Origin of the sequence: Trinickia sp. (assembly GCF_051953405.1) — a bacterium.
GTDB lineage: Bacteria > Pseudomonadota > Gammaproteobacteria > Burkholderiales > Burkholderiaceae > Trinickia.
The window spans coordinates 1-41,944 of sequence record NZ_JBQCIV010000147.1 but is presented as its reverse complement, the minus strand read 5'-3'; the positions used below and the strand labels follow the sequence as shown (position 1 = coordinate 41,944).

Below are 41,944 nucleotides of genomic sequence, written 5' to 3'. Positions count from 1 at the left end.
TGAGTTCCACGGTTGCAGCCTGTGGAGAGGAAGGCTCTGGCTCGGGTCTTGCGGCCCGAGTGAAACCGGCCTCGGTGAAGCAGGAAGTCAGCGGCGGATTTGCTCAGCAATGAGCAGGTTTGCGTAGGTCTGACGGAACGGTTGCTCAACTTCGCCGGGGGCGTCAAAGAGTCCGATTGCCGCCAGCCGGACCAAAGCTTGATCTCGGCGGCCGGTCAGCTCGGCGCGCGCACCCGTTTGCCGTCGATCTGGTTCTACGGCGACAACGATCAAACGTTTTCGACGGCAACCTGGCAAGGCATGTATCGTAGCTACACCGCGGCGGGCGGGCGTGCGCAACTCGTCGACTATGGCGCGTTTCAGAAGGACGCGCACGCGATGACGGCGTCCGGTGCGGGGCTTAGCCTTTGGATCTCGAAGGCCGATGCCTTTTTGGCCAGTATCGGCATGCCGAGCGGCGAAGTCGGTACTCAATACCTTCCGGGCCACGCGCCCAAGGCGAGCGGCTACGCGAATCTGGCCGACTTCGACGCCATTCCTTATCTCTCGCCGAAGTGGAAAGCGACGATCTATACGAGCTACCTCTCGGCGCCGTTTCCTAAAGCCCTGGCCATCGGCAGTACGAACGGTACCTGGGTTTCCGGCGGCTTCGACCCCGTGCGCACGGTCATGCAGCGGTGCTGGTCGATGTCGCAGTATTGCCAACTCTATGCAGTCGATAACACGGTCGTGTGGCCGCGGCAGGAATCGGCGCCGCCTCCAACACACTTTGCGTCGCTTCGAGACGTCAACGCGGTGCCGTACTTGCGCGCTGCCGGGCGCCAAGCCTATCTGCGCTATCTGGCGGCCCGGCGCCCGCGCGCGTTTGCGATCGCGCCGGACGGGGCGTGGGGAGCCGCATCGGGCGCCGTCGATCCGATCGACGACGCTTTCGTCAATTGCGGGACCGGTCACGAGGGATGCCGCCTTTATTCGGTCGATGGCGATGTCGTATGGACAGGCAAGTAGCTTTCCTCGTGTGAGGGCAGGGGCGGCGGTGCCGCGGCGTTCCTGCGGTCACCGCTCGGCGGCGAGGATCGACATTAGCTGTCGGACAGCAATTTCCCCGCTTTGGCCCACGCATCGCGCGGCACTTCAGTAATCACGACGTCGACCGATTCGGGGGGGCAGGCCAACGTTTCGACAGTGACGCGAGTCACTTCGCGAACGAATGCACGCTTTTGCTCGAGCGTGCGGCCTGGATGCATTTCCAAGTGCAAGACTGGCATGACGGTTCCTCTGTAAGCGACGCACCGAATGGGGCGTCAATGACCACAGTGTCGTGTACCTCCGCGATGAGATAAATATGCGATGATTCGAGTCATTTAAAACCTATAGGTTTTTAATCGTGGACAAGTTGGCCGGGATGGCGATGTTCGTGCGCGTGGTCGAGAGCGGCAGCTTTACCGCGGCCGCTGCGCTTAGCGATGTTTCGCCGACGATGGTCGCCAAGCACATCCGGACGATCGAGCATCGGCTCGGCGCGCGCCTGCTTCACCGCACAACTCGGAGGCAGCAACTGACGGAGGTGGGCCGTCTGTATTTCGGGCGTTGCAAGGTTGTATTAGCCGAAGTGGCGCTGGCCGAATCCAGCGCGACCGAGTTGCAAAGCAGCCCGCGCGGACAGGTGCGGCTGGTTGCGCCGGTGAGCTTCGGCAGCCAGAGCCTTGTTCCCGTTCTAACGGAATATCTAGCCCGATACCCGGAAGTCAGCGTCGATCTCACGCTCGACAATCGCGTCCGCGATCTAATCGAAGAGGGGTACGAATTGGGCATCCACATCGGAGAAATCGACGATATCGGGCTGGTCGCGCGTCCACTGAAACCGTACCGGCGGATATTGGCGGCCGCACCGGGTTATTTGGCTGCACAAGGGGTGCCCACGCATCCGACCGAGTTGAGCGCTCACGTTTGTCTTGGTTTGTCGTATTGGCGGCGACACGACCGTTGGCAACTGAGCGGGCCGGATGGAGAAGTGTGCGAGGTACCCGTGAAAGGCCGATTCAGCTCGAACCAGGGTAGCGCGTTGCGCATCGCCGCTTTGCATGGGGCCGGCGTCGTGCTTCAACCGGAAGCGTCGTTAGCCGAAGACCTGGACGCCGGGCGACTGGTTCGGGTGCTGCCGGGGTGGTCGTATATGCGCACGCCCATGTATTTGGTCTATGCGCAGGATCGGCAGCCGACGGCAAAGCTGCGCAGCGCGATCGATTTTTTGCTGGAGCGGTTTTGTCCCGAAGCGCAAGCCGAGCGCGAGCCCGCGGCCGCTAAGGCAGGTTCGCAACGCCGGCAACGTCGCCGATGAGGACATGCCCGAGCCGCCTGGTACACTGTCGGCTCTTTTGGGGTGCCGCGCTGGTAATCCGGGGCTCGTGGCGCTATGCCGCCGGCACGCGATGTACCGAGCAAAGCGATTCCTAAGAAGAAAGGGCAAGCGAAACGTTCGCGCACCTGGCGCTCGACGTCGCGGCCCACGCCTCACCGCTTAAACGGGACACTTTTTTGAAACGCCTCAGACTTGCGCTCATCGTGGCGTTGCTACGCACGCTTTCGGTTCTTCCTTATAAGTGGGTCGCAAGACTCGGGGTTGCCATCGGCACGCTGCTGTATGCGCTGCCGAGCCGCCGAAAGCACATCGTATCGGTGAACTTGCGTCTTTGCTTCCCGGAGTTGACTGCCCGCGAACAACAAGCGCTCGGGCGCGAACATTTTCGCCATGTGATCCGCAGCTATCTCGAGCGAGGCATCCAGTGGTTCGGCAGTGCCGAGGCGATCCGAAAGATCGTCCAGATCGACAGCGCCATCGATCTCGGCGATCCATCGGCGCCGCCCACGATTTTTATGGGGTTTCACTTTGTCGGCATCGAGGTGGGCTGCATGCTTTACTCGACGCACCTGCCGGTTGCCTCGCTCTATACGCGCATGTCGAGCACGTCGCTATGCGAGTTGGCCAAGCGCCAACGCGGCCGATTCGGTGCGGAGATGATCGAGCGCTCCACGAGTGCCAAGAAAATCGTGGCCACGTTGCGTTCCGGCAAACCCGTCATGCTCGCCGCGGACATGGATCAAGGTGTCGAAAATTCCGTGTTTGTCCCATTTTTCGGCGTTCCTGCCTGCACGCTCACGGCCATTTCACGGCTCGCGCGGCTAGGGCGCGCTCGGGTCGTGCCGTTCGTGACGGAAGTGCTCCCGAATTATCAGGGGTATAAGTTGACGATTTTCGAGCCGCTGGCAGACTTCCCGTCCAACGACGATACGGTCGATGCGCGCCGCATGAACGCGTTCCTCGAAGAACAAGTCGTTAAATTTCCCGAACAGTATTACTGGGTGCATCGGCGCTTCAAGCACCGGCCGCCCGGTTTGGCATCGGTGTATTGAGCCGGCGGGCCTCGATGCGCGACACACCACCGTCGTCGATTTCCGGTGTCTAGCCGGCGGTCCCGGCCAGTCGCGCCAATGTATCGGCGATGCTTTGAACGGGCACGAAGGCGGGCGCGTTGCGCGCGGGGACATCGGAAGGGCACCAGGGGTACGGCAGCGTTTGCGCCCAGGCGAGAATCGGCGCACACCATGCGCCGGGCAACGTGTTCATTTCCTCGATCGTGATCCGAAGCTTCGAGATCTTTCCACGCGCGGCGTCGAAGTCCCACTGGTATTGGCCGAACCCGACTCGAGCGGCACCCGTTGCCTTCTCGCTCATGCACACGAGCCAGTAGCAGCGCAGCGAAAGCTCGTTTTCAGGTGGGTTGCCGATGCAAAACGTATAGACGTTTTCATACTGGCGCGCGAACTGACTCACGAGCACATCGGAAATGCCAGCGACCCCGATGGCGGTACTGGGGAAAGAAATTTCGTCGGTTTTCAATTCCATGGCCAGCTCGGCGTCGGCCGCGAATGCATCGGGCATCAAATGCGGGCGATTGTAGTCTTTCGCATGGATATAAGTTTCAATAGCTTTTCTAAGCGATGCCATCTCGATTCCCGTGAATGAATTGAATTGTTCCAAGCCTAACATGTCATCTCGCATCGGGAAAAATGTCCCTCCGTGTTTGATGGTCATGCGATCCGTAGTCGGCTGTCGCGCGTAAAGAAATTCTTAACACATGGATAAATAATTTCTCTATTGATGTTTTCCTATTTCGTCAAACACAATGGCGCGAGTCTCATCGATTCGATGAATGATGGTAATTTGCTGAAAGTTAACAATCCGAGCGCCGCGAACCATGTTGCTCTATCACCGCCCGACATCGGGGCATAGCTATAAAGTGCGTCTCCTTCTCGCATTTCTGGGGATCGAATACGATGAAGCGATCGTGAACGCCACAGCGGGGAAGAATGTTGTCGATCCCGCCTACTACGATTTGAACCCCCGGGGACAAATCCCGACGATCGACGACAACGGCCATGTCGTTTGGGGTTCGACAGCCATCCTCGTGTATATCGCCAGCCGATACGATGCGGCCAGAACGTGGTTGCCCGCTACGCCGGAAGGGATGGCAACCGTCATGCAGTGGATGGAACTTGCGCAGAACGAGGTGGGCGGCCTCTTTCTGTCGCGCGCCATCCAACTCTTTGGCTACCCCGGCGATCTGGCATCCGCGCAGCAGGCAGGGAACAGGGCGCTCGACATACTGGAAAAACGTTTGGTCGGTCGCCATTGGTTGGCCGCCGACGGTCCCAGCATTGGGGACATCGCATGCTTCCCCTATGTTGCGCTGGCGTCGGACAACGGATTCGATCTGCGCGCTCGGCCCGCTGTGCGCGCATGGATCAGCCGTATCGCATCCCTGAAGGGCTTTATCCCGATGCCAGGCATGGAATCGCTGCTTCCGTCATAGCCCAGCGTGCCTTCGCGACGGTCTAGTCCGCCGCGATTGCAATGAGGCGCTGTCCTTCCGGCCGGTCCTCGACTTTCCACCCTCGTGTACCCAAAGCCTTCCGTATTTCGTCGGCTTTTGCCCAGTTTCGCTCCGATCTGGCCTGTTCGCGTTCGTCGAGCAGCGAACGAATATTTTGCGGGAGATCGTGTTCTACCGGTTTCACCGATTTCCACTCTCGCAACCCGAGGCCGAGCACGGTATCGAATTGATCGACAGTTGCGCGCGCATCCGCGGCCGGCAGGTCGCTTTTCACGAGTTCCCAAAGCACGGCCAGCGCCCTGGGTAGATTCAAATCGTCGTTCACTTCGGCGTCGAACCGCGCGACGAAATCCGCACTGACGCGCCCTGCATCGGGCCAGGCCTCGTAGAGATGCCGCAACCGATTCAAGGCTGTCTGCGCGGCATCGAGCGAAGTCCAACTGAAATGCAGTTTGCTGCGGTAATGCGCCGTCAGGCACAGATAGCGATAGGCGGCGGGATCGAAGTGTCGGCGTCGCAAGGTTTCCAGGCGGATGAAATCGCCGCTCGACTTCGACATCTTCGCGCTCGCGTCGAGCGTGAGAAAGTGCCCGTGCATCCAGAAGTTCGCCAGGCGCGTGCCGTGAGCCGCTTGTGTCTGCGCGATCTCGTTGCTGTGATGCACGGCGATATGGTCTTCCCCGCCGCAATGGATGTCGAACCACGTGCCGAGGTATTTGGCCGACATAGCCGAGCACTCGATATGCCACCCCGGGAAGCCGCGGCCCCACGGGCTGTCCCATTCCATTTGCCGCACGACGCCCGGCTCGGCGAACTTCCATAACGCGAAGTCGGTCACCGTCTTCTTGGCGCCCATCGCGACGCGTTTGCCCGCTTGCAAGCCGGCACGATCGAGTCGCGCGAGAAAACCGTAGTCGTCCTGTTTGATGGTGTCGAAGTACAGGCCGTCTTCGGTCCGATAGGTATAGCCGGCGCGTTCCAATTCGGCGATGAAGGCGATCTGCTCGGCTATGTGATCGGTTGCGCGGCACCAGACGGTGGGGTCGAGCAGACGCAGCGCACGCCAATCCTCGACGAACGCTTCCGTATAGCGCCGAGCGATCGACCACGCCGATTCCCCGGTGCGCCGGCTGCCTTTTTCCATCTTGTCTTCGCCTTCGTCGGCATCGGACGTCAAATGGCCGACATCGGTGATATTGACGACGTGCCGGACATCGTAGCCGTTGCGGATCAACGCACGCCGCAGAACATCCTGAAAGACATACGTGCGCAAATTGCCGATATGCGCATGGTCGTAGACGGTTGGGCCGCAGCAATACAAGCCGACCTGGCCGGCGTGGATCGGCGTGAAAGGGCGCACGGTGCGCGACCAGGTGTCGTACAACTCGAGCGGCATCGAGTCTCTCCGTCGAAAAAATGCGGGTCCAAAACGAAAAGGCCGCCGGTTTTGCAACGGGCGGCCAGAAGGCAATCGATACGACGTGTAGCTCAATCGCTAGACGCAGTTCCCCCTGGCATGTTTCGACAACATGCGTGGATCGACAAAGAAAGGGATGGGGTGCGAGGCGACATAAAGCGAATCCTAGCCGCCAATGCCCGCGCCGGTCAATCCCGACGAACCGATACGCGCTCTTAAGCGCCGGCTCCCGGGGGCTTGCTATGTCGCGCGAGGAATCGATCCAATTGCCCTGCAAACGCCTTGCTGTCGTTCGGCATGTAGGGCGCCGGGCCACCGGTGGCGATGCCCGAGGTGCGCAACTGATCCATGACGTCGCGCATGGTGAGCCGTTCCTGAATGTTTTCGCGCGTGAACCAATTTCCGCGCGGATCGAGGATATGCGCGCCTTTATCGAGCGCAGCGGCGGCGAGCGGAATGTCCGCCGTGATCACGAGATCGCCCGCCGCGACGAGTTCGACGATGCGCGCGTCGGCAGCGTCGAACCCCGCCGGCACCTGCAGCGCCTTGATGAAGCGGGAAGGCGGCGTGCGCAAATACTGATTGGCGACGAGCGTGACGCACACCTGCGTGCGCCGCGCGGCGCGAAACAGAATCTCTTTAACGACAACCGGACAGGCATCGGCGTCAACCAGCACTTGCATGTAGGGCCTTCCAAAGATCGAAAACGGCAATCATCTTAGCGCCTTTGCTCAGGCCGCCGGGGCCGACCGGTCCTCATGGATGTGAAGCGTCGGCCGCCGATCGCTCATCTTTGCAGCTTGAATTCGCGGCGAAGGAGCCCGTACACCCAAGAATCCGACACCTCGCCATTTACGATGCAATCCTCGCGGAGCGTCCCTTCGCGGACGAAGCCTAGCTTCTCCAGTACGCGGCCCGATGCCGCGTTGCGCGTGTCGGCTTCGGCCTGAACCCGGTTCAGATCGAGCGTTTCGAACGCCCACTGCAGCAGCGCGCCCGCGGCCTCGGTGGCGAAACCCTGGCCCCAGGCGGCTTTATCGAAGCAATAGCCCATCCTCGCGCTGTGGCAGGTCGGATCCCATTGGACCAACCCGCACCAGCCGACGAACACGCCATCGGCCGCGCGATCGATCGCCACGCGGGCGCCGGTGCCTTCCTGCTCGATCTGCTTGCACGTTGCCAGGAAACGTTCCGCCTGTGCCCGCGTCGTCCACGGCGATGCATCCCAGTAGCGCAAGACGGTAGGGTCGCTTTGCAGCGCGAAGATGGCGTCGGTATCGGCCTCGGTGAACGGGCGCAACAGCAGGCGCGGGGTGTGCAGGGTCGGGGTTGGCAATGGCATGGGTGCGGTGCGCAGAGGTTGGCCGCCGTCGATTCTACTGCGCTTGGCCGCTGTCGCACTCCGTCGCACGGCGACGGTGCCGCGCAGACGCGGAGCGGCGTCCACGCCCCCGGCGCTCCGCGCTTTCCGCATTGCCTTGCGCATATCGCGACGGCGGCGCGCCGTCGCAGCGCGTACGGGGCGAACTAGTCGATTGCGTGAAGCGGACTTCCTGACGGCCGTGCACACTCTTTGAATGGACAGGCTGTCTTGGGGCACCGGTCGCGGATATACAATGTGTGCCTTCCGAAACGCACCGGTGATTTCATGGATTCTTCCTTACAGCCCTTGCTCGAAGCCATCGATGCAGACAAGGCGAAGCTCGATACGGCGCCTCCCCTGCCGTTGCACACGCTAGAATCGCTGCGCCAGTCCATGTTGTTGGATTGGACCTACAACTCGAACGCGATCGCAGGCAATTCGCTCACGCAGAGCGAAACGAAGACGGTGCTCGACGGCATTGCCGTGGGCGGGAAATTGCTTCGCGAGCACTTCGAAGTCTTGAATCACCGTGAGGCGATGCTCTACGTCGAGGAGCGAGTCGGCAGTAACGAGCCGTTTTCCGAGTCACAAATTCGTCACATTCACCATTTCCTGCTGAAAGGGATCGACGACAAAGAGGCCGGCCAGTATCGCCACGAAAACGTGACCATCGCCGGCGCAAGCACGAAGGCTGCGGATTTCTCGCAAGTGCCGACGGAGATGGCCGCGCTGATCGCCTGGCATTCGAGTGCGGGCGAGATGCATCCGATCGAGCGTGCTGCCCGTCTGCACGCACGGTTTGAGAAGATTCATCCGTTCTCGGACGGCAATGGGCGGGCGGGCCGGCTGCTGCTGAACCTCGAATTGATGAAGTCGGGTTATCCGCCCGCCGTCATTCGTCATGAACACCGCCTCGCTTACTGCGAAGCGTTGGACAAGGCGGGCGCGGGCGGCGATTTCGGGGCGCTCGCGCAGCTCGTAGCCGAGGCCGTTCAAAGAACGCTCGAAATCTACCTAAACTTGCTTGGACGAGATTAATCGTCCCCTGACTCAGTGCGGGATCGAAGAAAAAAGCGACGCGGCGGCGCATGACTCGCCGCGCACGTCGCGCGTAGTTTTACCGCTTATCGCTTAGCGATCGAACTCAAGCGGCCCCGTACCCCCCGCCGCCGGGCGTTTGAATGACGACGACGTCGTCCGCCTCCATTTGCATCTTATGCCGTGCGCCGAAGTATTCGCGGGTGCCATCTTTGCGCTCGATCCAGTTCATGCCGGCGGCACCGGGTGCGCCGCCTTCTAAGCCGAACGGTGGCACGACACGCCGGTTGGCGAGCATGACGGCCGTCATCGGCTCGAGGAAGCGCACGCGTCTGTTCGTCCCATCGCCGCCGCGATGGCGTCCGGCGCCGCCGCTGCCCCGACGTACGCCGAATTCGTCGAGCCGTACCGGGAAGCGCCATTCGAGCACCTCCGGATCGGTCAAGCGCGAGTTCGTCATATGCGTCTGCACGGCGCTGCACCCGTCGAACGTCGGGCCGGCCCCCGAACCGCCGCAGATCGTTTCGTAGTATTGGACGGAGTGGTTGCCGAACGTGAAGTTGTTCATCGTGCCTTGGGCGCCGGCCATCACGCCGAGTGCGCCGTAGAGCGCATCGGTGACGACTTGCGATGTCTCCACGTTTCCGGCGACGACAGCCGCCGGATAGCGGGGGTTCAGCATCGAACCTTCCGGAATCTTGATGACGAGCGGCTTCAAGCAACCCGCATTGAGCGGAATGTCTTCATCGACGAGCGTTCTGAACACATAGAGCACCGCGGCCTTGCAGATCGACGACGGCGCATTGAAGTTGTTCGGCTGCTGCGCGCTCGTTCCGGCAAAGTCGATGACGGCCGAGCGCGCCGCGCGGTCGATCGTAACGTTGACGACGATCTTCGCGCCGTCGTCGAACGCGTATTCGAAGCGCCCATCCTTGAGAACGGACAGGGTGCGCCGGACGACTTCCTCGGCATTGTCCTGCACGTGCTGCATATAGGCGCGCACCGTATCGAGGCCGAACTGGCCGCACATGCGCTCGAGCTCTTGCGCGCCTTTCGTACACGCGGCCACTTGGGCGCGCAGATCGGCGAGGTTTTGCTCGACGTTGCGCACGGGCCACGGACCCGACAGCAACTTGTCGCGCAGGCGCGCTTCCAGGAACCGGCCCTCGGCAACGAGTTGCACGTTATCGAGCAGCACGCCTTCCTCGTTGACATGAATCGAGTCGGGCGGCATCGAGCCGGGCGTCACGCCGCCGATATCGGCGTGGTGGCCGCGCGCCGCGACATAGAACATCGGGTGGTTCGAGCCGCCGGCGAAGACCGGCATGATCACCGTCACGTCCGGCAGGTGCGTGCCGCCGGCATAGGGGGCGTTCAACGCGAACGCGTCGCCGGGCCGCATCGTTCCCACTCGGCATTCGATGATCGTGCGCACGCTTTCGCCCATCGAACCCAGATGCACAGGCATATGCGGCGCATTGGCGATCAAGTTGCCATCGGAGTCGAACAACGCGCAAGAAAAGTCCAAGCGTTCCTTGATGTTGACCGAGTACGAGGTGTTGGCCAGCGTCACGCCCATTTGCTCGGCGATCGACATGAACAAGTTGTTGAAGACTTCGAGCAGGACCGGATCGGCCTGCGTCCCGGCAGCATGCCTCGCTTCGAGCGGTACCGTGCGTTCGACGACCAAATGATTGTGACGGGTGACCGCTAATTGCCATCCCGGCTCGACGATCGTCGTGCCCGTGCTTTCCTTGATGATCGCGGGCCCGTCGATCTTCGCACCCGGCGCCATCGCGTCGCGATCGTAGACAGGGGTGTTGCGCCATTCGCCGCCGGTGAAGACCCGTGTCATCGCGAGTGGCGCCGGTTCGGCCGATGCGTCCGGCGCGAGCGGCCAGCGCTCATCGTCGGCCTGTCTGGTGCGGCCGATCGCCTCGACGGCCACCGCTTCGACAATCAGCGAGCGATTGGGCATGAGGAAGCCGTACCGCGTCCGGTAAAGCGTTTCGAAGTGGGCGATCACCTTCGCGACGTCTCGGTCGAAATCGACTTCGAGCGCGGTGTCGGTACCGTCATATTTGACGTGCAGCTTGTAGCACAACGTGATGCGGCTGTCGTCGATGCGCTGCGCGGTCACTTCCCCACGGGCGGCGTCGGCAAGATCCGCGAACGCCGATTCGCACGCTTCGAGCGCCTGTTCGTTCAACGGCACTTCCAACGCGCGTTGCCGCATGGCGCGCACGTCGGCTAGACCCATCCCGTAGGCGGATAGCACACCGGCGAGCGGATGGATGAACACGCGTGTCATGCCGAGGGCATCGGCGACGAGACAGGCGTGCTGGCCGCCCGCACCGCCGAAGCAGGCCAGCGTATATTGCGTCACGTCGTAGCCGCGCTGTACCGAAATCTGTTTGATCGCGTTGGCCATGTTTTCGACCGCGATCTTTAGGAAGCCTTCGGCCACGGCTTCGGGTGTGCGCTCGATGCCCGTCGCGGCGCCGACCTCGCGCGCCAACTCGGCGAAATGCTGACGCACGATGGCCGCGTCGAGCGGTTCGTTGCCTTCCGGGCCGAACACCTTCGGAAACCACTTCGGATCGAGCTTGCCCGTCATGACGTTGCAATCGGTGACGGTCAGCGGGCCGCCGCGCCGGTACGAGGCCGGCCCGGGGTTGGCGCCGGCGCTTTCGGGACCAACGCGGAAACGGGCGCCGTCGAACGTACAGATCGAGCCGCCGCCGGCGGCGACGGTATGGATCTTCATCATCGGCGCGCGGATACGCACACCGGCCACCTCAGTGACGAAGTCGCGTTCGTATTCCCCCGCGTAGTGCGTCACATCGGTGGAGGTGCCACCCATATCGAAGCCGATGATGCGGTCGAATCCGGCTAGGGCGGCGACCTGCGCCGCGCCGACGATGCCGCCCGCGGGTCCCGACAAAATCGCGTCCTTGCCCTGGAACCGATGGGCGTCCGTCAATCCGCCATTGCTCTGCATGAATTGCAGCGGGACGGCGCCCAGCTCGCTTTCCACCTGCCGCACATAGTGGCGCAGCACGGGGGAGAGATAGGCGTCCACGACGGTCGTGTCGCCGCGCGAGACGAGCTTCATCAGCGGGCTGACTTCGTGGCTGACGGAGATTTGGGTAAAGCCGATCTCTTGCGCGATGGCCTTCAAGGCACGTTCGTGCTCGGGATGCCTGTAGGCGTGCATCAATACGATGGCGCACGATCGGATGCCTTCGTCGAAGGCGCGCTTGAGTTCGGCGCGCGCGCGGGTTTCATCGAGCGCCCGGACTGCTTCGCCGCGCGCACCGATACGTTCGTCGATTTCGACGACCCGCTCGTAGAGCAGCGTCGGCAGTTCGATATTGCGTACGAATAATTTGGGCCGGTTCTGGTACGCGATACGCAGTGCATCGCCGAACCCCTTCGTGATCGCGAGTACGGTGCGCTCTCCCTTGCGTTCGAGCAGCGCATTGGTGGCAACGGTCGTTCCCATCCGCACGCATTCGATCAGCTCCGCCGGCACGGGTGCGCCCGCTGGGACACCGAGCAATTCGCGAATGCCCTGAACGGCGGAATCTCGATAGCGCTCGGGGTTTTCGGAGAGCACCTTGTGCGTCACGAGCGTGCCGTCCGGGCGCCTGGCGACGATGTCGGTGAAGGTGCCGCCGCGGTCGATCCAGAACTGCCATCGTTCGGACTCCGAAGTAATGTGTTGAGCTTGTCGCTTCAGGTCTTGCATGATGTATTTTCGATCGGAAGTACGTGAAAAACGAAGAGTGCGAGAGGGCGATCGGTCAGATCGGCCGATTCAATTTTGTAGTTTTGCGCCGCGCGTTTCGGGCAACGTCAAGGCGGCCAGAATCACGACGCCGTAGGCGCAGGCCGCGAACGTACCGATGGCGGCGCCGAGCGTCATCTTTTGCGCCACATAACCGATCATGAACGGGAATGCGGCGCCGACGGCACGGCCGAAGTTGTAGCAAAAGCCTTGGCCGGAGCCTCGCACACGCGTCGGGAACAGTTCGGACATGAAAGCACCCATGCCGGAGAACATGCCCGATGCGAAGAAGCCGAGCGGGAAGCCGAGAATCAAGAGCAACGTGTCGTCGAGCTTGAGGTGCGTGTAGGCCAATGCGATCACCATCGATGCAAGGGCATAGGCAATGAAGCCGAGCTTGCGTCCGACGCGGTCGGACAGCCACGCGCCGCACAGGTATCCCGCATATGAGCCGGCGATGATGACGGCAAGATAGCCGCCCGTTCCCACGACGCTCAGGTGCTGCTCGGTCTTCAGATAGGTGGGCAGCCACGTTGTGATCGCGTAGTAGCCGCCCTGTGCGCCGGTTGCCAGCAATGCCGTGCGCAGCGTCGTGAACCACATGTCCGCGCCGAAGATTTCCATGAACGAGTGCGTCGTGTGCGTCTCGCGTTCTTGTTGCTTAGCGAGCAGATGCACTTCGGGTTCTTCGACGAAGCGGCGGATGAAGATGACGAACGGGGCGGGCAGGATCCCGATCGCAAACAGCGCGCGCCAGGCAAGCTCGGCCGGCAGCAACGAGAACACGAGCGTATAGAGTCCGGCCGCCACGGCCCAGCCGATTGCCCATCCGGCTTGCACCATGCCCACCGCTTTGCCGCGGTCGCGGGCGCGGATCACTTCGCCCATCAAGACGGCGCCGGCGGTCCACTCCCCGCCGAACCCGAGGCCCATCAAACCGCGTGCCACCAGAAGCTGCGTGAAGTTCTGAGCGAAAGCGCAAGCGAGCGTGAAGGCGGCAAACCAGACGATCGTGATCTGCAGCGTGCGCACGCGTCCGAAGCGATCGGACAAGATGCCGGCAACCCAGCCGCCTAGGGCCGACATCAAGAGCGTGACCGTGCCGATGAGGCCGGCCTCGCCTTTGGTCAAGCCCCACGTCGCGATCAAGGCCGGGATGACGAAGCTGAGAAACTGCGTATCCATGGCGTCGAGCGCATAGCCGATCTTGCAGCTCCAAAACGCGCGGCGTTCGTTCGTACGCAAATGGCCGTACCAGCCGAACATCGAATGACTATCGCCGCTGCGATCTTCGGTGCGGTCGATCTCGGGGTAGGGGGTATCGGTGTTCACTTTAGGTCTCCTCAATAGGGCTAAATCCGGGGCGAGCCTCGGCGTCGATCAAAGGACGGCGAGCGAGGCATTCGGGATGTCGGTCACGAGCATGTGTCCGGGCCGATGCGTGATGGCGAATGGCAGGCGGGCGGCTTCGAGCGCGGTTTGCGGTGTCACGCCGCAGGCCCAGAAGACCGGCACTTCATCCTCGCGTATCGTCACCGCGTCGCCATAGTCGGGGCGCGACAGGTCGGCGATGCCGAGGGCATGCGGACTGCCGAGATGCACCGGTGCACCGTGCACGGACGGAAAGCGGCTGGTGACCTGGACGGCGCGGATGGCGTGCGCGCCCGACATCGGCCGCATCGTCACGACGAGCTGTCCGGCGAACGGTCCGGCCGGCGCGTTGGGAATGCGCGTGCGGAACATGGGCACGTTGACCCCTTCGTCGACATGGCGAAGCGGAATGCGTTCGCGCGTCAACATCTGCTCGAACGAAAACGAGCAACCGAGGGCGAACGCGACGAGGTCGTCGGTCCACAGCGAGACGATGTCGTCGGGTTGCTCGGACAGCACGCCGTCGCGATAGACGTTATAGCCCGGTACGTCGGTGCGCAGATCCACGTCCCGGCCCAGCGAGGGCACATTCCACTGGCCGCGCTCGCCAACGCCGAGCAACGGACACGGTTTCGGATTGCGCACGCAGAACCTCAGGAAATCGTCGGCATAGGCGCTGGGCACGATGACGAGATTGGCTTGGGCGTAGTCGCCGCATTGGCCGACGGTCGGACCTTTGAAGTCCTTGCGGCGCACGAGCTGGCGAAACTGATCGGGCATGACGAAATTCCTCGATGTAGGTGTGTCTCGGTGTGCAGATTAGGTTTGAATGAAATGACGCGCCAGCAAGTTATTCCGCGCGCTGCTGTCAAGTTTTTCCTAACGTACGTATGCGGGTTTTCCCGAGCGAGTACGAACATCGGTGTCGGATGGGATTGGTGTGCAGGCTTATCGGATAAGGCTGTGGATGGGAAACCCGGGGTTCGATCCACGGCTTTCCGGATTGACTTCCCTTGCGCGAAACGGTCGAATTCGTGCATTGAAAGGAATAGCGGCGAGGGTTCTGTCCACTTAACATCCGGGCATGGGTGCCGATAAGCAGGAGTGCCCGAGTTGTGAACAGCCCCTTTCGTCGGAAGAAACCACTATGACCCACCTCACGCTACGACAAAAACTTTGGATTCCGCTGTTGCTCACCTGGATCGGGTTGCTGACGCTGACTGTTTGGTACGCCTTGCAGATGCGCGAAATGCAACTGACAGAGCGCCGGCAGGCGCTCGCCGATATCACCGAGATGGCGTATTCGGTTGCCGCGGGTCTCGATCGCGATGCACAGGCGGGCAAGATCGGCGCCGACGCCGCGAAGCAGCAAGCGCTCGCGCGCATCGCGGATATGCGCTACAGCGGTAATGGCTACGTCACCGTGGTCGGCGCCGATTCGGTGGTGGTCATGCACCCGATGGCGCCGAAGCTCGACGGCAAGGACATGTCGCAATGGAAAGACGCCAAGGGCAATCTGCTCTATCGGGATATCGCTGCAGCCGGCGCATCGCCCGCCGGGATGGGTTACGTCGAATATTGGTGGCCGAAGCCGGGCGAGACCCAACCGAGTTCGAAGCTCGGTTTCGTTAAGCGCTACAAACCGTGGAATTGGGATTTCGTCGCGGGCGTTTATCAGGACGATATCCAGGCGGCGTTTTATCGCACGCTCGGCACGTCGTTGGCCGTCTTGTTCGTGCTCGGCGTGGCGATCTCCATCTTGACCTCGCTTGCCGTAAGAAGCGTGCGCCGCTCGGTGGGCGGCGAGCCCGCGCGGGCCGCCGAGCTTGCCCGTCAAATCGCATCGGGCGATTTGACTGGGCGGATCGAGGTGGTGGATGGCGACGACGAGAGCATCGTCTCGGCCATCGCCTATACGCGCGATACGCTGGCCGGCACGGTGGCCCGAGTGAAGTCGGCTGCCGAAACGATTCGTACGGCGGCGGCCGAAATCGCCACCGGCAACGGCGATTTGTCGAGCCGCACCGAACAGCAAGCGGCTTCCATCGAAGAGACCGCGGCAGCAATGGACGAATTGACGTCCACGGTCAAGCAAAATGCCGACAATGCCTCGCGCGCCAGCGAAGTGGCCGCCAGCGCCACCTCCGAAGCCGAGCGCGGCGGCGGCGTGGTGGGCGATGTGGTGAGCAAGGTCAGGGCCATTGCCGAAAGTTCGAAGAAGGTGGCCGACATCACCTCGGTGATCGATAGCATTGCGTTCCAAACCAATATCCTCGCGCTGAACGCCGCGGTCGAAGCGGCGCGCGCCGGCGAGAACGGCCGCGGTTTCGCTGTGGTGGCCAGCGAGGTGCGCAGCCTCGCGCAACGCAGCGCGGCCGCGGCGAAAGAGATTCGCGTACTCGTGGATACGTCGCTGGCGCAAGTCGAGAGCGGCGCGGCGCTCGCGGAAAACGCGGGTTCGGCGATGGACGGCATCGTCGCCGCGGTGCGACGCGTGACGACAATCGTCGGCGAAATCGCGACGGCGTCCGCCCAGCAAAGCATCGGGATCGAAGAAGTCAATCGGGCGATCTCGCAGATGGACGGCGTGACGCAGCAGAACGCGGCGCTCGTCGAGCAAGCGGCCGCGGCGGCTAGCTCGCTCAACGAGCAGGCGCAGCGGCTCGGGGAGGCGATGCAGGTGTTCCGAGTCGCGACCGATGCGGCGCACGCTGCGCACGCACGCTAGACGATGAATACGCGATTCGTCGAAACGTTCGTGACGCTCGCGGAGCTGGAGAGCTTCCGGGCCACCGCACGCGTGCTGCACGCGACGCCGGCGACGATTTCATTGCGGATCAAGTCGCTCGAAGACGAATTGCGCGCGGAACTCGTCGATCGTTCGACGACGCAGTTCCGCCTGACGCCCGCGGGCGAGAGCCTGCTGGGCCTGGCTCGCAACCTGGTGGATGCGGCGCGCGCGCTGCGCGAGGCGGCGGGGCAGGAAGTGGTCGTCGGCGGCAAGCTGCGGTTGGGTGTCATCGAAACCGTCGTGCACTCGTGGCTCGCGCATTATGTGACGCATCTCAATGCCAAGTTCCCGCAGCTCGATGTCGACTTGACGGTCGATTCGAGCGCGGTTTTGCAGCAACGACTGCTCGCGGGCGAACTCGATTTGGTCATCCGTGTGGAGGGCATCGACAGTACGAAGGTCGCGTCCAGTGCAATCGCAAGCTACCCCGTGCGTTGGATTGCGAAGCGCGGATTGTTATCGCGTCGCACGGCTGGGCTCGCGTCGCGCGTCCTTCAACGTCCCATCTTGACGTTCGGCCGAGGCACCGCGCCGCAGGTCTCGTTGCAGAGCATCGTGCTCACGCTCGCACGGCAGGAGAACGTCCGGCCCGAGCAAACGCGCGTCACCTGCTCGCCGTCCGTGGCTGCGATCGTGCAGCTCGTGCGCGACGGCTATGGCGTGGCGTGTATTCCGAGTCTGTTCGTCACCGACGAATTGCAAACAGGAGAATTCGTCGAACTGCCGCTCAAGCCGGTGCCGCCGCCGATCATCGTGTCGGTGTGCAAGCCGACGAACGCCAACGCGATGGTGAACGCAGCCGCCAGTGCCGCGCACATCGCATGCAGTGCATACTGCCGAACCAAGCGGCACGACTTGGTCGAAGCGCTGTGATCGAAGATCAAGAGCGCCTACGTGCGCTGACGCCCGTGAGCGCACGAACGCGTTCCTCATCCGACGCGAGCGCGCGCGAGCTGCCGGCGTAGACGATGGCGCCGTCGTCGAGCACGTAGGCATAGTCGGCAATTTCCAACCCCATCCGCGCGTTTTGCTCGACGAGCAGCACCGATATGCCTTCGTCGCGCATCTGCGCGACGACTCGAAATACCTCGCGCACAACCAGCGGTGCGAGACCTTGCGAGGGTTCGTCGAGTATCAGCAGGCGGGGATTCAGCAGGAGGGCACGGGCGATCGAGAGCATTTCCTGTTCGCCCCCCGAGAGCGATCGACCACGACTGCCTTTGCGTTCGGCCAACCGGGGAAAGAGTTCGTAGATGCGCGAGGTCGTCCAGGGCCCGCTGCGCACGAGCGGCACGCGCAGGTTCTCTTCGACGCTCAGATTCGCGAAGATGCGCCGTCCTTCGGGCACGTAGCCGACGCCGCTCGCGGCAATCCGGTATGCCGGCCAGCGGGTGGTGTCTGCGCCGAAAATCGTCACGCTGCCTTGCCGGGCCGGCGTCAAGCCCATGAGCGTGCGCAGGGTCGTCGTCTTGCCGGCGCCGTTGCGGCCGAGCAAGGCGGTGATGCAGCCTTCTTCCACGGCGAGGCTCACGTCGCGCAAGATGTGGCTCTTGCCGTAGAACGTGTGCAGGCCCGTGGCGGCGAGTGCGGCGGTCATACGGCGACCCCGAGATAAGCAGCCTGGACAGCTTCGTTCGCCGCGATCGCTTCGGGCGCACCCTCGGCAAGGACGCTGCCTCGATCGAGGACCGTGATCCGATCGGCGAGATCGAACACGACGCGCATGTCGTGCTCGATCAGGACGATCGTGAGCCGGCTGTCCTCGTGCAGTCGCGAAATCAATTGCGTGATGGCCTCGGTCTCTTGATCGCCCATGCCCGCCGCGGGTTCGTCCAGCAACAGCAAGCGCGGCCGCAACGCGAGCGCCATGGCGACTTCGACGACGCGCTGTTCGCCATGGGACAGCTCGCCGACTAGCCTATATTCATGCGCATCCAAGCCGGTCAGCGCCAGAACGTCATCGATGTGCTCGCGCACTTGCTTCGCTTGCGCGCGGTTCATCCACGCCCGCAAACGAAGACCGGCTGCCACCTCGACGCCGATACGCACGTTCTCGAATACGGTGAGTTCCGGAAAGATCTCGGTAATTTGGAACGTGCGCGCGATGCCCGCGGCGACGCGTCGATGCGCCGGGAGGGCGGTGATGTCGTGTCCGTCGAAGACGATCTTTCCCGTGGTGGGTGGAAAGAGGCCACTGATCATATTGAAGAACGTCGTCTTGCCTGCCCCGTTTGGACCGATAACGGCGTGCAACGCCCCTTGCTCGACGGCGAGCGAGACGTCGCGCACGGCCTGCAAGCTGCCGAAGCGCTTGCTCACGTGCTCGACTTCGAGCGCGCTCACGAATCGCTCCGACCGCGCGGGAAACCCAAGAGCCCGCGCGGAAAGAAAAGGACGATCGCGACGAACAGCATGCCGACGAACGACATCCAATTGACGGTGATGCTCGACAGGTAGTCCTGCAATACGACGAACACGGCGGCGCCGAGCAGGGGGCCCCAGAAATTGCGCATGCCGCCCATGACCGCCATCATGACGAAGTCGCCCGATTGACTGAAATGCAGGCCGCGCGGATCGGCGAAATTGTTTAGGAGTGCGTATAGCGCGCCGGCGAATCCCATGAAGAAGCACGAGAGGGTGAAGGCGATCCAGATGTGGCGATCGACGGGAATGCCGAGAAACCGGGCGCGCCGCTCGTTTTCTCGAATAGCGATCAGGGTGCGGCCAAATGGCGAGCGCAGGATGAAGCCCATCGACGCGACGGCGGCGGCGAGACAAACGAGCACGAAGTAGTAGAACGTATCGGAGCGCGCGAGGATATCGATCGCGATCGGCCCGAAGTGCAATGGGGCGCGCTCGAAGCCGCGCAAGCCGTCGTCGCCGCCCGTCAGCGAACTCCACTGAAAGGCGATGTAGTAGAAAACCTGCCCGAACGCGATGGTCACCATCGCGAAGTACACGCCGCGCAGACGTGCACAGAGCGCCCCAAGCAGCGAACCGCAGATGCCGCCGAGCAAGGTGCCGCAAAGGAGGGCAAGCGGCGTACTCGTTGCGAGAAATTTCAACGAGAGGCCCGCGCCGTAGGCGCCGAGTCCGAAGAACGCGGCGTGCCCGAAGGATAGGACCCCCGTAAAGCCGAGCAGGAAGTTGACCGACATCGCGGCGAGCCCCAGCACGAGCACGCGCGTGCCCAGCGCGGTATAGCCGCCAAGCGGCGGCATCCAGAATGGCGCAAGCAACAGTGCCGACCACACGACGGCGAGCGTCAGAAGCCGGCGCCGGGCGAACTCCCCTCGATCGTTCACGTCAGCATACCTTCTTCGCCGAGGAGCCCGCGTGGGCGCAACAACAACACGACGGCCATCAGCACGTAGATGATCGCCTCGCTCGCCGCCGGCAAGAATACGGCGGTCACGCCCGAGGCCACCCCGATCAGCAATCCGCCCAACAGCGTGCCGGTGAGGCTGCCTACGCCGCCCACGATGATCGCGATGAAGCTCGGCATGAGCAGGCCTGTTCCCATCGTCGGCTCCAGCCCGAGCTGGCCGGCCGCGAGCACGCCGCTCAACCCCGCGAGAAAGGCGCCGACCGCGAAGTTCAACGAGCGCAGCCTACCGACGTTGACGCCTAGCGCCGAAACGGTTTCGAGATCGAGGGTGCCGGCTCGAATCCTGATGCCTAGCCTGCTGTGCCGCAACAGAAGAAACAGCAGCGACACCGCCACCGCAACGGTCGCGACCATGAACAGACGGTAGCCGGTGACGAAAAAGAGCGTATCGCTCAGCGGCTGCGAGAGCACCGGCGGGACGTTGACGGGCTTGCCCTGCGCCCCCCAGATAAAACGCGTGCCGTCTTCGAAGACGAAGGCGAGGCCGAACGTGAGCAGCAACCCATACAGCGGATCGCGTCCGTACACCCGGCGAATCAGCAATCGTTCGAGGGTCAGTCCGATCAGGGCGACGCATGGGGGGGCGATGAGCAGCGCGCCCCAGAAGCCGACAAAGGGCGTGACGGTATAGGCGATGTAGCCGCCGGCGACGAGAAAGCCCCCGTGCGCGAAATTGATCACGTTGCTCAGGTTGAGGATCAGCGATAACCCCAGCGCCATCAGCACGTAGAACGCGCCGATGATCAACCCGTTGGTGACGTTGAACAGAAGCAATTGGGTCATCGCACACCCTCCTCGAGATCGCATGCGGTCCGCATTCGTGAACGCGGGCGATCCATCCGGGCTACGCGGGCCACTGCACTTTGCAACCCGTCTCGCTTTCGGGCGGCGCGGTTTTGTCGCCCGGCACGACGTATTCGACGCGGAACAGGTCTTCGGGGTCGTCGGGTGCTGGTGTCGAGAGCGCTTGACCGACGAACGCCGAGGTCATCAGTTGATGATCGCCCTTGCGGTAATAGCACTTGTTCGGTTGCAGCTTGACGTCGTCCGGCAGCGCGAAGCCGCCGAGCGCCTCGGCCAGCTTCCTTGCATCGAGCGTGCGCGCTTGGTTCGCGATGCCGGCGAGCGTGCGCACCGAGGTGTAGCCGAACCAATGGCGGGCCGTCGGCACTTTGCCCGCGTTCATCTTACGGATGTCGGCCACGAATTTCTCGACGCCGGGCACGCCCGGCTGCTTCCAATACCATTCGAACATCCAGACGCCGACGCGCGCTTCGGGCGGCATCGCCTCGAGCGATTCGAGTTCCTGTTGCAAGCCCGCGATATGCATGTCTTTGCCGAGGCCGAACTGTGCGATTTGCTTCAGGCAGTTGACCATATCCGAGCCTTGCGGGAGGACGAGCAGCACGTCGGGTTTAGCGGCGCGCGCCTTGATCAAGTAGGCCGAGAAATCGGTGGTGCCCAGCGGGGTCAGTTCGTTGCCGGTCATTGTGCCGCCGAGCTTTTGCAGATCGGCCGCCGCGGCTTTTTGCAGGGTGTGGCCGAACGCGTAATCCGGGGTGATGAAGTGCCAGCGCTTACCGTACTTGGAGAACAGCAGGTTGGCGACCGCGTTGGCTTCCATGCTCGTGGTGTTGCAAACGCGGTAGACGTTCCACTTGCAATCCGTGCCGGTGATTGTATCGGTATGGCCTCCCGAGACGATGTGCAGCACCTTCTTTTCGTTGCTGACTTGTGCGAGCGCTTGGGCGATCGCCGAATTGACATCGCCGATAAGGAATGTGACCTGATCGCGGTCGATGAGTTTGCGCGCCTTTTGCACACCTGTGCCGACGTCGTTTGCAGAGTCTTCCACGAGCAATTCGACGGGCCGGCCCAGGATGCCGCCCTGTGCGTTGACTTGTTCGACGGCCAGCTTCGCACCGGTCACTTCGTTTTGTGCCACCGCAGCATAGACCCCGGTCAGCGGATCCACCATGCCGATCCGCAGGGGCGATTCGCCGCGTGCCTTGATGATGAACGGAGAGGCCAGTTGCAACGTGGTCGCCGCCGCCGCGGCTTTTAAAATTTTGCGACGCTTGGCGTCGACCGTGCGCTGGACGTTAGGCATGGCCGTCTCCTTATCCGCTGTCTAATAGATGACTTATGAGTCAAATAGCGGACGCGGTATGTTGCCGAGGACACCTACCCACGCATTCGCCGCCGCGCGGCTGCCGAGCCATCCGGCGCAGACGAGCTGCGGCTTTCGATGCACAAGGCGTGAGGACGCGCGCCCGGCACGCAGGCGTCGGTCATTGTCGAAGACTTGGCTCCTTTCACCCCACGATGCCGGCGACCGGTGCGGCGCACGCCGCGAATAGCCACCGCCTGAAAGCCGGTGCGGCGGGCGTCTCCGGCCGCGCGGGCGGACAAACCAGGAAGTAGCCGCGCGCGGTCGTGACCGGCCGATCGAATAGGGCGACCAGTTGGCCGCTCGCAATGAGTTCGTCGACGAGCGGGAGCCAACCCAATGCGACCCCTTGGTGGGTCAATGCGGCATTCATGACGAGCGCATAACTGTTGAACGTCGATCCATGACGATCGGGCGGGGCGCTGAGGCCATGCGCCGCGAACCAGCCATTCCAACCGAGCCAGCGTTCGGGATCGGTGGGCTGCACGTGCAGCAACGGCGCCGCATAGAGATCGGCCGGCTCGGCGATGGGCGGGTGCAGGTCGCGAAACCGGGGCGAGCAGACCGGCACGACTTCCTCGGGAAACAACCGTGTTGCCGTGCAGGGCGACCAATCGCCATCGCCGAATGCAATGGCGACATCGGCATGATCGCGGCGCGGATCGAACGCGAGCTGAGAGGTCACCACCTTCACGTTGATATCGGGCAGCAGCCGCCGCAAATCCATCAAGCGCGGTACCAGCCAATAGGTCGCGAAACCCGCATCGGTCACGATCGTCAATGCGCCTTTGGCGCGCGTGGCGCGGATGTCGGCAACGGCATCGCGGATCGTGGCCATGCTTTGACGCACCGCCTCGTATAGCCTTTGCCCTTCTGCCGTGAGCGTCACGCCGCGGTGGCCGCGCTCGAAGAGCGGCGCACCGAGTTCGGCCTCCAATTGCACGATACGCTGGCTCACGGCCGGCTGCGTCGAACCGAGTTCGCGCGCGGCCGCCGTGAAACTCGCCAACCGAGCCGCGGATTCGAACACCGACAGCATTTGCAGCGGCGGCAAACGGTCTTGCTCAGACATAAGCGTGCCTTATAGGGCCATAAATGGCGGCCGTCTTCACACGGCAATTGTGGGTGGACATATTGGTGTCGCGCGCCCGGGTTGCCGCATACGAAGCGAGTGCCCAGGCTAGCCGGCACCGCACCGACGATTCCAACGCATTGTAACCATCGACTTCATGAAGCCCAATACCGGAAAAAATATCCTCGTCTTGATGGCGGACCAGATGACGCCTTCATCGCTGCGCGTGTACGGCAATCGGGTATCGAAGACGCCGCGCATCGACGCGCTGGCGGCCCAAGGCGTGGTGTTCGACTCGGCCTATTGCGCGAGCCCGCTGTGCGCGCCGTCGCGCTTTGCGCTGATGGCCGGCAAACTCCCTTCGAAGATCGGTGCGTACGATAACGCCGCGGAATTACCGGCGCAAACGCTGACGTTCGCGCACTACTTGCGCGCGGCGGGATACCGGACGGTGCTATCGGGCAAGATGCACTTTTGCGGTCCCGATCAGCTGCATGGGTTCGAGGAGCGCCTGACGACGGATATTTACCCCGCCGATTTCGGCTGGGTGCCCGATTGGGCACACCCCGAAGCACGGCCAAGCTGGTACCACAACATGAGTTCGGTGCTCGAGGCCGGCCCGTGCGTGCGCACCAATCAGCTCGACTTCGACGACGAAGTGACCTTTACCGTCCGACAAAAGCTATACGACATTGTGCGCGAACGCGCGGCGGGCAGCGATACGCGCCCATTTTGCCTGGTCGCGTCGCTCACACACCCGCACGACCCGTATGCGATTCCCGCGGCGTATTGGGATCTGTATCGCGACGAAGACATCGATCTGCCGCGCATCACATTGACGCTCGCCGAGAGCGATCCCCATTCCAAGCGATTGCGGCATGTTTGCGAGAACGACCGCACGCCCCCGACCGAGCAGCAGGTGCGCAACGCGCGTCATGCCTACTATGGCGCGTTGTCGTACGTCGATGCGCAATTCGGCGCGATCCTCGACGCGCTCGATGCGACGGGGCTGGCCGACGACACCATCGTCATCGTCACATCCGATCACGGCGATATGCTGGGCGAGCGTGGGCTCTGGTACAAGATGACGTTCTTCGAAAACGCCGCGCGCGTGCCGCTGATCGTCCACGCGCCGAAGGCGTTCTCGCCGCACCGCGTGAAATCGTCCGTTTCGACCGTCGATCTGCTGCCCACGCTGCTCGAACTGGCGACAGGCAAGCGCGAGACGGCTTGGCCCGATCCGATCGACGGGCGCACCCTGGTCCCGCATCTGCGCGGCGATGGCGGACACGACGAGACGTTCGGCGAATATTTGGCCGAAGGTGCGATCGCGCCGATCGTCATGATTCGCCGCGGCGCATACAAGTTCATTCATACAAGCGCCGATCCAGATCAACTCTTCGATCTCGAAGCCGATCCGCAGGAGTTGACGAACCTCGCGAGCGATCCGGCGCATGCCGAGACCGTCGAGGCATTTCGCGCAGAGATACGGCAGCGGTGGAATCTCGCCGCGTTGCACGAGGACGTGCTGGCGAGCCAATGCCGCCGGCGCTTCCACTATGCCGCGTCCACGCAAGGGCGGATTCGCGCGTGGGATTGGCAGCCGTTCAGCGATGCGAGCCAACGGTATATGCGCAACCACATCGAACTGGACACGCTCGAGGCGATGGCCCGGTTCCCTCGTGCGACTCATGAATAATCGGGCGAGTGTATGCGACGCAGTCCAACGACAGGCGAATCAACCACACAGGAGTGGGCAATGAAGCGGAGCAAGCACCCCAAGTCCAGGCGCTTGATGGCGGCGATCTTATCGGCGGCCATCCTTGTACCTTGGACCGCGACGTACGCGCAAGAGCCGAGCAGCTGCACGCAAGTGCGCATGGCCGATCCCGGGTGGACCGACATCGATGCGACGAACGCGATCGCCGGCTTCGTGCTCGGTGCGCTCGGCTACCGGCAGAACGTCGCGAATCTCTCGGTACCGATCACGTACGAAGGTCTGAAGAAGTCGCAGGTCGACGTCTTCCTCGGCAATTGGATGCCGGCGCAGGGCCCGCTCGTCAAACCGTTCGTCGATAGCCATGCGATCGACGTGCTGCATGCCAATCTGACGAACGCCAAGTTCACGTTGGCGGTGCCCGACTACGTGGCCGCGGCGGGCGTGCACACGTTCGCGGACTTGGCCAAGCACGCCGACAAGTTCGACGACAAGATCTATGGGATCGAACCGGGCGCGCCGGCGAACCAGAATATTTCGAAGATGATCGGCGACAAGGCATTCGGCCTCGGCGATTGGAAACTCGTCGCGTCGAGCGAAACGGGGATGTTGACGCAGGTTGCGCGTGCGGTGCGCGAGAAGCGCTGGATCGTGTTTCTCGCGTGGGAGCCGCATCTCATGAACACGGAGTTTCATTTGACGTATCTCTCGGGCGGCGACGCGTATTTCGGCCCGAATTACGGCGGTGCGACGGTGAATACGGTCACCCGGGCGGGATTCGCGAACGAATGCACGAATCTGGGGCGGCTGTTCAAACAGATGACGTTCAATGTCGACCTCGAAAACCAAATCATCGCGAACGTCTTGCAGAATAAGACGAACGTCAATACCGCCGCGCGCGATGCGCTCAAAGCGCATCCGCAATGGGTCGCACCCTGGCTTGCCGGCGTGACGACCGCGAGCGGAGGGAACGGATTGCAGGCGGTCAATCACGCGCTTTCCGCCCACTGAGTGCCCACTGAGCGCCCACTGAGTTTTACGACAAAACACAACGAGACCTTCGACATGAATGCATTACGCGCTCCGATCCGCTCGGGCGTGGCGCTGGCGCTCGCCAGTTTGCCCGCTCTCGCCCATGCTCAAAGCAGTGTCACGCTATACGGCATCCTCGACGCCGGCGTGACGTATGTCAGTAATACAGGCGGTTCACATGTGGTGAAATTCGACGACGGTATCTCATACGGAAACCGTTGGGGCATCCAAGGAAAGGAGGATCTAGGTAACGGATTGTCGGCCGTCTTCGCGCTCGAAAGCGGCTTCAAGCTCGGGACCGGACGGCTCGCGTTCGGCGGCTCGGAATTCGGGCGCCAGGCTTACGTCGGGTTGGCTAGCCCGTGGGGCACCGTGTCGTTCGGCAATCAGCTCGACATGACGGAAGAGATGGTATTTCTGTACAACATCTCGGCCTGGGCGAGCGGATACGCGATTCACCAGGGGGATTTCGATCGGTTCAATGGGGATCGGCTACCGAACTCGGTGAAATTCATGTCGAACGATATCGACGGGTTCAAGTTCGGAGGCATGTGGTCGTTCGGCAACGTAGCGGGAAGTTTTCATCAAAACAGCGCCTATAGCGTTGGCGCCCATTACGCTCACGGACCTTTTACGATCGGCGCGGCCTATACGCAGTTGAACAACCCGTATGGCATTTACGCGTTCGATCCGTACGCGATGATCGGCACGCACACGTTTCTCGGCAAACCGACTGTGAGCGTCGATCCGGCGACGGGTGCGATCACCGACCTCTACTCGAGTACGTCGTTTCCGGTCGACAAGCAGGGAACGTTCGGGATTGGAGCGAGCTACGCGCTCGGCAAGGTGACGCTCAGAGGCAACTACTCGTACACGACGATCAAGGGCTTCGGGCAATCTTCGCACATGCAGGTAGGGGAGGCCGGTGCGTCGTGGCAGTTGACGCCCGCGCTCGCGTTCGACGGCGGGTATCAATACACGCACTTCGAAGGACACCATTGGAATCAAGTGTCCGCCGGTTTGCATTACTTGTTGTCGAAGCGCACGGACGTTTATGTCTCCGGGGATTATCTGAAAGCATCGAGCGGTGTCGATCCGGTGATCGGATATAGCTTCGCGCCGTCGACTTCATCGTCGCAGGCCGACATCCGCTTGGGCATGCGCCATTCGTTTTAATTCGACTCCTCGTCGTACTTGGGCGGGCGCGTTCTCGACGCGGCCCGCCGTTTTTTTAGGCCGGCGCCCCACTCGCGGGTGCGAGAACCTCCTTCATCGGCTGCGCATTTCGCGAATACCAAACCGGATCGCACCGTACAATGTTGCGCTCGCAACGTTGTTCTAGCGTTTCACCTCTTTCGTTCCGTTACCGCCACGCAGTCATTGCCGAGGCCCCTATGCGCCGTGTATCCGTTCGAACGTTATTTGCCATCGTCTTTGCCGCCGCCGCGCTTTTCGGTATCGCGCGTTCGGCCGGTGCGTGCGTCATTCCGGCCGCCGTGCGCACCATCGATCCGCCGGGCTTCTACGACGATGCGGCGGGCTACGCGCGGGCGGTCAAGCCCATGCGCGACTTTATCGCGCGGCTGAACACGGCCGCGGACAACGGCGATTGGTCATGCGCGCTCGACTTATTGGAAAGCTGGGCTCAGGCCGACGCCCTAATGGGGCACATTTCCGGTTATCAAGGCTACTACGAGCGTTCGTGGGCCGGGACGGACTTCGCGATGGTGATCCTACGCATGCCTCGCGCATTTCGCGACGACAATCGCGCCCGATTCGACGCGATCGATCCGTGGCTAGAGCGGATTGCCATCGCCACACGCGATGCCGAAGCGATCAACCATTTGCACAACAATTTGGTCTACTGGGCTGGGCTGAATCTGATCGCGATCGGTACAGTGACGAGCAATGCGAGCCTGATCGATTCGGGGCTATTGCGCGTTCGCGAAGGCATTCGCGACATCGGCCCGGACGGCGCACTCGCGCGCGAGGTTAAACGCGGCAACCGGGCGCTGCACTACCATACGTTCGCGCTGATCCCGCTCGTGTTCGCCGCAGAGCTGGTGCAGCGGCGCCATATCGATCTTTACGCCGAAAATGGCGGTGCGATCGGGCGTTTGGCGAACCTCGTGATCGAGGCGGTTCAAGATCCCGCAAGCTTCGCGAAAATCACGCCGATTAAACAGGATCTCTTTCCATGGACCTTCCAGGACGAGTTGTGCTGGATGGAGCCGTATTACGCGCGGTTTAAGGACCGCCGGCTGAAGGTGCTCATCGCCGCTCGCCGCCCCTTCAGCGAATGGCGGCTCGGCGGGAATGTTACGGAAGCCTGGGGGGCGTCCCTGCTGAACTAGTGGGACGGCGCATTACCCGATTTGGGACGCGTGCCCGGCCGAGATCCGCCATTGCGCACCGAACCGGCGCCACAACCGCGTGTAGGCAAACGTCCCGTCGAAAGGCGTCGCCCCGAACTCGGCCCACAGCCCCGATGCTTACTTCCCAGATGCGCTTAGCTCCCGCAACAACCACTCCCGAAACGCCACGAGCGCGGGATGATGCCTGACGCGCTCGGGATAGGTGAAATAGTACGACCGCGAACTCGGTACCGGCGCGAAGGGGCTGCATAAGCGCCCATCGCCCAATTCGTCCTCGACCAGCATTCGCGGGACGAGTCCTACCCCGATTCCGGCGATGACGGCTTGAATCAAATGCGAAGTGAGTTCGAAACTCGGGCCGAGGCGCAGTGCGTCGTGCGGCAGCCCAAAATGGGCGCACCATTCTCGCCATGCCGCGGGGAAGCTGCTCACGCGCAGCAGCGTCAGTCCTTCGAGCATCGCCACCGTCGGATCTACCGGGCCGTCGGCCTTGCGTGGCGCACGCCGGGCGACGCCGCGACGTTTGCCCTTCGGTGCGAACACGGCGGGGCTGCCGACCAACACCAACTCCTCGGCATACAGCCGGTGCGCGACCACGTTGGGCCAGCGCCCGTCGCCGACCGCAATGGCTGCATCGAGCGATTGCGACGAAAAATCGATCTCTTCGATCCGCGAATGCAGATCGATCTGCAAGTCGGGATGCGCGCGATACAGCCGGTGCAGCCGCGGAAGGAGCCATTTGGCACCGAAGGTGGGCAGCGTCGCCACGCGTAGACGCATCGCGAACGCTTGCGCCGACAGCGCCTGCAAGGTGGCGTTGCGGATCTGCGTCAACGCCGCGCCGACCTCGGCCATATAAGCCAACCCCGCATCGGTCGGCGCGATGCGCTTACCTTCGCGGATGAACAGCGCGACGCCGAGCATGGTTTCGAGCGTCTGCACCTGGCGGCTGACGGCGCTTTGTGTCAACGCCAATTCTTCGGCGGCCCGAGTGAAACTGCAATGACGAGCGGAGGCCTCGAAGGCCAGTAGCAGCGACATCGACGGCGTGAGCTTGCGATAGTTCATTCGTCGTTTTCATGGTTGACCGGCGGTGCTCTAACCTAAGATCGGCGAAAGCGGCTGCGGCATCCGTCGAATTCGAGGTCCATGTGATTGTGCACACCTAAGAATCATGCAGATTTTACATGCGGCGTCGGGCGGCATCGACAGTGGTCGGATTCATTCATAAAAGTCATGCATACCCCAAGGAATATCCGTTTGTGCAGAGCGAAGCAGCAACGGAAAATGGACCTTGCATCAACCCCGATCGCGCACCGATGACCCTCTCCCGACTTCCCGTCGACGATACGACCGATCGCCTCCACACGAATTTTTTCGCCGAGCTGCGCGCTTGCGGTTTCGAAGGCGAGATCGATCTCAGCCACGCGTTGCGCACGGTGCTGGCCACGGATAACTCGATCTACCAGCGTTATCCCAAGGCCGCGCTGTTCCCGCGCCACGCCCGGGACGTCGAGCGCATTGCCCATATCTTGGGCCGGCCGCCGTTCCGCGAAGTGACGGTTGCGCCGCGCGGGGGTGGGACCGGCACGAACGGGCAATCGTTGACGGACGGGATCGTGATCGATTTGTCGCGTCACATGAACCGTATCGTCTCGATCGATACGGCGGCGCGGACGGTACGCGTCGAAGCCGGTGTCGTGAAAGACCAGCTCAATGCTGCGCTCAAACCATACGGTTTGTTCTTCGCGCCCGAACTGTCCACGTCGAACCGCGCGACGATCGGCGGCATGATCAACACCGACGCGAGCGGGCAGGGCAGTTGCACCTATGGAAAGACGCGCGATCACGTACTGGCGCTCGAAACGGTCTTGATCGGGGGCGAGCGCCTTTCGACTTCGCCCGTCGGGCCGGCCGAATTGGAGGCGCTGTGCGCACGCGGCGATGCCGTGGGGCGTGTCTATCGCACCGCACGCGATATTAGCGATCGCCACGCCGATTTGATCGAAGAACGGTTTCCTCGTTTGAACCGATGCTTGACAGGCTACGACCTCGCGCATTTGCGCGACGAAAACGGTGTTTTCGATCTGAACAGTGTGCTGTGCGGCTCGGAAGGGACGCTCGGGTTTGTGGTGGAAGCGACGCTGAATGTCTTGCCGATTCCCACGCACACAGCGCTCGTCAATATTCGCTATGCCAGCTTCATGGACGCACTGCGCGACGCGCGGCCCTTGATGGCGCATCGTCCGTTGTCGATCGAAACCGTGGATTCGACGGTGCTGGCGCTGGCCCGCCAAGACATCGTTTGGCAAAACGTTGCCGAGTATTTGCCCGATGTCGAGGGCGCCGAGGCGGGAGCCGGCGGCATCAATCTGGTCGAATTCAGCGGCGACGAGGCGAGCGAAGTGCGTGGGCGCGTGTCGGCCTTTGTCGAGCATGTGAGAATGGACCCGTCAGTGCGCCGAATCGCGGTGACGATCGCGGATGGCGAGGCAGCGGTCGGTCGCGTGTACGCGATGCGCAAGCGTGCCGTCGGCCTGCTCGGCAACGTCAGCGGCGCGAGCCGTCCGCAGCCTTTCGTCGAAGACACGGCCGTGCCGCCCGAGCACTTGGCCGACTACATTGCCGAATTCCGTGCGCTGCTCGATGGCTTAGGCTTGCGATACGGGATGTTCGGCCATGTCGATGCCGGCGTCTTGCATGTTCGGCCCGCGTTGGATATGCGCGATGCGCGCCAAGCCGCGCTGATTCGACCGATCTCCGATGCAGTGGCCGCACTGACGTTGAAGTACGGCGGGCTGCTATGGGGCGAACACGGCAAAGGCGTTCGGTCGGAATACGTGCCGGAATATTTCGGTCCGCTGTACCCGGCATTGCAACGGCTAAAGGCCGCCTTCGACCCGCACGGCCAACTCAATCCCGGCAAGATCGCGACCCCGGCGGACAGCGGTGCCGCCTTGCTGCGTATCGATGCGGTGCCGACGCGCGGCGATGCGGATCGTCGCATCGACGAACGCGTCTGGCAGCGCAACGGCGATGCCGTGCATTGCAACGGCAACGGTGCCTGCTACAACTTCGATCCGGACGATGCCATGTGCCCTTCGTGGAAGGCAACGCGCGAGCGCGTTCATTCGCCGAAGGGCCGCGCGACGTTGATGCGCGAGTGGTTGCGGTTGCAGGGCGAGTCAGGCACCGACTTGATGGCCGAACCGAAGGCGGACGCTTTGCCGATCCGCATCGTCAACACGTGGCGCCAACGGCGCGGCGAGCGCGACTTTTCGCACGAAGTGTATGCCGCGATGGCCGGTTGCCTCGCCTGCAAGTCGTGCGCGGCTCAATGCCCCGTCAAGGTCAACGTGCCCGAGTTCCGGTCGCGTTTCCTCGCGCACTATCACACGCGCTACGTTCGTCCGTTGCGCGACCACTTGATCGGGTCGCTCGAATACAGCGTGCCGTACATCGCGGCGATCCCTGGCGGAAGGCTGCTCTATAACGCGTTGATGCGCGCGCGTCCCATCGAAGCGGCGATGCGGCGCGTGGGCGGTCTCGTCGATAGTCCGTTGCTCAGCAATGTGTCGTGGAAGCAGGCAACACGACAATGGGGAGCGAAACCCGCCACGGTCGAACGGCTATGCGCGCTCGATGAGCACGAGCGTCGGCGCAGCATCGTCTTCGTGCAAGATGCGTTCACGCGCTTCTTCGAAACGCGCGTGGCCGCGGCATGGGTCGAACTCGCGGCGCGGCTCGGTTACCGCGTGTTCATCGCGCCCTATAAGCCCAACGGAAAACCGCTGCACGTGCAGGGCTTTTCGCACGCTTTCGAACGGGCCGCACGCCGCAATGCCGCGCACCTGAGCGCACTCGGCCGGTTCGGGGTACCGCTTGTCGGCATGGATCCGGCGATGACGCTGGTCTATCGGCAAGAATATCGGAAGGTGGACGGCACGGAGGGCTGCCCGGATGTCTTGCTGCCGCAGGAGTGGCTGATCGAGGCGCTGCGCGGCGCGTCGATCGGGTGCGGCGTCGATGCGTCGAACGTGCGTGGAACAACAGCGGGCGCACCCACGCGTTATCGCCTGTTGCCGCACTGCACGGAGCGTACGAACGCGCCGGCAGCCACGGCACTGTGGCCCGAGGTGTTCGAACGCGCGGGCTTGGCGTTGTCCATGCCGGCGAGCGGCTGCTGCGGCATGTCGGGCACCTACGGCCACGAAGCTCGGAACGTCGAGACGTCCAAAACGATCTTCGAGCAGTCTTGGGCACGCCATGTCGATGCTTGGTTGCCGCCCGAAGGCGCAGCTTCATCGTCGAGCGAACACGGCGAGATGCTAGCGACGGGGTATTCGTGCCGCTGCCAGGTGAGCCGCCTGAGAGGCCAGCGGCTGCGCCATCCGATCGAGGCGTTGCTCGATGTTTATCGACGCCAACGAATAGGCGACGCGTTCGCCTAACAAAAAACGGGCGAGCCCGAAGGCTCGCCTCGAACGGCATCTACTGCTTCGTCTGCCGGTGGCCGGTAGCGGCCTCAGGCCGATCGTTTATTGCGTCTTCGTTGCCGTATCGGCCTTCGTGTCGGCATCGGTCTTCGTTTGAGCGCTCGTCTTATCGGCGGTCGGGGCTTTGTCCGCGCCGGCCGCTGCGCTTTCGTCGGCGCTCGTCTTCTTGCTCATTTTGTGCGCGTGCGTCTTCTTGGCGTGAAGGGACGACTTCTTCATCGCGTGATGCTTCGTCGTCGCTTTTTCCTTGGCCGTACCGGCTTCGTCGGTTGCGGTATCGGCCTTCAGACCTTCGGTTTGAGCGGCGGCGCCTGCCTTCAGGTCTGCCTGACCCGGCTGAGCCGAGGTCGTGGCATTCGTGGTGGCGGCGGCGTTTGCATTCGTGGCGTTCGTAGACGGCGCCGGTGCGGCGGTTTGCGCGAAGGCCGTCGAAACGAGCAGGGCGGAAGCGAGAGCAGCGAACATCGTCTTCATGTGTGACTCCTTGTAGGGCGGCTGAGAAAGTTCAGCGCTGCCGGTTTAACGCAGCGGCGATGACGCGAGTTGACCTTGCGCTGGTGACAAAACGTAAGCGGTGTGACGAATCGCGCACGCACCGCACGCACTTCCTCGCGCTTCGCCCGTGTTGCGCCCGCATTGCGCCCGCATTGCGCCCGTATTGCGCGCGGGTCTGGCGCATTCGACAGGCGCGCGCCGGAAGCCGTGCGTCGAAGCCGCGTCACCGTGTGCGGCCCGTAGGTACGCTATGCTTTGCGCATCGATCGGCAACTTCATGTCGCGAATCGTTCATGCCAAATGAAAATCGGAATCAAGCTGCTGACTATCGCCTGCCTCGGTGCATCGCTTACGCTCGTGGGGTGCGACGACCATGAGGACGCGTCCGCGATGATGGAAAAGCTGAAGGCATTCTTCAATGCGATCAAGCCCGATGCGCTGCTACTGAAAGGGCTGACGCCCGGCGTAACAACCGAAGCGCAAATCCGCGATCAAATGGGGCGGCCGGAAACAGAGCGCCTGTTTGCGGACGGCTCCAAACATCTCTACTATCCGCGCGGACCGCAAGGCACGACGACCTATCGCGTCGATATCGATGCGCAGGGCAAGTTAATGGCCGTTACCCAGTTGCTCACGGCGGAGAACTTCGCGAAGGTGCGAATCGGCATGTCGCAAGAAGCGGTGCGCGACTTGCTCGGTAAGCCGGGCGAGGTAGCGATCTATCGGTTGAAGCCTGAGACGGTGTGGAGTTGGAGATGGCAGGAAGGCGGGGTGTCGGGCGATGCCTTCTACAACGTGCATTTCGATTCGACGGGGCACGTCTATACGACCTCGCGTTCCGACATCATTCGCGGGCATTGACGGTCGCGCATTCGCGAAGGCGATTGGGTGGCCGCAGGACATGCCGTCCGTCGGCATGTCCTGAGCGTTTGCCGGCGATCAACCCGGCACGCGCACCCAGCCTTCCATCAGCACGCGCGCGCTACGGCTCATCAACGCCTTCTTCACGACCCATTGCCCGTCGACGAGCGCGGCCTGTGCGCCGACGCGCAGCGTGCCCGACGGATGGCCGAATCGCACGGCCTCGCGCTCGCCGCCGCCCGCGGCCAGGTTGACGAGCGTGCCCGGTATGGCCGCGGCCGTGCCGATGGCCACCGCCGCCGTGCCCATCATCGCGTGATGGAGCTTGCCCATCGACATCGCCCGCACGAGCAGATCGACGTCGCCCGCGCGCACGGTCTTGCCGCTCGATGCGACGTAATCGGCGGGCCTCGCGACGAAGGCGATCTTCGGCGTGTGCTGCCGCTTCGCGATGTCCTCGATGCGCTCGACGAGGCCCATGCGCAGCGCACCGTAGGCGCGAATCGTCTCGAACATCGTCAGCGCTTGGTCATCGCCGTTGATGGCGGCTTGCAGCTCCGTACCCTTGTAGCCGATCGCTTCCGCATCGACGAAGATCGTTGGAATACCTGCATTGATCATCGTCGCTTTCAACGTCCCGATGCCGGGCACGTCGAGATCGTCGACGAGACGGCCCGTCGGAAACATCGCGCCGCCTGCGCCGTCTTCGTCGGCTGCCGGGTCCATGAATTCGAGCGCCACTTCGGCGGCGGGAAACGTGACGCCGTCGAGTTCGAACTCGCCCGTCTCCTGCACGGCGCCGCCCGTCATCGGCACGTGGGCGATGATGGTCTTGCCGATGTTGGCTTGCCAGATACGCACGGTGGCGAAACCGTCGCGCGGGATGCGGGCCGCGTCGACGAGTCCGTTCGCGATGGCGAACGGGCCGACCGCCGCCGAAAGGTTGCCGCAGTTGCCGGTCCAATCGATGAACGGTTGATCGATCGACACTTGCCCGAACAGATAATCCACGTCGTGATCGGGCCGCGTGCTCTTCGCGATGATCACTGTCTTGCTCGTGCTCGACGTGGCGCCGCCCATGCCGTCGATTTGTTTGCCGTACGGATCGGGACTGCCGATCACGCGCAGCAGCAGCGCGTCGCGTGCGGCGCCCGGCACCTGTGCGGCTTCGGGCAAGTCCTGAAGGCGAAAAAACACGCCCTTGCTCGTGCCGCCGCGCATATAGACGGCCGGTACCTTGATTTGCGGAAGATGCGTCATGCGTTCGTTGTCCTTAGGTTAAGCCGCCGCCGATTCCAGGAAATCTTGCGCGAAGCGCTGCAAAACACCGCCCGCTTCGTAGATCGAAACCTCCTCGGCCGTGTCGAGGCGACAGGTCACCGGCACGGCGAGACGTTCGCCGTTCATGCGTTGGATGACGAGCGTGAGGTCGGCGCGCGGTGTGCGCTCGCCGATCACGTCGAACGTTTCGGTCCCGTCGATACCGAGCGTTTCGCGATTGGTGCCCGGCTTGAATTCGAGCGGCAGCACGCCCATGCCGACGAGGTTCGTGCGGTGAATCCGCTCGAATCCTTCGGCTACGATCGCTTCGATGCCGGCCAGACGCACGCCCTTGGCCGCCCACTCGCGCGACGAGCCTTGGCCGTAGTCGGCGCCGGCAATGATGATGAGCGGCTGCTTGCGCGCCATGTACGTTTCGATCGCTTCCCACATGCGCACGACCTTGCCTTCGGGCTCGATGCGGGCGAGCGAGCCCGTTTTGACCTCACCGTTTTCCCGCACCATTTCGTTCTTCAGCGTGGGATTGGCGAACGTCGCGCGCTGCGCCGTCAGGTGATCGCCGCGGTGCGTGGCATACGAGTTGAAGTCTTCCTCGGGCAGGCCCATCTTTTCGAGGTATTCGCCGGCCGCGCTCGCGCGCATGATCGCGTTCGACGGCGAGATGTGATCGGTCGTGATGTTGTCGCCCAAGACCGCCAGCGCTCGCATACCCTTGAGCGTGCGTTCGCCGGCCAGCGCGCCTTCCCAGTACGGGGGGCGGCGGATGTAGGTGCTTTGTGCGCGCCACGCGTACAGCGGATCGCCTTGTTCGGTTTGCTGCGCGGCGATGGCGAACATCGGCTCGTACACGCGCCGGAATTGCTCGGGCTTCACGCTCGATTGAACGACGGCGTCGATCTCTTCGTCGGACGGCCACAGGTCTTTGAGCGTGATGGGCTTGCCGTTCGCATCGGTGCCGAGGGCGTCCTTCTCGATGTCGAAGCGGATCGTGCCGGCAATCGCGTAGGCGACCACGAGCGGCGGCGAGGCCAGAAACGCTTGCTTCGCATACGGATGAATGCGCCCGTCGAAATTGCGGTTGCCGGACAAAACCGCGGTGGCGTACAAGTCGCGTTCGACGATCTCTTTTTGAATGGCCGGATCGAGCGCGCCCGACATGCCGTTGCACGAGGTGCAGGCGTACGCGACGACGCCGAAGCCGAGCTTCTCGAGTTCGGGCAGCAGGCCCGCCGCTTCCAGGTACAGGGTGACGGCTTTCGATCCCGGGGCGAGCGAACTCTTGACCCAGGGCTGGCGCACAAGCCCCAACCGATTGGCGTTTCGTGCCAACAAGCCGGCCGCGATCATGTTGCGCGGGTTATTCGTATTCGTGCAGCTCGTGATGGCGGCGATGATGACGGCGCCGTCGGGCATCTTGCCGGGCTCGTGCTCGACCTTGCCGCTGATCCCACGCGCGGCCAGTTCGCTCGTGGGCACGCGGCGGTGCGGATTCGAAGGGCCCGCGATGTTGCGCGTGACACTCGACAAATCGAAGCGCAGCACGCGCTCGTATTGCGCGCGCGCGAGCGAATCGGCCCACAGGCCCGTTGCCTTCGCATAGGTTTCGACGAGCTCGACCAGCGTGTCGTCGCGGCCGGTGAGTTTCAAATAGCGGATCGTCTGCTCGTCGATAGCGAACATCGCCGCCGTGGCGCCGAACTCGGGTGCCATGTTCGAGATCGTCGCGCGATCGCCGAGGGTCAGGCTAGCCGCGCCTTCCCCGTAAAACTCGAGATAGGCGGAAACGACTTTCTCTTTGCGCAGGAATTCGGTGAGCGCCAGCACGATGTCGGTGGCGGTGATGCCGGGTTGCCGTGCGCCCGTCAGCGCCACGCCGACGATGTCGGGCAGGCGCATCCACGAGGCGCGTCCGAGCATGACGCTCTCGGCTTCGAGCCCGCCTACACCCACGGCGATGACGCCGAGGGCATCGACCATCGGCGTGTGGGAGTCGGTGCCGACCAGCGTATCGGGGAAGGCGACGCCGTCTTGCACCTGCACGACCGGGCTCATCCGTTCCAGGTTGATCTGATGCAAGATGCCGTTGCCGGGGGGGATGACATCGACGTTCTTGAATGCCTTCTTCGTCCAGTCGATGAAATGGAAGCGGTCTTCGTTGCGTCGATCTTCGATCGCACGGTTTTTTGCGAAAGCATCCTTGTCGTAGCCGCCGCATTCGACGGCGAGCGAGTGGTCGACCACGAGCTGCGTCGGCACAACGGGATTGACGAGCGACGGATCGCCGCCGCGCTCGGCGATGGCGTCGCGCAGCCCGGCGAGATCGACGAAGGCGGTTTGGCCTAGGATGTCGTGGCAGACAACGCGCGCGGGGAACCATGGGAAATCGAGATCGCGTTTGCGCTCGATCAACTGCTTGAGTGCGTCGGTCAATAGCGACGGTTCGCATCGGCGCACGAGGTTTTCCGCGAATACGCGCGAGGTATAGGGCAGGCCGTCGTAGGCCCCTTTCTCGATCGCCTCGATGGCTGCGCGTGCGTCGAAATAGTCGAGCCCGGTGCCGGGCAAAGCTTTACGGTATTCAGTGTTCATCATGCATCGAGCGAAGGTCGGCCCCGGCGGGACCCGGGGCACGGAATGGTTAGGTGTGCGAACGAGCGTCAAACATCGATCGCGGACACGGATTGGGCCAGCTTGCGAAGCTCGAACTTCTGGATCTTGCCGGTGGAGGTTTTCGGCAGTTCGACGAACTGAACGGCGCGCGGCACTTTGAAGCCGGCCAGATGCGCCTTGCAATGGGCGATCAGTTCGGCGGCGGTGACCGTGGCCCCTGCCTTCAGTTCGACGAATGCGCAAGGCGTTTCGCCCCAGCGCGGGTCGGGCTTCGCCACCACGGCCGCGGCCATCACGGCGGGGTGACGGTACAGGACGTCCTCGATTTCGATGCTGGAAATGTTTTCCCCGCCCGAGATGATGATGTCCTTGCTACGGTCTTTAATGCGAATGTAGCCGTCGGGGTAACACACGCCGAGATCGCCCGTATGGAACCAGCCGCCGCGGAAGGCTTCTTCGGTAGCCGTCGGGTTCTTCAGGTATCCCTTCATCGTGATGTTGCCGCGGAACATGATTTCGCCGATCGTCTCGCCGTCGGACGGCACGGGTGCCATCGTCGTCGGATCGAGTACCGCGCAGCCGTCCTGCAGGTGATAGCGAACGCCCTGACGTGCGTTCAGGCGTGCGCGCTCGCCGATATCGAGCGCGGCCCAGCCGTCTTGTTGAGGGCAGACCGAGGCGGGCCCATACACTTCGGTGAGCCCATACACGTGCGTCAACTCGAAGCCGAGCCGCTCGAGGCTTTCGATCAGCGCGGCGGGCGGCGCGGCGCCGGCCACCATCGCGTTGACGCGATGCGCGATCCCCGCTTTCAGCTCGTCGGGTGCATTGACGAGCAGGTTGTGGACGATCGGCGCGCCGCAGTAATGCGTCACCTGTTCGGCGCGAATGAGATCGAAAATCGCTTTCGCGTCCACCTTGCGCAGACAGACGTTCACGCCCGCGCGGGCAGCGATGGCCCACGGAAAGCACCATCCGTTGCAGTGAAACATCGGCAGCGTCCAGAGATAGACGGCATGCTTGGGCATGTCCCATTCGAGAATGGCGCTGACGGCGGCCGTGTAGGCCCCGCGATGGTGATAGACGACGCCCTTCGGATTGCCGGTGGTGCCCGACGTGTAATTGAGGCTGATGGCATTCCATTCGTCGCTCGGCGGTTGCCAGGCGAATTCGGGATCGCCGCTCGCGAGCAAGGCCTCGTATTCGATTTCACCGAGGTGTTCGCCGGGGCCGGTATACAGCGCATCGTCGACGTCGATGACGAAAATCGGCCGCTCCACCGCGGGCAGCACGGAGCGCATGAGGTCGGAGAATTCGCGATCGACGAGCACGGCTTTGGCTTCGCCGTGATTGAGCATGAACGCGAGCGTGGCGGCATCGAGGCGCGTATTGAGCGTGTTGAGCACGGCCCCGATCATCGGTATGCCGAAATGCGCTTCCATCATGGCCGGCGTATTCGGCAGCATCGCGGCAACGGTATCGCCCGCTTCGATGCCGCGCGCAGCGAGTGCCGACGCGAGGCGGCGCGTGCGCTCGTACGTTTGCTGCCAGGTGCGGCGAATCTCGCCGTGCACGACGGCAAGGCGCGTCGGATAAACGGTGGCCGCTCGCTCGATGAACGACAAGGGCGTCAACGCGGCGAAATTGGCGGCGCTTTTATCGAGGCCCGTTTCGTACATGTGTGTGCTCATGATGTGTCTCCCCACCTGCGCGATACCGCAACCGCGGGCCCATGGTCAAAGCACGGGCCCGCTCCCCGATCAGCGCTTGCCGATCGGCACGAACTTCAGATCTTCCGGGCCCGTGTAGTTGGCGCTCGGGCGGATGATCTTGTTGTCGATGCGCTGCTCGATGATGTGCGCACTCCAGCCCGACGTCCGGGAAATCACGAACAGCGGCGTGAACATCGCCGTCGGCACGCCCATCATGTGGTACGAGACGGCGCTGAACCAGTCCAGGTTCGGGAACATCTTCTTGGCGTCCCACATGACCGATTCGAGTCGTTCGGCAATGCTGAACAGGCGCATGTCGTCGGCTTCTTTCGAGAGTTTGCGCGCGACGTCCTTGATGACCTTGTTGCGCGGATCGGAGATCGTATAGACGGGGTGGCCGAAACCGATCACCACTTCCTTGTTTTCCACGCGCCGGCGGATATCCGCTTCCGCTTCATCGGGCGAACCGTAGCGCGATTGAATGTCGAACGCCGCTTCGTTCGCGCCGCCGTGCTTCGGGCCGCGCAGCGCGCCGATCGCACCGGTGATGGCCGAATACATATCGGAGCCCGTGCCGGCGATGACGCGGCCCGTGAACGTCGATGCGTTGAATTCGTGCTCGGCGTACAGGATCAGCGACGTATGCATCGCTTCGACCCACGATTTGGAGGGCGTCTTGCCGTGCAGCAGATGCAGGAAGTGGCCGCCGATCGAATCGTCGTCGGTTTCCACTTCGATGCGGCGCCCGTTGTGCGAGTAGTGGTACCAGTACAGCAGCATCGAGCCGAGCGAGGCCATGAGGCGGTCGGCGATATCGCGCGCGCCGGCGATAGTGTGATCGTCCTTCTCGGGTAGCACCGTGCCGAGCACCGATACCCCGGTGCGCATGACGTCCATCGGATGAGCGGAAGCCGGAATCCATTCCAACGCGGCTTTTAGATTCGCGGGCAAGCCGCGCAGGGCCTTCAACTTCTTCTTGTACGCGGTCAGCTCGGCGGCGGTCGGCAGCTTCTCGTGCACGAGCAGATACGCGATTTCTTCGAACTCGCAGGTGGTGGCGACATCGAGAATGTCGTAGCCGCGGTAGTGCAGGTCGTTGCCCGTGCGGCCGACCGTGCACAGCGCCGTGTTGCCTGCCGTCACACCCGAAAGCGCGACCGATTTCTTCGGCTTGAACGTGCCGGCGGCCGGCGCTTCCTTCACTGCTTCACTCATGGTGTTTGTCTCCAGCTTCGAGAGTCGAATGATGACTAACTATCTACTTATTGCCGGCGAACAGCGCGTCGAGTTTTTGCTCGTAGGCGTGATAGCCGAGGTACTTGTACAGGTCTTCGCGCGTTTGCATCGTCGGCACGGCCGCCTGTTGGGTGCCGTCGCGGCGCAGCGTCTCGTAGAAGTTGAGCGCGGCCGCGTTCATCGCACGATAGGCGCCGCAGCAATAGAGCGCGATGTCCACGTCGGCCGTCTTCAGTTCGTCGATCGTGAAAAGTGGCGTCGAGCCGAATTCCGTCAGGTTGGCCAAGATCGGAACACGGACCGCGGCTTTGAACTTGCGGTAATCGTCCAGCGTGCGCATTGCCTCGGGGAAGATCATGTCCGCGCCGGCTTCCACATAAGCGCACGCGCGCTCGATCGCCGCATCGATGCCTTCGGCCGCGGCTGCGTCGGTGCGCGCCATGATGACGAATGAGTCGTCGGTGCGCGCATCGACAGCCGCCTTCACGCGATCGACCATTTCGTCCTTCGGCACGCACTCCTTGCCGGGGCGATGCCCGCAGCGCTTTTGTCCGACTTGATCCTCGAGATGCACGGCGGCTACGCCGGCTTTGATGAACGAGCGGATCGTGCGCGCAATGTTGAAGGCGCCGCCCCAACCGGTATCCGCATCGACCAGCAGGGGAAGGTCGCTGGCGTCCGTGATCCGACGGATATCAATGAGGACGTCCTCCATCGTCGAGATACCCAGATCCGGGATCCCAAGAGAGTTCGCGGCGACGCCCCCTCCAGAGAGGTAAAGGGCACGAAAGCCCGTGGCTTGCGCCATGCGCGCCGCGTAGGCGGTGATGGCTC

The 41,944-nt window shown here is 62.8% G+C and carries 34 protein-coding genes and 1 pseudogene; 13 read left to right on the top strand and 22 right to left on the bottom strand.

The genetic code is table 11. From position 1 onward, the window contains the following. Nucleotides 1-99 precede the first annotated feature (99 nt). Complete coding sequence (locus ACTHN9_RS26545) at nt 100-1,008, top strand: hypothetical protein (RefSeq protein WP_440539803.1); 909 nt, start codon at nt 100-102, stop codon at nt 1,006-1,008. 74 nt (nt 1,009-1,082) lie between these two features. Here ACTHN9_RS26545 and ACTHN9_RS26540 read toward each other — a convergent pair whose 3' ends face one another. Continuing rightward, the gene (locus ACTHN9_RS26540) at nt 1,083-1,268 is read right to left on the bottom strand and encodes a 4-oxalocrotonate tautomerase (protein WP_440539802.1); all 186 of its coding nucleotides are present in this window, start codon (nt 1,266-1,268) and stop codon (nt 1,083-1,085) included. Between the two features lie 119 nt (nt 1,269-1,387). Between ACTHN9_RS26540 and ACTHN9_RS26535 the strand changes: the two genes are divergently transcribed. Further along, nucleotides 1,388-2,341: a LysR family transcriptional regulator gene (locus ACTHN9_RS26535; RefSeq protein ID WP_440539801.1), complete on the top strand. Its 954-nt coding sequence runs from the start codon at nt 1,388-1,390 to the stop codon at nt 2,339-2,341. Nucleotides 2,342-2,538: 197 nt separating this feature from the next. Beyond that, a complete protein-coding gene (locus ACTHN9_RS26530; RefSeq protein WP_440539800.1) occupies nt 2,539-3,414 on the top strand; it encodes a lipid A biosynthesis lauroyl acyltransferase in 876 nt (291 codons plus the stop codon). Nucleotides 3,415-3,463: 49 nt separating this feature from the next. Here the strand turns inward: ACTHN9_RS26530 and ACTHN9_RS26525 are convergent, their stop codons facing one another. After that, entirely contained in the window at nt 3,464-3,907 is a 444-nt protein-coding gene (locus ACTHN9_RS26525) for a hypothetical protein (RefSeq protein ID WP_440539799.1), read from the bottom strand. Nucleotides 3,908-4,259: 352 nt separating this feature from the next. Between ACTHN9_RS26525 and ACTHN9_RS26520 the strand changes: the two genes are divergently transcribed. After that, nucleotides 4,260-4,874, top strand: coding sequence for a glutathione S-transferase family protein (locus ACTHN9_RS26520; protein ID WP_440539798.1), 615 nt, complete (start codon nt 4,260-4,262; stop codon nt 4,872-4,874). Between the two features lie 22 nt (nt 4,875-4,896). Here the strand turns inward: ACTHN9_RS26520 and cysS are convergent, their stop codons facing one another. The 3 genes from cysS to ACTHN9_RS26505 all read right to left on the bottom strand — a co-directional run bounded on the left by cysS (nt 4,897) and on the right by ACTHN9_RS26505 (nt 7,654). Continuing rightward, on the bottom strand, nt 4,897-6,291 hold the full coding sequence (gene cysS / locus ACTHN9_RS26515; RefSeq protein ID WP_440539797.1) for a cysteine--tRNA ligase: 1,395 nt from the start codon (nt 6,289-6,291) through the stop codon (nt 4,897-4,899). Between the two features lie 236 nt (nt 6,292-6,527). Next, on the bottom strand, nt 6,528-6,995 hold the full coding sequence (locus ACTHN9_RS26510; RefSeq protein ID WP_440539796.1) for a YaiI/YqxD family protein: 468 nt from the start codon (nt 6,993-6,995) through the stop codon (nt 6,528-6,530). A 104-nt stretch (nt 6,996-7,099) separates the two neighbouring features. Beyond that, complete coding sequence (locus ACTHN9_RS26505) at nt 7,100-7,654, bottom strand: GNAT family N-acetyltransferase (protein ID WP_440539795.1); 555 nt, start codon at nt 7,652-7,654, stop codon at nt 7,100-7,102. A gap of 306 nt (nt 7,655-7,960) precedes the next feature. Between ACTHN9_RS26505 and ACTHN9_RS26500 the strand changes: the two genes are divergently transcribed. Beyond that, entirely contained in the window at nt 7,961-8,713 is a 753-nt protein-coding gene (locus tag ACTHN9_RS26500) for a Fic family protein (protein ID WP_440539794.1), read from the top strand. 106 nt (nt 8,714-8,819) lie between these two features. Here ACTHN9_RS26500 and ACTHN9_RS26495 read toward each other — a convergent pair whose 3' ends face one another. From ACTHN9_RS26495 to ACTHN9_RS26485, 3 genes are all read right to left on the bottom strand, one after another. Then, nucleotides 8,820-12,464 (bottom strand): hydantoinase B/oxoprolinase family protein, encoded by a 3,645-nt coding sequence (locus tag ACTHN9_RS26495; RefSeq protein ID WP_440539793.1) that lies wholly within the window; start codon nt 12,462-12,464, stop codon nt 8,820-8,822. A gap of 69 nt (nt 12,465-12,533) precedes the next feature. Next, on the bottom strand, nt 12,534-13,769 hold the full coding sequence (locus ACTHN9_RS26490) for an MFS transporter (protein WP_440539805.1): 1,236 nt from the start codon (nt 13,767-13,769) through the stop codon (nt 12,534-12,536). Between the two features lie 114 nt (nt 13,770-13,883). Continuing rightward, nucleotides 13,884-14,654 carry a putative hydro-lyase gene (locus ACTHN9_RS26485; protein ID WP_440539792.1) on the bottom strand — a complete coding sequence of 257 codons (771 nt, stop codon included), beginning with the start codon at nt 14,652-14,654 and terminating at the stop codon, nt 13,884-13,886. Between the two features lie 367 nt (nt 14,655-15,021). Here ACTHN9_RS26485 and ACTHN9_RS26480 point away from each other — a divergent pair, with 367 nt between their 5' ends. Further along, nucleotides 15,022-16,602: a methyl-accepting chemotaxis protein gene (locus tag ACTHN9_RS26480; protein WP_440539791.1), complete on the top strand. Its 1,581-nt coding sequence runs from the start codon at nt 15,022-15,024 to the stop codon at nt 16,600-16,602. Nucleotides 16,603-16,605: 3 nt separating this feature from the next. After that, a complete protein-coding gene (locus ACTHN9_RS26475; protein ID WP_440539790.1) occupies nt 16,606-17,538 on the top strand; it encodes a LysR family transcriptional regulator in 933 nt (310 codons plus the stop codon). 7 nt (nt 17,539-17,545) lie between these two features. Here the strand turns inward: ACTHN9_RS26475 and ACTHN9_RS26470 are convergent, their stop codons facing one another. The 6 genes from ACTHN9_RS26470 to ACTHN9_RS26445 form a co-directional block, all read right to left on the bottom strand. Continuing rightward, complete coding sequence (locus tag ACTHN9_RS26470; protein ID WP_440539789.1) at nt 17,546-18,262, bottom strand: ABC transporter ATP-binding protein; 717 nt, start codon at nt 18,260-18,262, stop codon at nt 17,546-17,548. Then, nucleotides 18,259-19,008, bottom strand: coding sequence for an ABC transporter ATP-binding protein (locus tag ACTHN9_RS26465; protein ID WP_440539788.1), 750 nt, complete (start codon nt 19,006-19,008; stop codon nt 18,259-18,261). The genes ACTHN9_RS26470 and ACTHN9_RS26465 overlap by 4 nt, the downstream gene beginning before the upstream one ends. Then, nucleotides 19,005-19,970: a branched-chain amino acid ABC transporter permease gene (locus ACTHN9_RS26460; RefSeq protein ID WP_440539787.1), complete on the bottom strand. Its 966-nt coding sequence runs from the start codon at nt 19,968-19,970 to the stop codon at nt 19,005-19,007. Before ACTHN9_RS26460 ends, ACTHN9_RS26465 begins: the two co-directional genes overlap by 4 nt. Next, nucleotides 19,967-20,836, bottom strand: coding sequence for a branched-chain amino acid ABC transporter permease (locus tag ACTHN9_RS26455; protein ID WP_440539786.1), 870 nt, complete (start codon nt 20,834-20,836; stop codon nt 19,967-19,969). Before ACTHN9_RS26455 ends, ACTHN9_RS26460 begins: the two co-directional genes overlap by 4 nt. Before the next feature lie 61 nt (nt 20,837-20,897). Next, nucleotides 20,898-22,163: an ABC transporter substrate-binding protein gene (locus tag ACTHN9_RS26450; RefSeq protein ID WP_440539785.1), complete on the bottom strand. Its 1,266-nt coding sequence runs from the start codon at nt 22,161-22,163 to the stop codon at nt 20,898-20,900. Between the two features lie 205 nt (nt 22,164-22,368). Next, nucleotides 22,369-23,295 (bottom strand): choline sulfate utilization transcriptional regulator, encoded by a 927-nt coding sequence (locus tag ACTHN9_RS26445; RefSeq protein WP_440539784.1) that lies wholly within the window; start codon nt 23,293-23,295, stop codon nt 22,369-22,371. 157 nt (nt 23,296-23,452) lie between these two features. On the opposite strand from ACTHN9_RS26445, the gene betC reads away from it, so the two are divergent. The 4 genes from betC (at nt 23,453) to ACTHN9_RS26425 (ending at nt 28,398) form a co-directional block, all read left to right on the top strand. Then, complete coding sequence (gene betC / locus ACTHN9_RS26440; protein ID WP_440539783.1) at nt 23,453-24,994, top strand: choline-sulfatase; 1,542 nt, start codon at nt 23,453-23,455, stop codon at nt 24,992-24,994. Nucleotides 24,995-25,054: 60 nt separating this feature from the next. After that, a complete protein-coding gene (gene choX / locus ACTHN9_RS26435; protein ID WP_440539782.1) occupies nt 25,055-26,023 on the top strand; it encodes a choline ABC transporter substrate-binding protein in 969 nt (322 codons plus the stop codon). Nucleotides 26,024-26,077: 54 nt separating this feature from the next. Continuing rightward, nucleotides 26,078-27,220 carry a porin gene (locus tag ACTHN9_RS26430; protein WP_440539781.1) on the top strand — a complete coding sequence of 381 codons (1,143 nt, stop codon included), beginning with the start codon at nt 26,078-26,080 and terminating at the stop codon, nt 27,218-27,220. Nucleotides 27,221-27,438: 218 nt separating this feature from the next. Then, a complete protein-coding gene (locus ACTHN9_RS26425) occupies nt 27,439-28,398 on the top strand; it encodes a mannuronate-specific alginate lyase (RefSeq protein ID WP_440539780.1) in 960 nt (319 codons plus the stop codon). 12 nt (nt 28,399-28,410) lie between these two features. On the opposite strand, the pseudogene ACTHN9_RS26420 reads toward ACTHN9_RS26425, so the two are convergent. Together ACTHN9_RS26420 and ACTHN9_RS26415 are read right to left on the bottom strand one after the other, a co-directional pair. Next, nucleotides 28,411-28,500 (bottom strand): annotated as a pseudogene (locus ACTHN9_RS26420) (nuclear transport factor 2 family protein); the annotation flags it as partial. 36 nt (nt 28,501-28,536) lie between these two features. Beyond that, nucleotides 28,537-29,487, bottom strand: a complete 951-nt coding sequence (locus ACTHN9_RS26415; protein WP_440539779.1) for a LysR substrate-binding domain-containing protein — start codon at nt 29,485-29,487, stop codon at nt 28,537-28,539. Between the two features lie 251 nt (nt 29,488-29,738). Here ACTHN9_RS26415 and ydiJ point away from each other — a divergent pair, with 251 nt between their 5' ends. After that, a complete protein-coding gene (gene ydiJ, locus ACTHN9_RS26410; RefSeq protein ID WP_440539778.1) occupies nt 29,739-32,870 on the top strand; it encodes a D-2-hydroxyglutarate dehydrogenase YdiJ in 3,132 nt (1,043 codons plus the stop codon). 87 nt (nt 32,871-32,957) lie between these two features. On the opposite strand, the gene ACTHN9_RS26405 is transcribed toward ydiJ, so the two are convergent. Next, nucleotides 32,958-33,389, bottom strand: coding sequence for a hypothetical protein (locus tag ACTHN9_RS26405; protein WP_440539777.1), 432 nt, complete (start codon nt 33,387-33,389; stop codon nt 32,958-32,960). A 321-nt stretch (nt 33,390-33,710) separates the two neighbouring features. On the opposite strand from ACTHN9_RS26405, the gene ACTHN9_RS26400 reads away from it, so the two are divergent. Beyond that, a complete protein-coding gene (locus ACTHN9_RS26400; RefSeq protein WP_440539776.1) occupies nt 33,711-34,271 on the top strand; it encodes a hypothetical protein in 561 nt (186 codons plus the stop codon). Nucleotides 34,272-34,349: 78 nt separating this feature from the next. On the opposite strand, the gene prpF is transcribed toward ACTHN9_RS26400, so the two are convergent. The 5 genes from prpF to prpB form a co-directional block, all read right to left on the bottom strand. Next, on the bottom strand, nt 34,350-35,531 hold the full coding sequence (gene prpF / locus ACTHN9_RS26395) for a 2-methylaconitate cis-trans isomerase PrpF (RefSeq protein WP_440539774.1): 1,182 nt from the start codon (nt 35,529-35,531) through the stop codon (nt 34,350-34,352). Nucleotides 35,532-35,549: 18 nt separating this feature from the next. Further along, nucleotides 35,550-38,141, bottom strand: a complete 2,592-nt coding sequence (acnD, locus tag ACTHN9_RS26390) for a Fe/S-dependent 2-methylisocitrate dehydratase AcnD (RefSeq protein WP_440539804.1) — start codon at nt 38,139-38,141, stop codon at nt 35,550-35,552. A gap of 68 nt (nt 38,142-38,209) precedes the next feature. After that, nucleotides 38,210-39,853 (bottom strand): acyl-CoA synthetase, encoded by a 1,644-nt coding sequence (locus ACTHN9_RS26385; RefSeq protein ID WP_440539772.1) that lies wholly within the window; start codon nt 39,851-39,853, stop codon nt 38,210-38,212. 69 nt (nt 39,854-39,922) lie between these two features. Beyond that, complete coding sequence (prpC, locus tag ACTHN9_RS26380; RefSeq protein WP_440539771.1) at nt 39,923-41,089, bottom strand: bifunctional 2-methylcitrate synthase/citrate synthase; 1,167 nt, start codon at nt 41,087-41,089, stop codon at nt 39,923-39,925. 43 nt (nt 41,090-41,132) lie between these two features. After that, the coding region (prpB, locus tag ACTHN9_RS26375) for a methylisocitrate lyase (protein ID WP_440539769.1) at nt 41,133-41,944 on the bottom strand (812 nt) is incomplete at its 5' end.

Coding starts and splice junctions, on each gene's coding strand:
- ACTHN9_RS26540 (WP_440539802.1), bottom strand. CDS start 1,268: ATGCCAGTCTTGCACTTGGAAATGCATCCAGGCCGCACGCTCGAGCAA.
- ACTHN9_RS26525 (WP_440539799.1), bottom strand. CDS start 3,907: ATGGAATTGAAAACCGACGAAATTTCTTTCCCCAGTACCGCCATCGGG.
- ACTHN9_RS26520 (WP_440539798.1), top strand. CDS start 4,260: ATGTTGCTCTATCACCGCCCGACATCGGGGCATAGCTATAAAGTGCGT.
- cysS (WP_440539797.1), bottom strand. CDS start 6,291: ATGCCGCTCGAGTTGTACGACACCTGGTCGCGCACCGTGCGCCCTTTC.
- ACTHN9_RS26510 (WP_440539796.1), bottom strand. CDS start 6,995: ATGCAAGTGCTGGTTGACGCCGATGCCTGTCCGGTTGTCGTTAAAGAG.
- ACTHN9_RS26505 (WP_440539795.1), bottom strand. CDS start 7,654: ATGCCATTGCCAACCCCGACCCTGCACACCCCGCGCCTGCTGTTGCGC.
- ACTHN9_RS26500 (WP_440539794.1), top strand. CDS start 7,961: ATGGATTCTTCCTTACAGCCCTTGCTCGAAGCCATCGATGCAGACAAG.
- ACTHN9_RS26495 (WP_440539793.1), bottom strand. CDS start 12,464: ATGCAAGACCTGAAGCGACAAGCTCAACACATTACTTCGGAGTCCGAA.
- ACTHN9_RS26490 (WP_440539805.1), bottom strand. CDS start 13,769: ATGTTCGGCTGGTACGGCCATTTGCGTACGAACGAACGCCGCGCGTTT.
- ACTHN9_RS26485 (WP_440539792.1), bottom strand. CDS start 14,654: ATGCCCGATCAGTTTCGCCAGCTCGTGCGCCGCAAGGACTTCAAAGGT.
- ACTHN9_RS26480 (WP_440539791.1), top strand. CDS start 15,022: ATGACCCACCTCACGCTACGACAAAAACTTTGGATTCCGCTGTTGCTC.
- ACTHN9_RS26475 (WP_440539790.1), top strand. CDS start 16,606: ATGAATACGCGATTCGTCGAAACGTTCGTGACGCTCGCGGAGCTGGAG.
- ACTHN9_RS26470 (WP_440539789.1), bottom strand. CDS start 18,262: ATGACCGCCGCACTCGCCGCCACGGGCCTGCACACGTTCTACGGCAAG.
- ACTHN9_RS26455 (WP_440539786.1), bottom strand. CDS start 20,836: ATGACCCAATTGCTTCTGTTCAACGTCACCAACGGGTTGATCATCGGC.
- ACTHN9_RS26450 (WP_440539785.1), bottom strand. CDS start 22,163: ATGCCTAACGTCCAGCGCACGGTCGACGCCAAGCGTCGCAAAATTTTA.
- ACTHN9_RS26445 (WP_440539784.1), bottom strand. CDS start 23,295: ATGTCTGAGCAAGACCGTTTGCCGCCGCTGCAAATGCTGTCGGTGTTC.
- betC (WP_440539783.1), top strand. CDS start 23,453: ATGAAGCCCAATACCGGAAAAAATATCCTCGTCTTGATGGCGGACCAG.
- choX (WP_440539782.1), top strand. CDS start 25,055: ATGAAGCGGAGCAAGCACCCCAAGTCCAGGCGCTTGATGGCGGCGATC.
- ACTHN9_RS26430 (WP_440539781.1), top strand. CDS start 26,078: ATGAATGCATTACGCGCTCCGATCCGCTCGGGCGTGGCGCTGGCGCTC.
- ACTHN9_RS26425 (WP_440539780.1), top strand. CDS start 27,439: ATGCGCCGTGTATCCGTTCGAACGTTATTTGCCATCGTCTTTGCCGCC.
- ACTHN9_RS26415 (WP_440539779.1), bottom strand. CDS start 29,487: ATGAACTATCGCAAGCTCACGCCGTCGATGTCGCTGCTACTGGCCTTC.
- ydiJ (WP_440539778.1), top strand. CDS start 29,739: ATGACCCTCTCCCGACTTCCCGTCGACGATACGACCGATCGCCTCCAC.
- ACTHN9_RS26405 (WP_440539777.1), bottom strand. CDS start 33,389: ATGAAGACGATGTTCGCTGCTCTCGCTTCCGCCCTGCTCGTTTCGACG.
- ACTHN9_RS26400 (WP_440539776.1), top strand. CDS start 33,711: ATGAAAATCGGAATCAAGCTGCTGACTATCGCCTGCCTCGGTGCATCG.
- prpF (WP_440539774.1), bottom strand. CDS start 35,531: ATGACGCATCTTCCGCAAATCAAGGTACCGGCCGTCTATATGCGCGGC.
- acnD (WP_440539804.1), bottom strand. CDS start 38,141: ATGAACACTGAATACCGTAAAGCTTTGCCCGGCACCGGGCTCGACTAT.
- ACTHN9_RS26385 (WP_440539772.1), bottom strand. CDS start 39,853: ATGAGCACACACATGTACGAAACGGGCCTCGATAAAAGCGCCGCCAAT.
- prpC (WP_440539771.1), bottom strand. CDS start 41,089: ATGAGTGAAGCAGTGAAGGAAGCGCCGGCCGCCGGCACGTTCAAGCCG.